Origin of the sequence: Streptomyces sp. NPDC032161, assembly GCF_040636995.1 — a bacterium.
GTDB lineage: Bacteria > Actinomycetota > Actinomycetes > Streptomycetales > Streptomycetaceae > Streptomyces.
Map to the genome: position 1 here is coordinate 115,344 of NZ_JBEZVN010000010.1, position 51,766 is coordinate 167,109.

At 70.4% G+C, this 51,766-nt stretch carries 53 protein-coding genes, 1 tRNA gene and 1 riboswitch (1 of these 55 running past the window's edge); of the genes, 30 read left to right on the top strand and 24 right to left on the bottom strand.

What is annotated here, in order from left to right; translation table 11 throughout:
- The 3 genes from AB0E67_RS20475 to AB0E67_RS20485 all read right to left on the bottom strand — a co-directional run.
- Positions 1-75, bottom strand: the start of a protein-coding gene (locus tag AB0E67_RS20475) for a betaine/proline/choline family ABC transporter ATP-binding protein (protein WP_362028705.1). Its footprint begins 1,125 nt before the window's first position; the window shows 75 of its 1,200 coding nt (coding positions 1-75); its start codon is at positions 73-75; its stop codon lies beyond the left edge, outside the window.
- Between the two features lie 208 nt (positions 76-283).
- The gene (locus AB0E67_RS20480) at positions 284-931 is read right to left on the bottom strand and encodes an ABC transporter permease (protein WP_362028567.1); all 648 of its coding nucleotides are present in this window, start codon (positions 929-931) and stop codon (positions 284-286) included.
- A 28-nt stretch (positions 932-959) separates the two neighbouring features.
- Positions 960-1,433, bottom strand: coding sequence for an Lrp/AsnC family transcriptional regulator (locus AB0E67_RS20485; RefSeq protein WP_362028570.1), 474 nt, complete (start codon positions 1,431-1,433; stop codon positions 960-962).
- Positions 1,434-1,566: 133 nt separating this feature from the next.
- On the opposite strand from AB0E67_RS20485, the gene hppD reads away from it, so the two are divergent.
- Positions 1,567-2,712, top strand: coding sequence for a 4-hydroxyphenylpyruvate dioxygenase (gene hppD, locus AB0E67_RS20490; protein ID WP_362028573.1), 1,146 nt, complete (start codon positions 1,567-1,569; stop codon positions 2,710-2,712).
- 172 nt (positions 2,713-2,884) lie between these two features.
- Here hppD and AB0E67_RS20495 read toward each other — a convergent pair whose 3' ends face one another.
- Positions 2,885-4,381, bottom strand: a complete 1,497-nt coding sequence (locus tag AB0E67_RS20495) for a tetratricopeptide repeat protein (RefSeq protein WP_362028576.1) — start codon at positions 4,379-4,381, stop codon at positions 2,885-2,887.
- 295 nt (positions 4,382-4,676) lie between these two features.
- Between AB0E67_RS20495 and AB0E67_RS20500 the strand changes: the two genes are divergently transcribed.
- Positions 4,677-6,044 carry an FAD-linked oxidase C-terminal domain-containing protein gene (locus AB0E67_RS20500; RefSeq protein WP_362028578.1) on the top strand — a complete coding sequence of 456 codons (1,368 nt, stop codon included), beginning with the start codon at positions 4,677-4,679 and terminating at the stop codon, positions 6,042-6,044.
- A gap of 112 nt (positions 6,045-6,156) precedes the next feature.
- On the opposite strand, the gene AB0E67_RS20505 is transcribed toward AB0E67_RS20500, so the two are convergent.
- Positions 6,157-6,633, bottom strand: coding sequence for an SsgA family sporulation/cell division regulator (locus AB0E67_RS20505; protein WP_362028580.1), 477 nt, complete (start codon positions 6,631-6,633; stop codon positions 6,157-6,159).
- 212 nt (positions 6,634-6,845) lie between these two features.
- On the opposite strand from AB0E67_RS20505, the gene AB0E67_RS20510 reads away from it, so the two are divergent.
- Positions 6,846-8,723: an RDD family protein gene (locus AB0E67_RS20510; protein WP_362028583.1), complete on the top strand. Its 1,878-nt coding sequence runs from the start codon at positions 6,846-6,848 to the stop codon at positions 8,721-8,723.
- 167 nt (positions 8,724-8,890) lie between these two features.
- Positions 8,891-9,679 (top strand): RDD family protein, encoded by a 789-nt coding sequence (locus tag AB0E67_RS20515; protein WP_362028586.1) that lies wholly within the window; start codon positions 8,891-8,893, stop codon positions 9,677-9,679.
- 355 nt (positions 9,680-10,034) lie between these two features.
- On the opposite strand, the gene AB0E67_RS20520 is transcribed toward AB0E67_RS20515, so the two are convergent.
- The gene (locus tag AB0E67_RS20520) at positions 10,035-10,409 is read right to left on the bottom strand and encodes a hypothetical protein (protein ID WP_362028589.1); all 375 of its coding nucleotides are present in this window, start codon (positions 10,407-10,409) and stop codon (positions 10,035-10,037) included.
- 371 nt (positions 10,410-10,780) lie between these two features.
- Here AB0E67_RS20520 and AB0E67_RS20525 point away from each other — a divergent pair, with 371 nt between their 5' ends.
- Both AB0E67_RS20525 and AB0E67_RS20530 read left to right on the top strand, forming a co-directional pair.
- Positions 10,781-13,180, top strand: coding sequence for an immune inhibitor A domain-containing protein (locus AB0E67_RS20525; RefSeq protein WP_362028591.1), 2,400 nt, complete (start codon positions 10,781-10,783; stop codon positions 13,178-13,180).
- A 124-nt stretch (positions 13,181-13,304) separates the two neighbouring features.
- Complete coding sequence (locus tag AB0E67_RS20530) at positions 13,305-13,727, top strand: hypothetical protein (RefSeq protein ID WP_362028594.1); 423 nt, start codon at positions 13,305-13,307, stop codon at positions 13,725-13,727.
- Between the two features lie 148 nt (positions 13,728-13,875).
- Here AB0E67_RS20530 and AB0E67_RS20535 read toward each other — a convergent pair whose 3' ends face one another.
- Entirely contained in the window at positions 13,876-14,475 is a 600-nt protein-coding gene (locus AB0E67_RS20535; RefSeq protein WP_362028597.1) for an isochorismatase family protein, read from the bottom strand.
- A gap of 167 nt (positions 14,476-14,642) precedes the next feature.
- The gene (locus tag AB0E67_RS20540) at positions 14,643-15,971 is read right to left on the bottom strand and encodes a nicotinate phosphoribosyltransferase (RefSeq protein ID WP_362028600.1); all 1,329 of its coding nucleotides are present in this window, start codon (positions 15,969-15,971) and stop codon (positions 14,643-14,645) included.
- A 79-nt stretch (positions 15,972-16,050) separates the two neighbouring features.
- Between AB0E67_RS20540 and clpS the strand changes: the two genes are divergently transcribed.
- The 7 genes from clpS (at position 16,051) to AB0E67_RS20575 (ending at position 21,171) form a co-directional block, all read left to right on the top strand.
- Positions 16,051-16,365 (top strand): ATP-dependent Clp protease adapter ClpS, encoded by a 315-nt coding sequence (clpS, locus tag AB0E67_RS20545; RefSeq protein WP_073783381.1) that lies wholly within the window; start codon positions 16,051-16,053, stop codon positions 16,363-16,365.
- Positions 16,366-16,560: 195 nt separating this feature from the next.
- On the top strand, positions 16,561-17,145 hold the full coding sequence (locus AB0E67_RS20550) for a DUF2017 domain-containing protein (RefSeq protein ID WP_362028603.1): 585 nt from the start codon (positions 16,561-16,563) through the stop codon (positions 17,143-17,145).
- Between the two features lie 395 nt (positions 17,146-17,540).
- Complete coding sequence (locus tag AB0E67_RS20555; RefSeq protein ID WP_362028606.1) at positions 17,541-18,980, top strand: amino acid permease; 1,440 nt, start codon at positions 17,541-17,543, stop codon at positions 18,978-18,980.
- Positions 18,981-19,048: 68 nt separating this feature from the next.
- Positions 19,049-19,480 (top strand): M67 family metallopeptidase, encoded by a 432-nt coding sequence (locus AB0E67_RS20560; protein ID WP_362028609.1) that lies wholly within the window; start codon positions 19,049-19,051, stop codon positions 19,478-19,480.
- A gap of 124 nt (positions 19,481-19,604) precedes the next feature.
- Complete coding sequence (locus AB0E67_RS20565; RefSeq protein WP_362028612.1) at positions 19,605-19,730, top strand: putative leader peptide; 126 nt, start codon at positions 19,605-19,607, stop codon at positions 19,728-19,730.
- A gap of 158 nt (positions 19,731-19,888) precedes the next feature.
- Positions 19,889-20,221, top strand: a complete 333-nt coding sequence (locus tag AB0E67_RS20570; protein ID WP_362028615.1) for a MoaD/ThiS family protein — start codon at positions 19,889-19,891, stop codon at positions 20,219-20,221.
- Entirely contained in the window at positions 20,221-21,171 is a 951-nt protein-coding gene (locus tag AB0E67_RS20575; RefSeq protein ID WP_073783373.1) for a cysteine synthase, read from the top strand. The genes AB0E67_RS20570 and AB0E67_RS20575 overlap by 1 nt, the downstream gene beginning before the upstream one ends.
- Before the next feature lie 260 nt (positions 21,172-21,431).
- On the opposite strand, the gene AB0E67_RS20580 is transcribed toward AB0E67_RS20575, so the two are convergent.
- On the bottom strand, positions 21,432-21,935 hold the full coding sequence (locus tag AB0E67_RS20580; RefSeq protein ID WP_362028618.1) for a type II toxin-antitoxin system PemK/MazF family toxin: 504 nt from the start codon (positions 21,933-21,935) through the stop codon (positions 21,432-21,434).
- 177 nt (positions 21,936-22,112) lie between these two features.
- Between AB0E67_RS20580 and AB0E67_RS20585 the strand changes: the two genes are divergently transcribed.
- Positions 22,113-22,862, top strand: coding sequence for an MBL fold metallo-hydrolase (locus AB0E67_RS20585; protein ID WP_362028620.1), 750 nt, complete (start codon positions 22,113-22,115; stop codon positions 22,860-22,862).
- Between the two features lie 180 nt (positions 22,863-23,042).
- On the opposite strand, the gene AB0E67_RS20590 is transcribed toward AB0E67_RS20585, so the two are convergent.
- On the bottom strand, positions 23,043-24,326 hold the full coding sequence (locus AB0E67_RS20590; protein WP_362028623.1) for a PTS transporter subunit EIIC: 1,284 nt from the start codon (positions 24,324-24,326) through the stop codon (positions 23,043-23,045).
- A gap of 302 nt (positions 24,327-24,628) precedes the next feature.
- The gene (locus tag AB0E67_RS20595) at positions 24,629-25,939 is read right to left on the bottom strand and encodes a PTS transporter subunit EIIC (RefSeq protein WP_362028626.1); all 1,311 of its coding nucleotides are present in this window, start codon (positions 25,937-25,939) and stop codon (positions 24,629-24,631) included.
- A 222-nt stretch (positions 25,940-26,161) separates the two neighbouring features.
- Here AB0E67_RS20595 and AB0E67_RS20600 point away from each other — a divergent pair, with 222 nt between their 5' ends.
- The 4 genes from AB0E67_RS20600 (at position 26,162) to rdgB (ending at position 28,632) form a co-directional block, all read left to right on the top strand.
- Positions 26,162-26,395, top strand: a complete 234-nt coding sequence (locus AB0E67_RS20600) for a PTS glucose/sucrose transporter subunit IIB (RefSeq protein WP_014046255.1) — start codon at positions 26,162-26,164, stop codon at positions 26,393-26,395.
- A gap of 343 nt (positions 26,396-26,738) precedes the next feature.
- Entirely contained in the window at positions 26,739-27,476 is a 738-nt protein-coding gene (gene rph, locus AB0E67_RS20605; RefSeq protein WP_362028629.1) for a ribonuclease PH, read from the top strand.
- Between the two features lie 102 nt (positions 27,477-27,578).
- A complete protein-coding gene (locus AB0E67_RS20610) occupies positions 27,579-27,977 on the top strand; it encodes a hypothetical protein (RefSeq protein ID WP_362028632.1) in 399 nt (132 codons plus the stop codon).
- Between the two features lie 52 nt (positions 27,978-28,029).
- The gene (gene rdgB, locus AB0E67_RS20615; protein ID WP_360112939.1) at positions 28,030-28,632 is read left to right on the top strand and encodes an RdgB/HAM1 family non-canonical purine NTP pyrophosphatase; all 603 of its coding nucleotides are present in this window, start codon (positions 28,030-28,032) and stop codon (positions 28,630-28,632) included.
- 50 nt (positions 28,633-28,682) lie between these two features.
- Here rdgB and AB0E67_RS20620 read toward each other — a convergent pair.
- From AB0E67_RS20620 to bcp, 4 genes are all read right to left on the bottom strand, one after another.
- Positions 28,683-28,758 (bottom strand) — tRNA-Leu (locus AB0E67_RS20620).
- A gap of 12 nt (positions 28,759-28,770) precedes the next feature.
- Positions 28,771-29,610, bottom strand: coding sequence for an HNH endonuclease signature motif containing protein (locus AB0E67_RS20625; RefSeq protein WP_362028636.1), 840 nt, complete (start codon positions 29,608-29,610; stop codon positions 28,771-28,773).
- Complete coding sequence (locus AB0E67_RS20630; protein ID WP_362028639.1) at positions 29,607-30,233, bottom strand: HNH endonuclease; 627 nt, start codon at positions 30,231-30,233, stop codon at positions 29,607-29,609. The genes AB0E67_RS20625 and AB0E67_RS20630 overlap by 4 nt, the downstream gene beginning before the upstream one ends.
- A gap of 434 nt (positions 30,234-30,667) precedes the next feature.
- Positions 30,668-31,135 (bottom strand): thioredoxin-dependent thiol peroxidase, encoded by a 468-nt coding sequence (gene bcp, locus AB0E67_RS20635; RefSeq protein WP_362028642.1) that lies wholly within the window; start codon positions 31,133-31,135, stop codon positions 30,668-30,670.
- 127 nt (positions 31,136-31,262) lie between these two features.
- Between bcp and AB0E67_RS20640 the strand changes: the two genes are divergently transcribed.
- The 3 genes from AB0E67_RS20640 to AB0E67_RS20650 all read left to right on the top strand — a co-directional run bounded on the left by AB0E67_RS20640 (position 31,263) and on the right by AB0E67_RS20650 (position 32,533).
- Complete coding sequence (locus tag AB0E67_RS20640) at positions 31,263-31,583, top strand: DUF3618 domain-containing protein (RefSeq protein WP_362028644.1); 321 nt, start codon at positions 31,263-31,265, stop codon at positions 31,581-31,583.
- A gap of 100 nt (positions 31,584-31,683) precedes the next feature.
- On the top strand, positions 31,684-31,986 hold the full coding sequence (locus AB0E67_RS20645) for a co-chaperone GroES (protein WP_107430514.1): 303 nt from the start codon (positions 31,684-31,686) through the stop codon (positions 31,984-31,986).
- A 124-nt stretch (positions 31,987-32,110) separates the two neighbouring features.
- Positions 32,111-32,174, top strand: a riboswitch (guanidine-III (ykkC-III) riboswitch).
- 38 nt (positions 32,175-32,212) lie between these two features.
- A complete protein-coding gene (locus tag AB0E67_RS20650; RefSeq protein WP_362028646.1) occupies positions 32,213-32,533 on the top strand; it encodes a multidrug efflux SMR transporter in 321 nt (106 codons plus the stop codon).
- On the opposite strand, the gene AB0E67_RS20655 is transcribed toward AB0E67_RS20650, so the two are convergent.
- The gene (locus tag AB0E67_RS20655; RefSeq protein WP_362028649.1) at positions 32,527-35,130 is read right to left on the bottom strand and encodes a transglycosylase domain-containing protein; all 2,604 of its coding nucleotides are present in this window, start codon (positions 35,128-35,130) and stop codon (positions 32,527-32,529) included. The genes AB0E67_RS20650 and AB0E67_RS20655 overlap by 7 nt on opposite strands.
- 170 nt (positions 35,131-35,300) lie before the next feature.
- Here AB0E67_RS20655 and AB0E67_RS20660 point away from each other — a divergent pair, with 170 nt between their 5' ends.
- From AB0E67_RS20660 to AB0E67_RS20675, 4 genes are all read left to right on the top strand, one after another.
- Entirely contained in the window at positions 35,301-36,101 is an 801-nt protein-coding gene (locus AB0E67_RS20660; RefSeq protein ID WP_362028652.1) for an ABC-2 family transporter protein, read from the top strand.
- Positions 36,094-36,963, top strand: coding sequence for an ABC transporter permease (locus AB0E67_RS20665; protein WP_362028655.1), 870 nt, complete (start codon positions 36,094-36,096; stop codon positions 36,961-36,963). The genes AB0E67_RS20660 and AB0E67_RS20665 overlap by 8 nt, the downstream gene beginning before the upstream one ends.
- 186 nt (positions 36,964-37,149) lie before the next feature.
- Entirely contained in the window at positions 37,150-38,340 is a 1,191-nt protein-coding gene (locus AB0E67_RS20670; protein ID WP_362028657.1) for an ATP-binding cassette domain-containing protein, read from the top strand.
- 54 nt (positions 38,341-38,394) lie between these two features.
- Positions 38,395-39,081, top strand: coding sequence for a DUF1707 domain-containing protein (locus AB0E67_RS20675; protein ID WP_362028708.1), 687 nt, complete (start codon positions 38,395-38,397; stop codon positions 39,079-39,081).
- Between the two features lie 210 nt (positions 39,082-39,291).
- Here the strand turns inward: AB0E67_RS20675 and AB0E67_RS20680 are convergent, their stop codons facing one another.
- Together AB0E67_RS20680 and AB0E67_RS20685 are read right to left on the bottom strand one after the other, a co-directional pair.
- Entirely contained in the window at positions 39,292-39,732 is a 441-nt protein-coding gene (locus AB0E67_RS20680) for a hypothetical protein (RefSeq protein ID WP_362028659.1), read from the bottom strand.
- A gap of 106 nt (positions 39,733-39,838) precedes the next feature.
- Positions 39,839-40,081, bottom strand: coding sequence for a hypothetical protein (locus AB0E67_RS20685; protein WP_362028662.1), 243 nt, complete (start codon positions 40,079-40,081; stop codon positions 39,839-39,841).
- Positions 40,082-40,225: 144 nt separating this feature from the next.
- Between AB0E67_RS20685 and AB0E67_RS20690 the strand changes: the two genes are divergently transcribed.
- Complete coding sequence (locus AB0E67_RS20690; RefSeq protein WP_362028665.1) at positions 40,226-41,638, top strand: DUF445 domain-containing protein; 1,413 nt, start codon at positions 40,226-40,228, stop codon at positions 41,636-41,638.
- Between the two features lie 280 nt (positions 41,639-41,918).
- Here the strand turns inward: AB0E67_RS20690 and AB0E67_RS20695 are convergent, their stop codons facing one another.
- Positions 41,919-42,227, bottom strand: coding sequence for a hypothetical protein (locus tag AB0E67_RS20695; protein ID WP_362028668.1), 309 nt, complete (start codon positions 42,225-42,227; stop codon positions 41,919-41,921).
- Positions 42,228-42,425: 198 nt separating this feature from the next.
- On the opposite strand from AB0E67_RS20695, the gene AB0E67_RS20700 reads away from it, so the two are divergent.
- The 3 genes from AB0E67_RS20700 to AB0E67_RS20710 all read left to right on the top strand — a co-directional run bounded on the left by AB0E67_RS20700 (position 42,426) and on the right by AB0E67_RS20710 (position 45,415).
- Positions 42,426-43,973, top strand: coding sequence for an MFS transporter (locus AB0E67_RS20700; RefSeq protein WP_362028671.1), 1,548 nt, complete (start codon positions 42,426-42,428; stop codon positions 43,971-43,973).
- A gap of 104 nt (positions 43,974-44,077) precedes the next feature.
- On the top strand, positions 44,078-44,821 hold the full coding sequence (locus AB0E67_RS20705; protein WP_362028674.1) for a TetR family transcriptional regulator: 744 nt from the start codon (positions 44,078-44,080) through the stop codon (positions 44,819-44,821).
- A gap of 30 nt (positions 44,822-44,851) precedes the next feature.
- Positions 44,852-45,415, top strand: coding sequence for a hypothetical protein (locus AB0E67_RS20710; RefSeq protein ID WP_362028677.1), 564 nt, complete (start codon positions 44,852-44,854; stop codon positions 45,413-45,415).
- Positions 45,416-45,488: 73 nt separating this feature from the next.
- Here the strand turns inward: AB0E67_RS20710 and AB0E67_RS20715 are convergent, their stop codons facing one another.
- From AB0E67_RS20715 to AB0E67_RS20735, 5 genes are all read right to left on the bottom strand, one after another.
- On the bottom strand, positions 45,489-45,632 hold the full coding sequence (locus AB0E67_RS20715; RefSeq protein WP_362028680.1) for a hypothetical protein: 144 nt from the start codon (positions 45,630-45,632) through the stop codon (positions 45,489-45,491).
- A 235-nt stretch (positions 45,633-45,867) separates the two neighbouring features.
- Positions 45,868-46,884 (bottom strand): hypothetical protein, encoded by a 1,017-nt coding sequence (locus AB0E67_RS20720; protein WP_362028683.1) that lies wholly within the window; start codon positions 46,882-46,884, stop codon positions 45,868-45,870.
- Between the two features lie 384 nt (positions 46,885-47,268).
- Positions 47,269-47,880, bottom strand: a complete 612-nt coding sequence (locus AB0E67_RS20725; protein ID WP_362028685.1) for a DinB family protein — start codon at positions 47,878-47,880, stop codon at positions 47,269-47,271.
- 37 nt (positions 47,881-47,917) lie between these two features.
- Entirely contained in the window at positions 47,918-49,147 is a 1,230-nt protein-coding gene (locus AB0E67_RS20730; protein WP_362028688.1) for an MFS transporter, read from the bottom strand.
- 94 nt (positions 49,148-49,241) lie between these two features.
- On the bottom strand, positions 49,242-49,553 hold the full coding sequence (locus tag AB0E67_RS20735; protein ID WP_362028691.1) for a metalloregulator ArsR/SmtB family transcription factor: 312 nt from the start codon (positions 49,551-49,553) through the stop codon (positions 49,242-49,244).
- A gap of 233 nt (positions 49,554-49,786) precedes the next feature.
- On the opposite strand from AB0E67_RS20735, the gene AB0E67_RS20740 reads away from it, so the two are divergent.
- Entirely contained in the window at positions 49,787-50,539 is a 753-nt protein-coding gene (locus AB0E67_RS20740) for an LPXTG cell wall anchor domain-containing protein (protein ID WP_362028693.1), read from the top strand.
- The last annotated feature ends 1,227 nt before the right edge of the window (positions 50,540-51,766 follow it).

Genomic DNA, 51,766 nt, shown 5'->3' on the forward strand with positions numbered 1-51,766 from the left:
GATGTCCAGCGTGACGTTGTCCACGGCCGGGTTCGGATGGCCCGGGTACCGCTTGGTCAGGTTGTCCAGGTGGATGGTGGCACCCGAAGCGGACTCCGCCGTCCCCGCCCCTGCCCGCTCCGGGGATCCGACGCTGTCGGCGGCCGTACTGCCGGAGGCCGTGGTCGTGGAGGCGTCACCACCAGGACCGGTGGAACCGTCGGAACCGGCGTTGCCACCGGAGCGGGCGTTGCCACCGGAGCGGGCATTGCCGCCGGAACCGGCGGAGTGGGCGTCGGCGGTCTCAGGCACGGATCCCCCCGGGAATGGTGAGCCGCCCGAGCAGGACGTACGCGGCGTCGAAGAGCAGGGCGAGGACGACGATGCCGATCGTTCCGGCGAGCACCTGGTTGATCGCGTTGGCGCTGCCCAGCGAGGCGATGCCGCGGAAGATCTCGTTGCCCAGGCCGGGGCCGGACGCGTACGCGGCGATGGCGGCGATGCCCATCAGCATCTGTGTGGACACCCGGATGCCGGTGAGGATCGGCGGCCAGGCCAGCGGCAGTTCCACCCGCAGCAGCCGGGCCGGCCGCGACATCCCGATGCCCTTCGCCGCGTCGACGAGCGCCGGATCGACGCCGCGCAGCCCCACGACGGAGTTGCGGACGATGGGCAGCAGCCCGTACAGCGTCAGCGTGATCACCGTGGGCGCCACCCCGAGCCCGACCAGCGGGATGAGCAGACCGATCGCGGCGAGGGAGGGAATGGTGAGCACCGTCGCCGTCGACGCGATGGCCAGCGACCCCGCCCAGCCGCTGCGATACGTGACGACGCCGATCAGGACCCCGAGCACGGTGGCGATGACCATGCACTGGAACACGGCGCTGACGTGCTGGAACGCGTCCGTGAGCAGCTGTTGGTGGCGGTTGCCCAGATATTCCCAGAAGGTCACACGCCACTCCTCGGCCTCGGCTCGGTCGTCAGTCGGCGTCCCCCGCGGCCTGCTCGACGAGCGGGATGACACGCAACGGCACCGGGTTCTCCATGACGATGGCCGTGGAGGCCCGGACGATGCCATCAAAACCGACGACCCGGTCGATCACCCGTTGGAGATCGGCGTTGGAACGCGCGACGAGCCGGCAGAGCATGTCCCCGCGCCCGGTGGTGGTGTGCAGCTCCAGCACCTCCGGGACGCCGGCCAAGTGGGCCCGTACGTCGGCCCCTTGCCCCTGTTTGATCTCCAGCGTCGCGAACGCGGTGACGGGGTAGCCGAGCGCCGCCGGATCGACGGTCGGGCCGAAGCCGCGGATGACTCCATTCGACTGAAGCCGGTCCAGACGCGCCTGCACCGTTCCGCGTGCCACGCCCAGTCGCCGCGACGCCTCCAGTACACCGATGCGGGGCTCACGGGCCAGAAGTACGATGAGCCGGCCGTCCAGATGATCGATCGCCATGGTCCGCCTCCGGGGGTCACTGTGATGGTCATCATGTACAGATAGCCCGGCCATCATCCCCATGCGCTGTACAGATTGCCCAGCGATTCCGCGAACTGTTGCGCACCTTGCGAAGCGGCGAGAGCCTTCGCACATGACTGAGACTCTGCACACCACCCCCGACACTGCCCGGCAGGCCGACCCCTTCCCGGTCAAGGGAATGGACGCGGTCGTCTTCGCCGTCGGCAACGCCAAGCAGGCCGCGCACTACTACTCGACGGCCTTCGGCATGAAGCTGGTCGCCTACTCCGGGCCGGAGAACGGCAGCCGGGAGACCGCGAGTTACGTGCTGACCAACGGCTCCGCCCGCTTCGTGTTCACCTCCGTCATCAAGGCGTCCACCGACCGCGGTCGCTTCCTCGCCGACCATGTGACGGAGCACGGCGACGGCGTCGTCGACCTGGCCATCGAGGTCCCGGACGCCCGCGCGGCCTACGCGTACGCCGTCGAGCACGGCGCCCGCGGCATCGACGAGCCCTACGAGATCAAGGACGAGCACGGCACGGTCGTGCTCGCCGCGATCGCCACGTACGGCAAGACCCGTCACACCCTCGTCGAGCGGTCCGGCTACGACGGTCCGTACCTGCCCGGTTACGTCGCCGCCTCCCCGATCGTCGAGCCGCCCGCCAAGCGCACCTTCCAGGCCATCGACCACTGCGTCGGCAACGTGGAACTCGGCCGGATGAACGAGTGGGTCGGGTTCTACAACAAGGTCATGGGCTTCACCAACATGAAGGAGTTCGTGGGCGACGACATCGCCACCGAGTACTCCGCGCTCATGTCCAAGGTCGTCGCCGACGGCACGCTCAAGGTCAAGTTCCCGATCAACGAGCCGGCCATCGCCAAGAAGAAGTCCCAGATCGACGAGTACCTGGAGTTCTACGGCGGCGCGGGCGTCCAGCACATCGCGCTGGCCACCAACGACATCGTCGCCTCGGTGCGCGCGATGCGGGCCGCGGGAGTCGAGTTCCTGGACACCCCCGACACCTACTACGACACCCTCGGCGAGTGGGCGGGCGAGACCCGGGTGCCGGTCGAGATCCTGCGCGAGCTGAAGATCCTCGTGGACCGCGACGAGGACGGCTACCTGCTCCAGATCTTCACCAAGCCGGTCCAGGACCGGCCGACCGTCTTCTTCGAGATGATCGAGCGCCACGGCTCGATGGGCTTCGGCAAGGGCAACTTCAAGGCCCTGTTCGAGGCGATCGAGCGCGAACAGGAGAGGCGCGGCAACCTCTGACCCGGAGGGCATGACCGCTGCGCCGGAAGCCGTACGGGCCGCGGTCGCGAAGCCGACGGTACGGACGAGGGGCGGGGCCACCGGGGCGATCCGGGGCCCCGCCCCTCGCGTACGGCGACCACCCCCTCGGGCCGGCCGTCGGCCTCGGGTCGCCGGGCGTCGGCGCCGGGCGTCAGCCGCCGTTCGCGGCGCGCGGTACCGGGGGCCCGGCGGGGGCCTGCCGCTGCGGCCCGGGGGCCGTGGGTGCGGGCGCGGGGGCGGGCGTGGTCGGTCGCGGCATCGGCCGCGCGGGCGTGGGCGGGACCGACTCGTCCGCCGGCGCCGGGGCGGGGAGCACACCGCGCGGCAGGACCGTCGGCAGGCCGTCCAGGGCGTCCAGCGCCCTGCGGGCGGCCGGGGCCTCCAGCGGCGAGAAGTGCGGATTGGTGCGCAGGGCCTCCGTCAGATGGCGCCGTGCCGGTCCGTAGTCCTTCAACGCCCACTGGATCGCCCCGAGGTGGGACACGTACGAGGCGTTCCGGGCACCGGCGGCGACCGCGCGTTCCGCGTACGGCAGTGCCGCCACCGAGTCGCCCGACAGATGCAGCGCCCAGCCCAGCGCGTCCGCCACCGCGGCACTGCGGTGCGACCGCGCCCACTCGGCGGTCAGCAGCGCCACCGCCGCCGTCGGCTCCCCGTGCGCCGCCTCGAAACGGCCACGCAGCAGCGTGTTGTCCACGCCCTGCTCCTGGTCCCGCGAGAGGGACGAGCGCAGCCGCTCGTACTGCTCCCGCGCCTTCGCGTTCCGGCCCAGCGACTCGTACAACTCGCCCAGCTCCAGCAGGAACGTGGGGCTCGGCTGATCGGCCAGCGCGGCCTCGTAGCCGCGCCGCGCCTCGTCCGCCCGGCCGAGCGCCGCCAGCGCCCTGGCCCGGCCCGCGAGCGACGGACGGTGATCGCGCTCGACCGCCAGCGCCGCGCCGTACTGAGCCACCGCCTCCTGTGGCTCGCCCCGCTCCCACGCCAGTTCGCCCAGCAGATACAGGCACTCCACCTTTCGCGCGGGAGTGTCCGCCCGGTCCGCCGCGTCCCGCGCGCTCGCCACCGCGTCCTCGTCCCGGCCCATGCCCTGCTGCGTCCGCGCCGTCAGCAGCAGCGCCTCGACCCCGGGCCGCAGCTCCGCGAACCGCCGTACCGCCGCGCGCGAGGAGGCGAGGTCCCCGAGACCTTCGTACGCCTCGGCCAGCGCCGGGTACACCGCCCACTCCTCCGGATGCCGCGCCCGCACCTCCTCGCCCCACTTCTTCGCCGCGGCGAAGTCGTGCCGGGCGTCGGCGAGCCGCGCCATCCCCACCCGGGCGGCGGCGTTCCCCTTCTCGTCCGGCTCGGCGCGCAGCGAGCGCTTCAGCGCCTGCTCGGCCCGGACGTAGTACGACGCGTCGGCGGAGCGCCCGGCCCGTTCCACGTACGCGGTGCCGAGGACGGCCCACGACCGCGCGTCGGAGGGATGCCGTTCCACCCGCTGCCGGTGGTTCTCGATCAGCGCCTCCAGATCCGGAAGCGAGACCGGATAACCCAGGTCCGCGGCCCTCAGAGCGCGCGCGACCGGCCCCGGGGCGGGCGGCGCGGACTCCTCCCCGTCGTCCGGCGCGACCACCACCACGCCCGCCATCAGCGACGCACCCGCCACCAGGCCCGTGGCGGCCCACCGCAGCGACGCGGCCGAATCATGAGGCTTTTGAGCCTTCTGCGACTTCGACTTCTCGGGTCGCCGGGGCGGCTGGAGTTTCAGCGGCCATCGGGGTTTCAGGAGCCATGGGAGTTTCGGGGGCGGCTGAGGTTTCGGAGGTGGCTGCGGCTTCGGAGGCTGCTGCGGCGTGGCATCCATGCCGATCACTCTGCGTCGGTAAGATGATCACGCTGCGCTGTCCGGAGGTCGCCGTCGACGGGTTCACACCAATGGGGCCGGGTGCCAGTCTTGGATCATGACTGGACTTCTCGAACAACTGCGTACGGGACTTCCCGCCGAGGCCCTGATCACCGATCCGGACGTCACCGCCTCGTACGCCCGGGACATGGCGAGCTTCTGCGACGCGGGCACACCCGCCGTCGTCGTGCTTCCGCGTACGGTCGAACAGGTCCAGCACGTGATGCGCACCGCGACGGCGCTGCGCGTCCCGGTCGTCCCGCAGGGAGCCCGCACCGGCCTGTCGGGCGCGGCCAACGCCTCCGACGGCTGCATCGTGCTGTCCCTGGTGAAGATGGACCGGATTCTGGAGATCGATCCGGTCGACCGGATCGCCGTCGTCGAACCGGGCGTCGTCAACGCGGTACTGTCCCGGGCGGTCGACGAGGTCGGCCTCTTCTACCCGCCGGACCCCTCCAGTTGGGAGATGTGCACCATCGGCGGCAACATCGGCACCGCGTCCGGCGGCCTGTGCTGCGTGAAGTACGGGGTCACGGCGGAGTACGTACTCGGCCTGGACGTCGTCCTCGCCGACGGGCGCCTGCTCACCACCGGTCGCCGCACCGCGAAGGGCGTCGCCGGCTACGACCTCACCCGCCTGTTCGTCGGTTCGGAGGGCAGCCTCGGCATCGTCGTCAGGGCCGTGCTGGCGCTCAAGCCGCGACCGCCGCGGCAGCTGGTGCTGGCCGCCGAGTTCCCGAGCGCGGCGACCGCCTGTGACGCGATCTGCCGGATCATGGAGCGTGGTCACACCCCATCACTCCTCGAACTGATGGACCGTACGACGATCCGGGCCGTCAACCGGATGGCCGCCATGGGCCTGCCCGACAGCACGGAGGCGCTCCTGCTCGCCGCCTTCGACACCCCGGATCCGTCGGCCGACCTGGCCGCCGTCGGCGGACTGTGCGCCGCCGCGGGTGCCACGGAGGTGGTCCCCGCCGAGGACGCCGCCGAGTCCGAACTGCTGCTGCGGGCACGGAGGATGTCGCTCACCGCGCTGGAGACCGTCGCGTCGGCCACGATGATCGACGACGTGTGCGTACCCCGTTCGAAGCTCGGCGCGATGCTCGAAGGAACGGCCGCCATCGCCGAGAAGTACGCCCTCACCATCGGTGTCTGCGCGCACGCGGGGGACGGCAACACCCATCCCGTCGTCTGCTTCGACCACACCGACGCCGACGAGAGCCGACGGGCACGCGAGTCCTTCGACGAGATCATGGCGCTCGGCCTGGAGCTCGGCGGCACGATCACCGGTGAACACGGCGTCGGCGTCCTGAAGAAGGAGTGGCTGGCGCGGGAAATCGGCGGGGTGGGCGTCGAGCTGCACCGGGGGATCAAGCAGACGTTCGACCCGCTGGGGCTGCTCAACCCGGGCAAGGTGTTCTGACACCGGCCGCCCGCTCCGGGCGCGTTCGGTCGCAGTTCAGGCCGCGCGGGCTCGGGCGCCGTGGGCCCGGACCCGTCGTGCTCCGGGTTCCGCGTGCCCCGGTTCCGCGCGCTCATGCGTCACCGTCCTGCGACTCGTCCGAGAGCCAGGGATCGCTCAGCCACACGTCGTCGGCGGGCAGCGGGGCGAGCAGCTCGGCGAGCGCCTCGTCGATACCCAGCCGCTCGGTCTCCGTGCCCGGCGGAACCATGCGCAGGGTCCGCTCCATCCAGGCGGCCACGGCGGCCGACGGCATCTCCAGAAGGGCGTTGCCGTCGGGGGAGGACAGCGCCACGAAGACGACGTTGCGCCGTTCGATCTTGGTCGGCCAGATACGCACGTCCCCGTGCCCGCACGGCCGGAAGACGCCCTCGACCAACAGGTCGCGGGCGAAGGTCCAGTGGACGGGGAACTCGGAGCCGATGTGGAAGTCGATGTGCACGGCGTACGGGTCCTTCGCGCGGTACGTCAACCGGGCGGGGACGGGGATGCTGCGCTCGGGCGACAGAACCAGCTTGAGCTCCAGATCGTGTTCCACGACGGTGTTCATGAGGGCGTCCTCTCGGTGTCCGTGAACCGGTCCCATGACCGGCCCGCACTGGAGAGAGCGCACTCCACGCCAACTATTACGCGACTTCGGGAAAAAAATTTCAGGAAGGCCGGAAAGTGGCCCAAACCCCTGGACCGGCCCGGGGGCGGGCGGGTGTCTGATAGATGTGGACCCGTTGATTTGAGGCCTCGAAGAGATACGGGACCACGGTGATGAGCGCCCCAACCCCGGCACCCGGTGGCGAAAGCCCCCGTGAGGGCTACTACCCCGATCCCTCCATCCCTGGATACGTCCGGTACTGGAACGGCGCTTCGTGGGTGCCCGGTACGAGCCGCCCGGCCCCGCAGCAGGGCGAGCCGATGCCCGCGTCGCCCGCCGGCCGACAGCACCGGCCGCAGCAGCAGGACTCACCGGTCCCGTCCGCCTCGTCCGCTTCGTCCGTCCCGTCGGACCCGTCCGTTCCGGCCGCCGCTTCGGCGGAGACGCCGATGGAGGAGACCGGTCCGGTCTTCCTCGACGAGGAGCCGCAGGCGGGCAACCGACCGGAACCGGCCACCGCCTGGCAGGCCGACGCCTCCCGCCAGGCCGGCTTCGGCGGCGAACACGACCGACGGGTCTCCTGGGGCGCCCAGCCGCAGCCCGGCGCCGCCCCGCTGCCGACCGGCCGGGGCGAGCCGGGTGGGCGTACAGATTCGGGGCTGCCGTCGGGGCCCATGCCCCTGCCCGGCTCCGGGACTTCCGCGGTTTCCGGGGCTTCCGGAGCGGGCCCGGGGCCGGTGGCCGGTCAGGAGCCGCGTACGCCCGCGGCTCCGGTACCGGCCGACCGCACGCCCGCTGACGGTCCGTCGGCCGAGCGGCCGCCGGACGACCGGGTGCCCGCCTCGCGCGCGCCCGTCGACCCCGTTCCCGTCGATCCCGTACCCGCCGACCCGCGGCAGCCCGCCTCGCGGGCCCCGGCCGACGGCGCGCTGCCCGGCATGCGCGGCGGGGACGATCACGCGCCCGAGAACACCGTCACCCTCCGCGCGGTGGACCGGGGCAACCGGCCGTCCGCCTCCCGGACTCCCGGGCAGCCGGTCGAGAACGGGACGATGGCGATCCGCCCGCTCTCTCCCGGTCCCGGCGCGCCGGGACCGGCGCCCCGGACCCCGAGCACGGGCCCCGGACCCGTCCCGGCCCAGGGCCCGGTGTCCGTCCCCGCCGCGCCCGCGAACCCGAATCCGAACCCGGTCCGGAGCCCGGCGGTTCCGGGCCCGGCGTCGGCCACTGCCCCGGCCCCGAGCCCCGCCGCGCCCGCGAACCCGGGTCCCGGCGGGGCGGGCACCCCCTGGGCCCAGGCCCACGGAAACGCCCAGCCGGCCCCGGCGGCACCCCAGCATCCCCAGCCTCAGCAACTCCAAGCGCAGCAGCCCCAGCATCCTCAACAGTCCCAGTCGCCGCTCCAGCCTCCGTCGCACCTCCAGCAGCCCCACCTCCCGCACCAGGCCCAGCAGTCCCATCCGCATCAGCAACCCGGCGCGGGGGGCGGGCAACAGCCGGACCAGCCCGTCACGCCCTGGAAGCCGCCGGTCGACGACCCCTTCCAGCAACTGGCGCGGGCCCAGGCATCGGCCCGGCCCGCCGGACTCGGGAAGCGGTTCGTCGCCCGGCTCGTCGACACGGTGGTGCTGGGCGCTCTCGTCGGCGCGATCGGGTTCCCGCTCGTCTCACGGGCGCTGGACCACATCGACGCGAAGATCGACACGGCGAGGATGTCCGGCCGGACGGTCACCGTCTGGCTGGTGGACCCCACCACGGCCGGTCTGTTCGGCGCGGTGCTCGGAGCGTTCCTCGTCCTCGGTGTCCTGCTGGAGGCGCTGCCGACCGCGAAGTGGGGCCGTACGCTCGGCAAGAAGCTCTGCGGACTCGAAGTACGGGACATCGAGTCGCACGGGTCCCCGTCCTTCGGCGCCGCGTTGCGCCGCTGGCTGGTGTACGGGGTACTGGGACTCCTGGTGATCGGCGTGGCCAACGTGCTGTGGTGCCTGTTCGACCGTCCGTGGCGCCAGTGCTGGCACGACAAGGCGGCACACACCTTCGTCGCGGGCTGAGACGGCCCCCACGGGGCGGGACGGAGGGCGGGGTCCCGCGCGCCGTCGCCCTGCGGAGGCCACTCCTCCGGGCGGCGGCCCATCGGGTGAGCCGCCGGAGGCCCAGGCGTTCCCCCGAACGCACCTGAGCCGTTGCGGGCGGTCCCGGGCCGGGATGCACTGCCCCCATGAGCAACGATCAGCCGACGTCCGGAGAGCCGCCCGAGGACGACCCGTTCCGCAAGAAGCCGCAGGAGCCGCGGCCGTCGGAGTCCTGGCCGTCCGAACCGCGGCAGTCCCAGGGCCCGCAGGAGCCGCACGGACCGCAGGAGCCCCAGGGGCCGCCGCCCGGTCCGCCCCCCGGCCCCGGCCCCGGCCCGTCGTCGGGTTCGCCCTACGGGAGCATGCCGCCTCCCCCTCCGCCGCCGTACGGCCCCGGCCCCTACGGCGGCGGAGGGCCGTACGGGGGCGTGGACCCGCTGGCGGGCATGCCGCCGCTCGCCGAACCGGGCAAACGGATCCTGGCCCGACTGGTCGACTTCCTCATCATCTCGATCCCGCTCTATCTGATCTCCCTGCCGTGGGGCGGAGCCGTCGAGGTGAGGAACAACGGCAACACCACCAACGGCAACGCCGACGTCGGCGACCTCTTCAGCCAGACGTACAGCGGTCACCAGATGATCTGGTCGCTGATCGGACTGGTGGCCTATGTCGCCTACGACACGTACTTCACGCACAAGGACGGCCGCACCATCGGCAAGCGGCTGATGAAGCTGCGCGTGGCGATGCTCAACGACGGCCGGGTGCCGGACACCGGGACGTCGTTCCTGCGCGCGGTGGTGCTGTGGTTGCCGGCGCTGCTGTGCTGCCCGTGCCTGTGGTGGCTGATTCTCATCGTGTTCATGTTCACGGACAAGCCGTACCGGCAGAGCCTCCACGACAAGGCGGCGAAGACGGTGGTCGTCCAGACGACCTGAGGACCTCGGGCCGGGGGCGAGGCCCGGTCCGTGCGCGAAGACAGTCCCTGACGCCCCGGCCGGCCGGCTCCTTCCCGCCCGCGCCGTCACCCGGGGCCGCGAGTGGTCGCGGCGGGCGGTCGTTGCCGCGTCAGGCGGCATAGAGACGTCGATGTGATCGCGACCGGCCGTCAGGTGGACGAGGAGTACGTCGAATCGCGGCGGACCGGCCGGCCTGCTCGCGACCCGGAGCCGGGAGAAGGACCGCGGTCATGTCCTCCCGAATCCCGCCCTGTTCCGTCCTGTTGGCTCTCGCCTCGGTCGACTTTGGCCGGGCCGAGCAGGACCCCGCCGGGCCGGTGTGCCGCGAGGTGAGTCAGCGCCGCAGGGAGCGCTCGTCCCGGTGGTCGTCCGCGGGCTCCGTGCGCGCCGTGACGGGCCGTCCGTTCCCGTGGGGAGAAGGGGCCGGGGTCCGGAGCTCGTCGAGGGCGAGCCCCTCGGTCTCGACGGCGGCGGAGACCGCGTCCCGGTGCGTACGAGCCGCGGCCCCGGTCCGCGCGGACCTCCCTGTCGTCGCCGGGACGGGACGGGGTACCGTCACGGCCACCAGCAGACCGAGCGCGAGCGCCGCGGTGCCGATGACGGCGACGCCGATCCCCGATTCCGTACGGGAGAGCAGCAGCATGGCGAGGGTCGAGAAGACGACGGTGACCGAACCGTAGGAGAACTGTGCGGCAGTGATACGCGGCATGGCGGTATCCGTCCTCGGGGCATCGGATGGGCCGTCCTCGACACGGTCGGACAACCCCTGGCGACTCTACGACGACGGATGCCCGAGAGTGGCTGGTACTAAGCACGGCCCGAAGCGCGACGCCGGTGCACAGGGGGCGCACGGAGTCATTCCGTGCCCCGAAGGGCATATCTGACGCTTCGTTTCCGGACAGGGTGAACGTCCGGATATCGGAAAGCGGCTCCTGCATAGTGCACTTGGTCTGTCCAAGTCAAGGTCTGTCTTTTTCTTTGCACCTCCGGTCGAATGTCGTCACTTGTGACGCGTATCCGCGCGCGGCCCTCATCCAACTCCCAGGCCGCAGCCGCGGACGCCGGGGAGGACTGCATCACGTGAGTACGAAGAGACGGGCGCTGCGCTGCGCAGCGATTGTCGTGGCCATGGCTGCCACGGCCGCCACCGCGTCGGCCTTCGCCACCGCCCAGGCCGACGACCAGAGCTCAGGGGCCCGGAGCACCGTGGTCGACCGCCGCGACCCGGGAACGGGGAAGGGCAACGCGCACGACCTCCAGGGGCCGTTCAGCGAGCAGCAGGACGCTCAGCGTCAGGCCGCCCTGGAGCAGGTCCTGTCGGGCGAGAAGAAGATATCGAAGCGGGACGGCTCCAAGGTCGTCAAGCTCGACAAGAAGAAGTACGTCGAGCTCGGCCGCGAGAAGACCGACAAGATCTTCACGGTCCTCGTCGAGTTCGGCGACCAGGTCGACAACACGACCATGTACGACCCGGACGGCGAGGGCCCCAAGCCCCCCGTCAAGAAGTACGGCGGCGATCCCGGCCCGCTCCACAACTCCATCGCGCAGCCGGACCGCAAGAAGGACAACAGCACGGCCTGGCAGGCCGATTACAACCAGCAGCACTTCCAGGACCTGTACTTCGGCACCGGCACCGGCAAGAACTCGCTGAAGACGTACTACGAGAAGACCTCATCGGGGCGCTACTCCGTCGACGGCCAGGTCTCCGACTGGGTCAAGGTCCCGTACAACGAGGCCCGTTACGGTTCCAACTACTGCGGCGCGTCCAACTGCGCCAACGTCTGGGACATGGTCCGCGACGGCGTGAACGCCTGGGTCGCCGACCAGAAGGCCAAGGGCCGTACCGCGGACCAGATCAAGGCCGACCTGGCGCAGTACGACCAGTGGGACCGCTACGACTACGACGGCGACGGCGACTTCAACGAGCCGGACGGCTACATCGACCACTTCCAGATCGTCCACGCCGGCGAGGACGAGTCCGCGGGCGGCGGCGTGCAGGGCAAGGACGCCGTCTGGGCGCACCGCTGGTACGCGTACGGCACCGACGTCGGTGCGACCGGCCCGTCCTTCAACAAGGCCGGCGGCACCGAGATCGGCGACACCGGCATCTGGGTCGGTGACTACACCGCGCAGCCCGAGAACGGCGGTCTGGGCGTCTTCGCCCACGAGTACGGCCACGACCTGGGCCTGCCCGACCTGTACGACACCACCAACACCGCCGAGAACTCGGTCGGTTTCTGGTCCCTGATGTCGGCGGGCTCCTGGCTCGGCACCGGCAAGAACGAGATCGGTGACCTGCCCGGCGACATGACCGCCTGGGACAAGCTCCAGCTCGGCTGGCTCAACTACGCCGAGGCGAAGGCCGCGACGAACTCCGTCCACAAGCTGGGCGTGTCCGAGTACAACACCAAGGACAAGCAGGCCCTCCTGGTCAAGCTGCCGGACAAGGCCGTCAGCACCGCTGTCACGAAGCCCGCCGAGGGCTCCAAGCAGTGGTGGAGCGACATGGGTGACAACCTGAACAACACCCTGTCCCGCTCCGTCGATCTGACCGGCAGGACCACCGCGTCCCTGGACCTCGCGGGCTGGTGGGACATCGAGCAGGACTACGACTTCCTCTACGCCGAGGTGTCCGAGAACGGCGGTGCCAACTGGACCGCGCTCGACGGCACGGCCGACGGCAAGGCCCTCCCGCGCGACGCCAGCGACAAGCCGGCCCTGACCGGCGTCTCCGACGCGTACAAGAAGCTCTCCTACCCGCTGGACGCCTACGCGGGCAAGAAGATCGACATCCGCTTCCGCTACACCACCGACGGCGGCGCGGGCGGCATCGGCTTCGCGGCCGACACCATCTCCGTCAACGCCGACGGCACCGCGCTGTTCACGGACAACGCCGAGGGCGACGACAACGGCTGGACCGCCAAGGGCTTCTCCCGCGTCGGCGAGTCCTTCACCAAGGACTACGCGCAGTTCTACATCGCGGAGAACCGCCAGTACGTCAGCTACGACCGGACCCTCAAGGTCGGCCCGTACAACTTCGGCTTCTCCCAGACCCGCCCGGACTGGGTCGAGCACTACCCGTACCAGACCGGTCTGCTCGTCTGGCAGTGGGACACCTCCCAGAAGGACAACAACGTCTCCACCCACCCGGGCAAGGGCCTGATCCTTCCGGTCGACGCGCACGCCAAGCCGCTGAAGTGGGCGGACGGTACGGTCATCCGCAACAAGATCCAGCCCTTCGACGCGCCCTTCAGCCGCTACCGGACGGACGCCTTCACGCTGCACAACGCCGACGTGCCGGTGCGGATCCCGTCGCGGCCCGGCATCCCGGCCTTCGACGACCACAAGGGAACCTACTGGTACGCCGAGAACAAGACCGGAAGTGTCCAGGTCACTGACACCAACACCCGGATCTCGATCGTGAGCCAGCCGCGCGACGGCTCGACGATCACCGTCAAGGTTGGGCCTTCGGGGAAGTAGTTTTACAACGCCGCAGGTCAGAGCTTGATCGACCGTCGCCCTCTAGCGGGCGGCGGTCGATCGTGTTTAGGTGCGTCTTGACCACATCCTTATTGACACGACGTCTCACGGGGGAGCGCGGAACATGGCATGCGGAGGGTTCAGCAAGTTGCCGAACGGCAGTGTGGTGGTGGCCATCACCCTGCCCCGGCCCACGGACGGAGCGGGACCGGGCAGCCTGGTCCGGGTCCTGGTGCACGCGGGCAACCGGGCCCGCGCGCTGACCCGGCTGCGCAATCTGGGGCTCCGGGCCGTCTATCTGCGGGGCAACGCCGAGCCGCCCACTCCGGACGAGATCACGGCCGTGCTGCACCACCCGGACGGGATGCTCTGGAGAGCGAGACCGGAGCGCGCCCAGGAGCTCTGGCACCCCATCCGGGCCCTGCTCCGGCCCGCGACGTCCGCCGCGTCGGGCGCACCGGCCCACCGTGCGGCCACGACGGCCCCGGCGTCCGCGACGGGGCGCCTCCCGTGCCTGCCCGCCGCGCCGGTCCGCCGCCCGGCCTGAACGCGGGCGGGGGAGCCCGCGGCTCGTGACGCGCGGGCGGGGCCCGTGACGCGCGGCCGACGGTCTGCGACGCGCGGACGGCGCGAGAGGGGCGTGAGGGGCGGGGCCGTGCCGGTCGGCAGCCGACGGCACACACCACCCCGCCCCGCTACACCGCCGGCTTGCGCACGACCGGCTCGCCGGTCAGCTTCACGCCCGCCCTGCGGAGCTCCTCCAACGCCCGGTCCGTGGTCTCCTCGGCCACTCCGGCGGTGAGGTCGAGCAGCACATGGGTCGTGAAGCCCTCCCGGACCGCGTCCAGCGCCGTCGCCCGTACGCAGTGGTCGGTCGCGATGCCCACCACGTCCACGTCGGTGACGTGGTGGGCGCGCAGCCAGTCGGCCAGCCCGGTGCCGTTCTCGTCGACGCCCTCGAAACCGCTGTACGCCGCCGAGTGGGCGCCCTTGTCGAAGACCGCCTCGATCGCTCCGGAGGCGACCACGGGCGCGAAGTTCGGGTGGAAGCCCACCCCCTCCGTACCGGCGACACAGTGCGCGGGCCAGGAGTGTTCGAAGTCCGGCCGCTCGGCGAAGTGGTCGCCCGGGTCGATGTGGTTGTCGCGGGTGGCCACCACATGGCGGTAGCACGGCTGGGCGTCGCCTATGAGGTCGGTGATGGCGGCGGCCACGTCGGCGCCTCCCGTCACGGCGAGGCTGCCGCCCTCGCAGAAGTCGTTCTGGACGTCCACGACGATCAAGGCGCGGTGCATGGCGGGTGTCCTTCGGTGGGGGTGGGGTGGGAGTGCGGTCGGCGGTCGGGTGGGTGTGCGTTCGAGCCTAGGGACTCGGGAGCGGCCGGGGGAGGGGTGCGGGGCAACCCGTGCGGCGCCCGTGGCCGGGGCGGTGCGCCCCTCCGCCACGGGCACCGCCCCGCTCGTCACACGAATTCGGTCGGGATCACCGGCTCGCCCCGGGAGAGCTGCGTCGCCGACATCGGCAGCCCCGCCCGTGCCGTGATGTGCCGCTCACGCGCCGCGTCCAGCGGTTCGCGGGCGACCACCTCGCCGCCCCTGACCAGCTCGACCAGCAGCTGCCGGTCGGCGAGGTCCGCCGGTACGGGACCGGTGCCGACCACCTCCGCCTCGGCCACCCCGTGCTCGTCCAGCCGACGCGCGGCCCACTTGCGACCACCCGTCGACGACTTCGCACCGAGCGACTTCTTGGCGACCGGGCGCAGTGGCTCCGCGGGGTCGGCCGAGTCGGTCCGGGCGACCAGCTTGTACACCATCGAGCACGTGGGGTGCCCGCTGCCGGTCACCAGCTGCGTGCCCACCCCGTACGCGTCGACCGGTGCCGCGGCCAGCGAGGCGATCGCGTACTCGTCGAGGTCCGACGTCACCACGATCTTCGTCCTTGTGGCGCCCAGCTCGTCCAGCTGCTGCCGCACCCGGTGCGCGACCAGCAGCAGGTCCCCGGAGTCGATCCGTACCGCGCCCAGTCCCGTCCCCGCGACCTCCACCGCCGCGCGGACCGCCTCGGCCACGTCGTACGTGTCGACCAGCAGGGTCGTGTCGCGGCCCAGCGAGTCCACCTGGGCCTGGAAGGCGTCGCGCTCGGTGTCGTGCAGCAGTGTGAAGGCGTGGGCGCTCGTCCCGACGGTCGGGATGTTGTAGCGGAAGCCCGCCGCCAGGTCGGAGGTGGTGTCGAAGCCGCCGACGTAGGCGGCGCGCGCGGAGGCCACCGCGGACAGTTCATGGGTGCGCCGTGCACCCATCTCGATCAGCGCGCGCCCGCCCGACGCCACGGACATCCGGGACGCCGCCGCGGCGATCGCCGAGTCGTGGTTGAGGATCGACAGGATCACCGTCTCCAGCAGCACGCACTCGGCGAACGAACCCTCGACCCGCAGGACCGGCGAGCCGGGGAAGTACACCTCGCCCTCCGGGTAGCCCCAGATGTCACCGCTGAAGCGGTAGTCGGCGAGCCAGGCGAGCGTGGGCCCGTCCACCACGTTCCGCTCGCGCAGGAAGGTGAGTATCTCGTCGTCGAAGTGGAAGTTCTCCACCGCGTCCAGCACCCGCCCGACGCCCGCGACGACGCCGTAGCGCCGCCCCTCGGGCAACCGGCGGGTGAACGCCTCGAAGACCGAGTGCCGGTCCGCCGTGCCGGCCTTCAGCGCGGCCTGCACCATGGTGAGCTCGTACTGGTCGGTGAAGAGCGCGGTCGACGGCACACCGACCCGTCGGCCAAGGTCCGCAGAGTTCATGCTCCGGATGCTACCCCTATTTCGTCAGAGTGACGAGATGTCGGGGTCGTTTGTGCGATGCCCCCTCCCGGGTGGCAGCATGGGAGAGGTGAGCGTCGCCCCCACAGAGATCGAGCGTCCCGAATCGGCCGAGGAGAGCGTTGTCGTCCCCGAGCCCGATGTCCCCTGGGTGACGCTGGTCCACAACGACCCGGTCAATCTCATGAGCTACGTGACCTATGTCTTCCAGGCGTACTTCGGTTACCCCAAGGACAAGGCCCACAAGCTGATGCTGGACGTCCACCACAAAGGCCGTGCCGTCGTCTCCAGCGGCAGCCGCGAGGAGATGGAACGCGATGTCCAGGCCATGCACGGCTACGGGCTGTGGGCCACCCTCACCCAGGACCGCGGATAGTGCCCTCCCCGCGTACAGCACCTTCCGTGCGGGGGCCGTCTCCCGCGCGGACGGCGCATCACGTGCGGGCGGTACCTTCCGTGCGGGGAGTGCCCCTCCAGCGGCCGGTGCCGCCCGCGCGGGCCGTGCCCTTCCGTAGCGCCCGTCCGGCAAGCCCGAGCCCCGCCCCGCCCGAACCACCATCGGAGTAAACACATGGCCGGCCACTTCGAGGCCACCCCCGACGGCGGCGCGGCCGTCGCACTCGACGAGGTGGAGATCGCGATCCTGCGCTCCCTCGCCGTCCAGCTGCTGGAACTCGTCGGTCCCGGCGACGAACCGGCCGAGGGCGCGGACCCGCTCGCCGCCCTCTTCGCCGAGGGCCCCAGCGAACGGCCCGCCGACCCCGCCCTGGCCCGCCTCTTCCCCGACGCGTACGGCGACGACGACAGCGAACTGCGCGCCGCCTCCGCCGAGTTCCGCCGCTTCACCGAGAACGACCTGCGCGCCCGCAAGCGGGACGACGCGCTCGCCGTCGTACGCACCCTCGACGCCCTGACCGTCGGCGGCGACGGCGGCGCCGTGCTCACGCTCTCCGGCGACGAGTGCCGCCACTGGCTCGGCGCCCTCAACGACCTCCGGCTCACCATCGGCACCCGACTGGACGTCTCCGACGAGGACGAGGGCGGGGCCGATTCGCTCTACCGGCTCCCCGACAGCGATCCGCGCAAGCCGATGGTCATGGCCTACCTCTGGCTCGGCGCCCTCCAGGAGACCCTCGTGGAGACGATGACGCCGTAGCGGGCACGCCCTCCCTCTTGTGCCCGTCGGCCGGTCGCCGGGAGCACCGGCGACGCGGCCCCGCGCGTCCCCGTCAACCCCTCGCCGCGCCCCTCGTCACCTGAACGGCCGTCTCCGCGACACCGGGCGTGACCGCCCGTTTCTCCCCGTGGCGCAAGCCGGACAGCCGTCCGGACCACCGCCCGCCCGCCCGTGACGGGCGTTCACGACCGTCCGTACGGCGCCACGCTGTTCCAGAAGGCGTTGTGCGTCCGGCACGCCGCCGCCGGTACTCCGGCAGCACCGGTCTCGGAACCGGAGTCGGACCCGGTACCGGAACCGGAGTCGGTCCATCGGAACCGGGACCCGGTGCGCGATCGCGGCGGCACGGACCGGCGGGGAGAAAGGCGCGGTACATGGCATCGGCGCGGGTGGACGAAGGGCAGGGCGGCCGACCGGTCGCGGTGGTCACGGACGCGGGCCCGACGGGCGAGGGATACCGGCGGACGCTCGGAGCGCGCCAGATCCAGATGATCGCCATCGGCGGAGCCATCGGCACCGGGCTCTTCCTCGGCGCGGGAAAGGCGATCTCCAAGGCGGGACCGAGCCTCGTCCTGGCCTACGTCCTCGCGGGCGGGGTGATCTTCATCATCATGCGTGCCCTCGGTGAACTCCTCATGTACCGCCCGGTCTCCGGCTCCTTCTCGGAGTACGCCCGCGAGTTCGTCGGGCCCTTCGCCGGCTTCGTCACCGGCTGGACCTACTGGCTGTTCTGGGTCGTCACGGGCATCACCGAAGTCACCGCGGCGGCCCAGTACATGACGTACTGGTTCAGCATCCCGCAGTGGGTGTCGGCGCTGGTGTTCACGGTCGTCCTCTACGGCGTGAACCTGATCTCCGTGAAGGTCTTCGGCGAGCTCGAATTCTGGTTCTCCATGGTCAAGGTGACCGCCATCGTCGGCATGATCCTCATCTGCGCGGGCGTCCTCACCCTCGGCTTCTCCGACGCGGGCGACACCGCCTCCGTCACCCATCTCTGGGCGGACGGCGGGTTCTTCCCGAACGGCGTCAAGGGCACCCTGATGACCCTGCAGATCGTGATGTTCGCCTTCCTCGCCGTGGAACTCGTCGGCGTCACCGCGGGCGAGTCCAAGGATCCGAAGACCGTGCTGCCCCGGGCCATCAACACCGTGCCGTGGCGCATCGCCGTCTTCTACGTCGGCGCGCTGGTCATGATCCTCTCCGTGGTGCCCTGGACCGAGTTCCGGCCCGGCGTCCCCCCGTTCGTGGCCGCCTTCGAGCGGATGGGCCTCGGCCTCGGCGCAGGCATCGTCAACTTCGTCGTACTGACCGCGGCCCTCTCCTCCTGCAACTCCGGCATGTACTCCACCGGCCGCATGCTCCGCGACCTCGCGCTCAACGGACAGGGTCCCGCGCGCCTCACCCGGCTCACCCGTAACGGCACCCCGCTCGTCGGCACCACGTTCTCCGCCGCCCTCATGCTCGTCGGCGTCTGGATCAACTACCGGTGGCCCGGCGACGCCTTCACCTACGTCGTCTCCTTCGCCACCATCTCCGGGATGTGGGCCTGGATCATGATCCTCGTCAGCCAGCTCCGCTACCGGCGCCTCGCCGACCGCGGCGCCCTCCCCGAATCCTCCTTCCGGACCCCCGGAGCCCCGTACACCAGCGTCTTCGCGCTGGCCTTCATCGGCCTCGTGGTCGTGATGATGGGCATCGACGAGGACACCAGGATCTCGCTGTACTGCGCCCCGCTCTGGGCGGTCGTCCTCGGCCTCTCGTACCGGACGCTCAGGGGCCGCGCCTCCGTCGGTGCGGCCCGCGGACGCCCGTGATGTCCACGATGCGGGCTCCGTCGTACCGTCCCTCGATACGGCATGGACCGCATGCCTATCCTGGCGCCATGCTGACCATCACCCAGGCGCTCTACGACCAGATCGTCGCGCACGCCCGCGCCGACCATCCCGACGAGGCGTGCGGCGTGGTCGCGGGACCCGTCGGAACCGGCCGTGCCGAGCGGTTCATCCCCATGCTCAACGCCGCCCGCTCGCCCACCTTCTACGAGTTCGACTCGGGCGACCTCCTCAAGCTCTACCGGGAGATGGACGACCGGGACGAGGAGCCGGTGATCATCTACCACTCCCACACCGCGACCGAGGCGTACCCCTCGCGCACCGACGTCACGTACGCCAACGAGCCCGGCGCCCACTACGTCCTCGTCTCCACCGCCGACACCGACGACGCGGGCCCCTTCCAGTTCCGCTCCTACCGCATCGTGAACGGTGAGATCACGGAGGAGGACGTCCAGGTCGTCGAGGCGTACGAACCCGCCTGACCCGGCACTCCGCAGGCTGGACGGGGCCGGTCCCGCCACGGTCCTGTCCACCTGTCGAGCGTCATCCAACCACCAGGTGAGATCACACTCTTATTCGACGACCGGGAATCGATACGATGACCGCATGGTTCCCCATGACGTGAGCGACAAGACGCCGGGCATGCTGCTCGTCGCGCGGCTGCACGTCGACCTGTGCAGGCTCTCCAGCGCGATCTGTACGAACCGCCGGTCCTGCGGCCGCAGGGCCTGAACCGGGGGCTTGCAGTCCGAGGACCCGGTCACGACGCGACGCCCCCGCGCGGGGCTGGAGCCGCGCGCCCCGTGTCACCGCCACACCCCCGCTCCTCCCCGTTCACCGTTCACCATTCTCCGTTCTCCGCTTCCGAGCTTCCGACAGGAGCCCACGCCATGGCCATCGAGGTCCGCATCCCGACCATCCTCCGCACCTACACCGACGGCGCCAAGGCCGTCGAGGGCGACGGAGCGACCCTCGCCGACCTCCTCACGGACCTCGACAGCCGCCACAACGGCATCCGTGAGCGCATCGTCGACGGCGACGAGCTCCGCCGCTTCGTGAACGTGTACCTCAACGACGAGGACGTCCGCTTCCTCGACGGCATCTCCACCAAGCTCAGCGACGGCGACAGCATCACCATCCTCCCGGCCGTCGCCGGAGGGGCCGCCGAGGCGAAGCCCCGTCCGGTCGGGGCGGTGGTCGGGCGACGGGCGGGAATGCGCTGATGCGGTACGACAGCCCGCTCGCCGCGGTAGGCAACACCCCGCTCGTCCGCCTGCCGCGGCTGTCGCCGTCCGAGGACGTCCGGATCTGGGCCAAGCTGGAGGACCGCAACCCCACCGGCTCGATCAAGGACCGCCCGGCCCTCCACATGGTCGAACAGGCCGAGAAGGACGGCAGGTTGACTCCGGGCTGCACCATCCTGGAGCCCACCAGCGGCAACACCGGCATCTCGCTCGCCATGGCGGCCAAGCTCAAGGGCTACCGCATCGTGTGCGTCATGCCGGAGAACACCTCCCAGGAACGGCGCGACCTGCTCGCCATGTGGGGCGCCGAGATCATCTCCTCCCCGGCGGCGGGCGGCTCCAACACCGCCGTGCGCGTCGCCAAGGAACTGGCCGCCGAGCACCCCGACTGGGTCATGCTCTACCAGTACGGCAACCCCGACAACGCGGGCGCCCACTACGCCACCACCGGCCCGGAGATCCTCGCCGACCTCCCGTCCGTCACCCATTTCGTCGCGGGTCTCGGCACCACCGGCACCCTCATGGGCGTCGGCCGCTACCTGCGCGAGCACAAGCCCGACGTCAGCATCGTCGCCGCCGAGCCGCGCTACGACGATCTGGTCTACGGGCTCCGCAACCTCGACGAGGGCTTCGTTCCCGAGCTCTACGACGCCTCGGTCCTCACCACCCGCTTCTCCGTCGGCTCGGCGGACGCGGTCACCCGCACCCGCGAACTCCTCCAGCAGGAGGGCATCTTCGCGGGCGTCTCCACCGGCGCCGCACTCCACGCGGCCATCGGAGTCGGAAAGAAGGCGGTCAAGGCGGGGGAGAGCGCCGACATCGTCTTCGTCGTCGCCGACGGCGGCTGGAAGTATCTGTCGACCGGTGTCTACACGGCCCCGACGACCGAGGCCGCCATCGAAACACTGCACGGCCAGCTCTGGGCATAGGGACCGGACCCGTCCGGGACCGGCACGTCCCGGTCCCGGACGAGCCGGTCGCCGCCTACGAGAAGCTCGCCCGTCCCGGTACCAGCCGGTCGGCCCGATACAAGCCGGTCGTCGGCGCGGTGCCCCCGCACAGCCCGCGGTCGGTCCGGGCCCGCACGGGCCGGCCGTCGGTCCACGGCCCGTCGGTCCGGACCGGTCATCGGTCCCGTCCGGTACGAGCACCAACGCTTCACCCGTCACACGCGCGGCGGGGCGACGCCTCACACCAGCTTCCGCACCCGCTGCCACACCTCCGGGTCGACGACCCCCACCCGGCGTCGGAACACCCGGACGGTGACCTCCCGCAACTCGTCGGTCTCCAGGAAACTCGCCCGCCCCCGCGCGTCCCCCACCGCCCCGGCGGGCAGCGCGATCACGCCCGGCCGGCCCTCGTGGTTCTTGCTGGTGATCTTCGCGACGAGCGCCGAGCCACCCCGGACCCGCAGCACCAGACAGGGCCGGTCCTTCGCCCCCGGCCCGTCCTCGTACGGCACCTCGGCCCACCAGATCTCACCCGGCCGCGGCCCACGCCCCGGCTCCGGCCCACGCCCCGGTCCCGCCGGAGGACGCGTGCGCCCACCCGGACGACCGCCGCTGCGCGCCCCCGCCGGACCACCCGAACGACCGGGCCGCCGCCCGCCGCGACCCCGCCCGTCGGCCACGGCCACCACGAGCGCGAGCAGCACGACGACGCCGAACGCGATCCACCACCAGGACATGCTCATGCCCCGACAGTACCGGCGCCCCGGGCCCTTCCGTCGAACCGGTGACAGCACAGGTGAGTTCCCCCACAACGGACGGCCACGGAGGAGCGACCGGTGGTTTCGCACCTTACGCTCGTCGGACCGCTCAACAGACCGTACGAACCCTCCCCGTTCCCACGTCCCGGAGGTTCACGCTCCATGAAGCTCACCGTCGTCGGCTGCTCCGGCTCGTTCCCCTCCGCGGTCTCACCGTGTTCGAGCTACCTCGTCGAGGCCGACGGCTTCAGGCTGCTCCTCGACATGGGCAACGGCGCCCTCGGAGAGCTGCAGCGCCACATCGGTCTCTACGACCTCGACGCCATCTTCCTGAGCCATCTCCATGCCGATCACTGCATCGACATGTGCGCGTACTTCGTCGTCCGCTACTACCGGTTCGGCGGCCGCCCCGCACCCCTCCCGGTCTACGGTCCCGACGGCACCGAACAACGGCTGACCACGGCCCACGGCGACACCCCGTCCGAGCGGGCGATGGGCGAGGTCTTCGACTTCCACACGCTGAAGCCGGGCTCGTTCGCGATCGGCCCCTTCTCCGTACGCGTCGAGAAGGTCTGCCACCCGGTCGACTCCTACGCCATCCGGATCGAGCACGGCGGCCGTTCGCTCACCTACTCCGGCGACACCGGGACCTGCGAGGCGCTGGACGAGCTCGCCGAAGGAGCCGACCTCTTCCTCTGCGAAGCATCGTTCATCCATGGCAAGGAGAACATTCCGGACCTCCACCTCAACGGCCGCGAGGCGGGCGAGATCGCCGCCCGCGCCGGAGTCGGACGGCTCGTCCTCACCCACATCCCGCCGTGGACCGACGCCGACCGCAACCTGGCCGACGCCCGCGCGGCCTTCGACGGCCCGGCGTCAGTGGCGGCGGCGGGCGCGGTCTACGAGGTCTGACCGCGCCCCGAGACCGCGCCCCGAGACCGCGCCCCGACGGCTGCCGCGCCCAGATGGCCACCGTGCCGCGCCCGCAGCCCGCCTCCGCCGCCTCGCCTCCGCATTTTCCGCTTCGGCGGCTTCGGCAACTTCGCCGCGCCCGCTTCGCTCGGCAACTTCGTCTCGGCTGCTTCGGTCCGGCTACTTCGCCTCGGCCTTGAGGATCTCGGCGAGTTCCTCGTCGGACTCGCGGCCCGGCGTCGGCAGGTTGAACTTGGTGATCGCGAAGCGGAAGACCGCGTAGTAGACCACCGCGGAACAGAGCCCGACCAGCACCAGCAGCCACGGCTTGGTCGCGATTCCCAGGTTCAGCAGGAAGTCGACCGCACCCGCCGAGAAGCCGAAACCGTCCTTCATCCCGAGGCCCCAGGTGAGGGCCATCGAGACACCGGTCAGCACCGCGTGCACCGCGTACAGCACCGGGGCGATGAACATGAACGTGAACTCGATCGGCTCGGTCACACCGGTCACGAACGCGGTGAGCGCGAGGGAGAACATCATGCCGCCGACGACCTTGCGACGCTCCGGACGGGCGCAGTGGACGATCGCGAGGCAGGCCGCGGGAAGGGCGAACATCATGATCGGGAAGAACCCGGTCATGAACTGCCCGGCCGTCGGGTCACCGGCCAGGAAGCGGTTGATGTCGCCGCTCTTGCCGTTGAACTCACCGGCCTGGAACCACGGGAACGAGTTCAGCAGGTGGTGCATGCCGACCGGGATCAGCGCACGGTTGGCGACGCCGAAGATGCCCGCGCCGACCGCGCCGGAACCGACCAGCCACTCACCGAGGTTGTGCAGCCCGGTCCCGAGCACCGGCCAGATGTAGCCGAAGGCGATGCCGATGACCAGGCCCGCGAACGCGGAGAGGATCGGGACCAGGCGGCGACCGCCGAAGAAGCCCGCCCAGGCCGGCAGCTTCGTCCGGTAGAACCGCTGGTAGAGCAGCGCGACCACGAGGCCCATCACCACACCGCCGAGGACCTTCGCGTCCACCGGGGCGTCCGTCATCACGATCTTGCCGTCGACCACCTTCGCAACCTGCGGAAGATTGCTGTCGGTGAAGGTGGCGAGCACCTTCTGGAAGACCAGGTAACCGGTGACGGCCGCGAGCGCGGTCGAGCCGTCCGACTTCTTGGCGAAGCCGATCGCGATGCCGACGGCGAACAGCAGCGCCATGTTGTCGAGGATGGCGTTGCCACCCGCGGCCATGAAACTCGCGATCTTGGTGATGAAGCCGGGGAACGACTCCCTGCCGAGCATGTCGTCGTTGCCGAGGCGGACCAGCAGCGCGGCCGCGGGCAGCACCGCGACCGGAAGCATGAGGCTGCGGCCGATGCGCTGCATGACAGCCATGGCACCGGCGCCCTTCTTTTTGCCTGCCGAGGGCTTCCCGGTGGCCGCGGGGACGGTGTCTGCCGTGGACATCAACTTCCTCCATGGGGGCAAGGCGCGGCCCGCGGCGTCGATGAAGGAGCCATCGACGAGGGGGGAAGGGCGGCGACTCGGAGAACGCGGCAGAGCGCCACGTGGTCTGCACCATTCAGTGGTTTAGACCAGTTGTAACACGGTGTGGGCCAGATAAGGAACCTATGATTCCGGATTTATTCGCAATCGTGATTCCGTGCATGGGGCGGCAGTGTGGAGCCCCCCGGGCGGCAGTGTGGAGCCCCCCGGGCGGCAGAGTCCGAGGGCCTTCTCCGGGCGGGCCGAAAGGCCCGTTCGCCGTACTACTTCGTGAGGTCCCCCTCGATCTCCTCCGCCACCTCCTCGGGCTCCCGCCCCGGCGTCTGGAGGTTGAATCTGGTGATCGCGAACCGGAAGATCACGTAGTAGACGGCGGCGAACACCAGGCCGATCGGAATGATCAGCCACGGTTTGGTCGCCAGGCTCCAGTTGATGACGTAGTCGATCAGGCCCGCCGAGAAGCTGAAGCCGTCCTTGACCCCGAGCGCCCAGGTCACCGCCATCGAGACGCCGGTGAGCACGGCGTGGATCCCGTACAGCAGCGGCGCGACGAAGAGGAACGAGTACTCGATCGGCTCGGTGATACCCGTCACGAACGACGTCAGCCCGACCGAGAGCATCATGCCGCCGACCGCCTTGCGGCGATGCGGCTTGGCGCAGTGATGGATCGCCAGTGCCGCCGCCGGAAGGGCGAACATCATGATCGGGAAGAAGCCCGAGGTGAACTGCCCGGCCGTCGGGTCGCCCGCCAGGAACCGGTTGATGTCACCGTGCACCACCGTCCCGTCCGGCTTGGTGAAGTCGCCGAACTGGAACCAGGTGAAGGTGTTCAGGAACTGGTGGAGGCCGATGACCAGCAGCGCGCGGTTGGCGATGCCGAAGACGCCGGAACCCGCCCAGTCCAGGTCCACCAGCCACTTGGAGAAGCTCGTCAGACCGTCCCCGATCGGCTGCCACAGCCAGGCGCACAGCGCCGCGAAGAGCAGGCCGACGAAGGCCATGATGATCGGTACGAGCCTGCGGCCGTTGAAGAAGCCCAGCCAGTCCACCAGCTTGACCCGGTGGTAGCGCTGCCAGAACCAGGCGGACAGCAGCCCCATCACGATGCCGCCGAACACCCCGGGGTTCTGGTACTCGGCCGCCGTGACCTTGGCGTCCTTCGTGACGCAGGTCCCCGACCAGGTGCCGCCCGAGGTGAACGTCGAACCCGGCGCGCAGTCCACCGGGAAGGCGTGCAGCACCGCGTAGTAGACGAGGAAGCCCGCCACCGCGGCGAGTGCCGTCGACCCGTCCGCCTTCTTCGCCATGCCGATCGCCACGCCGATGCAGAACAACAACGGCAGACCGAGTCCCGAATCGAGCAGCGCACCGCCCGCCGCCGCGAACACCTTGGCCACGCTGTCCCAGCCCAGGCCCTCGTCGCCGAACACGTCCGGCTGGCCCAGCCGGTTGAGGATGCCCGCCGCGGGCAGGACGGCGATCGGGAGCTGGAGGCTGCGCCCCATCTTCTGAAGGCCCTGGAAGAAGCTGTTCCACCATGTCTTCCGCGGTGCTGCGGTACTGCTGGAGCTCATCGGTGTCCTCCCCGGAACCGGCGCGTTCACCGGCTGGCGCAAACTGGTGTAGACCACTTGAGGTACGGTGCGTAACCCGTCCGGCGGACAGGGCGTCGGTGGTCGTCATCATTGAGGATGGACCGGTCGCTCGCCCGCGAAGCTGGGCCAAACGTGCGTTACGGTGACGAAACGGACCCAGGGTGGGCCGTCGCACGCACGTGAACAAGCAGGGAGAACGCCATGGCCAGCAAGGCCGAGAAGATCGTCGCCGGGCTCGGCGGCATCGACAACATCGACGAGATCGAAGGCTGCATCACGCGCCTCCGCACCGAGGTCCACGACCCCAGCAAGGTCGACGAGGCCGCGCTCAAGGCCGCGGGGGCCCACGGCGTCGTCAAGATGGGCACCGCGATCCAGGTCGTCATCGGCACCGACGCCGACCCCATCGCCGCCGACATCGAAGACATGATGTGACCGGCCGGACCGCACGCAGGACCTCCCGCGCGACCGCACGCCGGACCGTACGCGACACCTCCCGTACGACCGCGACCGCACACGGGACCACCCGCCGAGCCCGCCGCCTCCGGCCCCTCGGCTGAGCCGGACCGCCAGGCGTCATCACAGGCCCCGCCCCGCCGGACGGGGCCTGTGCCGCACCCGGCCGACCGCTTCCCCGGACCACGGCTTCGGACCTCCGTGCGGACCACCCGCGAGGACGGGGCCGGGCCGCTCCGCCCCCGGAGGCCCGTACCGCACCCGACCGGCCCCGCACCGCACCCGAACGGGCGCCATTCCCGCACCCGATAGGGTCGACACCATGTCTCGTATCGACGGCCGCACCCCCGAACAGCTCCGCCCCGTCACCATCGAACGCGGATGGAGCAAGCACGCCGAAGGCTCCGTCCTCATCTCCTTCGGCGACACCAAGGTCTTCTGCACCGCCTCCGTCACCGAGGGCGTCCCCCGCTGGCGCAAGGGCAGCGGCGAAGGCTGGGTCACCGCCGAGTACTCGATGCTGCCCCGCTCCACCAACACCCGCGGCGACCGCGAGTCCGTACGCGGCAAGATCGGCGGCCGCACCCACGAGATCAGCCGGCTCATCGGCCGCTCCCTGCGCGCCGTCGTCGACTTCAAGGCCCTCGGCGAGAACACCATCGTCCTCGACTGCGACGTCCTCCAGGCCGACGGCGGCACCCGCACCGCCGCCATCACCGGCGCCTACGTCGCCCTCGCCGACGCCGTGACCTGGGCCCAGGGCAAGAAGCTCGTCAAGCACGGCCGCAAGCCCCTGACCGGCACCGTCTCCGGCGTCAGCGTCGGCATCGTCGACGGCACCCCCCTCCTCGACCTCTGCTACGAGGAGGACGTCCGAGCCGAGACCGACATGAACGTCGTCTGCACCGGCGACGGCCGCTTCGTCGAGGTCCAGGGCACCGCCGAGGCCACCCCCTTCGACCGCAAGGAACTGGGCACCCTCCTCGACCTCGCCACCGCGGGCTGCACCGAGCTCACCGCCCTCCAGACCGAGGCCCTCGCCCGCACGACCGGCGAGTGAGGAAGCAACCACATACGCACCACAAGGCGTCGTTACGAGCACGGGCGCACGGATCGAACCGTGCGCCCGTCCGCGTATCCGCACCCGGGGAGGAACCGCACCATGGCCGAGGCAACCCGCCACCGCCGCACCACCGTCGCGCTGACCCTGACCGCCGTCGCCCTCACCCTCGGCGCGGCGGCCGGCTGCGGCGCCGTCGACAAGGCACTCGACTGCGTACGCACCGCCGATGCCATCGCCACCAGTGTCGACAACCTCCAACAGGCCGCCTCCAACGCCTCGAACGACCCCACCCAGGCATCCGAAGCCCTCGACGAGATCGAGAAGGAACTGGGCGAACTCGGCGACACCGCCGGTGACGCCGACCTCGGCAAGGCCGTCGACCACCTCGACACCGCCGTCGGCAACATCCGCGACGCCATCGAGAAGGGCGAAACGGCCCCCGACATCACCCCGGTCGTCGACGCCGCCACGGAGATCGGCAAGATCTGCACGCCCTGACCGGGCCTGACGCGCCGAACGGGCTCCACGCGCCACCCCCGATACTGGGGGCATGACCCGTCTCATCCTCGCCACCCGCAACACCGGGAAGATCACCGAACTCCACGCGATCCTCGCCGACGCCGGCCTCGACCACGAACTCGTCGGCGCGGACGCGTACCCCCATGTCCCGGACGTCAAGGAGACCGGCGTCACGTTCGCGGAGAACGCCCTCCTGAAGGCCCACGCCCTCGCGAAGGCCACCGGCCATCCGGCCATCGCCGACGACTCCGGCCTCTGCGTCGACGTCCTGGGCGGCGCCCCCGGCATCTTCTCCGCCCGCTGGGCAGGCACCCACGGAGACGACCGGGCCAACCTGGACCTGCTCCTGGCCCAGCTCTCCGACATCGACACCCCCCACCGCGGCGCCCACTTCGCCTGCGCGGCGGCCCTGGCCCTCCCCGACGGCACGGAACGCGTGGTCGAGGGCCGACTCACCGGCACCCTGCGCCACACCCCGTCCGGCACCAACGGCTTCGGCTACGACCCGATCCTCCAGCCGGACGGCGAGACCCGCACCTGCGCGGAACTGACCCCGGCCGAGAAGAACGCGATCAGCCACCGCGGCAAGGCGTTCCGGGCCCTGGTGCCGGTGGTGCGGGAGCTGGTGGGGTGACGAGAGGGGGCCGTCACCTTCAAAGGAAGGTGACGGCCCCTTTTCATCTGTGGGCCCGGTGGGACTCGAACCCACGACACACCGGACCTAAACCGGCGCCCTCTTGGCCAGCTGGGGTACGGACCCGCGCGCCCCACTCTACTGTGCGCGCCCGTGCCGCTTCGAGAAGGATTCGGTCTGACTGTGGCATGACGGGCACAGATACCGCAGATTCTTGCGACGGTTGTCGGTTCTGTTGCCGTTGATGTGGTCGATCTCCAGAACGAGACGCCTGCCTCGCCAGATGTCTCCGGTGCCGCATTTCGTGCAGACGTGAGGTACTTCGCAGTCGTCGAGCGCCCTTCGCAGGAGGGCGGTTGGTGTACGTGACGAGCCGGGGTCCAGGCATCGAAGGATCTCGGCCGCTGATTTGCGGTACGGGGAACGTGTGCCCCGGCAGTGCGCCTGTCCTGCGAAGTGGCTGGTCGAGATCCCGTACACGTCGATGCTCCGCTTCACGCGTGTGCGGTTGGCTCCCGTGTCGGGCAGGTCGAGAAGCTTCAATACGCTGGCCAGGCTTTGGGAAGTATTGACGGCGGAGGTCAGTTCTTCCCGGGGCAGAGTGCGCACTCCGTGTCTGCGGCCGCTGGTGAAATGGGAGGTGTCGATCCCGAGCCGGTCGAGCTTCTTCCTGATGTAGTCGTATGGGCTGTCGCTGGGAGGGAAGCCCATGAACTCGATCACTTCGCGAATGCTGTGCGAATTGGCCGCTGCTCTGGCGAGGAGCTCCCTTGTGTAGGCGCGTGGCTCACGCCTTGGGAGCGGCTCTTCAACGAAGTGAGAGGTGTCGATCCCGTAGTGCTTCAGACGATCCCGGAGGTAGCGGGCCGGGCGGCTGCCCAACGGGGCGCCCAGTTGACGAAGGAGGTCAACGAGGCTGGTGGCGCTCGCTGCTGTTCGCGCCAGCAACTCGCGAGGGTACTTGCCCTGGTTGCTCACGTGGTTGTCCCCCGCTTACGCCCGCGATAAGTGTCTGTGGTTGCATGGCAGTTGGGACAGAGAAGGCGCAGGTTTTCCGGTCGGTTGTCCCACCAATCACCATTGAGGTGGTCGACCTCAAGCCGGAGCGGCATGCCTTGCCACTCCGGGCCGATGCCGCACTCGGCACATTCCTCCCGGATTCCGATGCCAAGCAACTCGCGACGCAGGCGTGAGCCGGTAACCCTGCCGTTCTCGGGCGAGCCCATGACCAGTCGGCTTTCGCGAGAACCCCTTGGGTGGGGATGAGCGGTGCGAAGGAAATGGGATGTGTCGATGCCCAGTGCGGCGATTCTGCGGCCGATGTGGGCTTGGTTGCCTCCCACTGGATTGATGCCAAGTCGGCGCACCACCTCATTGACGCTCTTGGAGCAGGCGACGAGTTCCCGCAGCCGTTCATCGGTGTGACGTAGTTGCGTATTGGCGAAATGTGAGGTGTCGATGTCCGCCTCTGCCATCTTCTGCCGAAGGTAACGCCTGCTGCCTGTCGTCGGCGTGCCTCCGCACCAACGGACCGCTTCGTCGTAGCTGTTTGTCTCGCGTGCCGCCTCTTCGAGCAGGTCTCGTGTGTATCGACGGGTCATCGATCCCCTCCGTATCCGACCGCGCGTTCGTGGTCTCGTACGGAGTAACGGTCCGTTTGTCGGAGAGTCACGTCCTATATCCGACAAGATATGGAATGGTTCATGCCGCTTCAGCTGCGGTTGAAGTGGTGCGGACCATTCCGTTCCGCTCTCCGGCGGAGACCTCACGCGCGGTCCTCCCCGGTCGGAACTTCGGGTCGGGCCGCCATGACCGGGTCCTTTCCTCGGGGGTGCTCCAGGAAGGGCTTCTGCGCGGTCATGGCGGCCTCAAACCGGTGCGGCGGCCGAATGCGACGTCCCTCACATGCGGACGGTTCCCGTGGCATGCGGGTGTTCCTCATCCGCGTTGGGCCGTTCGGGGGGCCTGGGTGACAGCCGGGGCGCCGGGCCCGATGCCGGGGCCGGGACCGGCCGCCGGGGATCGGGTGACGGGGTCAGATGCCGAGGTCCTTGATGATCTTGGCTACGTGGCCGGTGGCCTTGACGTTGTAGAGGGCCCGTTCGACCTTGCCGTCCTCGTCCACGACGATCGTGGAACGGATGACTCCCGTCACCGTTTTGCCGTAGAGCTTCTTCTCCCCGAAGGCGCCGTACGCCGTGAGGATCTCCTTGGAGGGGTCGCCGACCAGGGTGACCTTGAGGTTCTCCTTCTCGCGGAACTTGGCGAGCTTCTCGGGCTTGTCGGGGGAGACGCCGATGACGTCGTATCCGGCGTCGGCGAGCAGCGCCAGGTTGTCGGTGAAGTCGCAGGCCTGCTTGGTGCAGCCAGGGGTCAGGGCAGCCGGGTAGAAGTAGACGATGACCTTGCGGCCCTTGTGGTCGGCGAGCGAGATCTCGTTGCCGTCGGCGTCTGGAAGGGTGAAGGCGGGGGCGGTGTCGCCGGGCTGGAGTCGCTCGCTCATGGTTCTCCTCAGGTGGCGCGTGCGGTGTACGGGACCGAGCGTAATAGGGGTGCCGCCGGGTGCGTGGGCGGTCGAGCTGACAGACTGTCGATGAAGATTGACGGACGAGTATCACGGAGGCGGCGCGGTGTCGGATGCCAGGACCCCTGCGCAGATCGAGGCGGACATCATCAGCAGGCGTGAGCAGCTCGCGGTGGTGCTCGACGAGATCGGGGTGCGGGTGCACCCGAAGACGATCATGGACGATGCGAAGGCCAGGGCCGCCGAGGCGGTCGACCGGACGGCCGGTCGGGCTTTCGTCGCGGTGAACCGGGCGGTGTCGGACGTCAAGGCGCAGTTCGTGGCCGAGGACGGGGCGCCGCGTCTGGAGCGTGTCGTGCCGGTGGCGCTGCTCGCGGTCGGTCTCGTGGGGCTGATCGCGACGTCGAGGAAGCGCCGGAAGAACTGATGCGGCGATCTGTGCACCCCGGAGGCGTGCGGAGCGGTGCCGGGCAGGTAGGTTGCGGGTCGTGAGCGAGAACAACACCGACGACAAGCTGCCCATCCGCATGTTGCACGACCGTGTGCTGGTCCGGTCCGATGCGCCGGAGGGCGAGCGGCGTTCGGGCGGCGGGATCCTGATTCCGGCGACGGCCGCGGTCGGCCGCCGGCTGGCCTGGGCGGTGGTGGTCGCCGTGGGCCAGAACGTGCGGACGGTGGAGCCGGGGGACCGGGTGCTGTTTGATCCCGAGGACCGTGCGGAGGTCGAGGTGCGCGGTGTGGCGTATGTGCTGATGCGTGAGCGGGATCTGCACGCGGTGGCGGCGGACCGGTTCGAGGGGTCGGAGGATTCGACCGGGCTGTATCTGTAGCCCGACATCTGTAGTCCGATCCGCGGCTCGCGTCGTTCACTCCGCGCTGTCCTGGCGCGCGGGGTGTGAGTGCCGTGTGTGGTGCAGGGGTCCGGTGACCGAGGTCACCGGGCCTCTTGCGTGTGCTTTGCTACGGTGGAGCCACCCGACGAGACGCGCCGTACCGGGATTCGCAAAGACGACGCACCTGGTAGTTCGCGTGTTCTGTCTCGTCGGAGGTGTCGTCATGGCGTGGGTTCTGCTGGTGCTCGCCGGTCTCCTGGAAGTGGCCTGGTCGATCGGTATGAAGTACACGGAGGGGTTCACGCGGCTGTGGCCGAGCGTGTTCACCGGGTTCGGGATCGTGGCGAGCATGCTGTTGCTGTCCCATGCGGCGCGGACGCTGCCGATCGGTACGGCCTACGGGGTGTGGGTCGGCATAGGTGCGGCCGGTGCGGCGGTGCTCGGCATGGTGGTCCTGGGGGAGCCGGCGACCGCCGCCCGGATCTTCTTCGTCTGTCTGCTGCTGGTGGCCGTCGTGGGGCTGAAGGCGACGTCCGGTCACTGACGCGGTGCCGTGGTGGTGTGCGGCGGGGGCGTGGACCGGGGGGTGTGCGTGTCCGGGGGTGCGGGAGTGACCCCGGTGCCCGGGCGGGGCGCGTGTTCTGTGGCGCCTCCGGTTCCGGCGCCGCCCCCGCCCCCGCCCCCGTTGCCGTTCCCGGTCGCGTGCCCCGTCCCGGGGACCTGCGTCCCGCCGCCGGTGGGTGCGCCGCTTCCGGGCTTCCGCGGTTTGGCGGCGGGCGGGGCGGGTCCGCGGTGGGCCGGGGGGCCGTAGAGGTTCTCGTACGGTCTTCTGGTGCCGTACCTTCCGTGGTCGTAGGGATCCTCGATCTCCCACTCGGCATAGTCGAGGTCTTCTTCGTCGAAGCCGTTCTGGAGGTGGAGGTCGAAGTTCTTGGCCGCGCCGTTGAGCAGTGCCGCGCCGGTGTACTGCCCCCAGATCCGGGCGGGTGGTCCGCCGCCGCTCATGCGGGAGAGCCCGAGTGCTCCGTAGAGCGATTTCTGCGCACCGGTCTTGGGGTCCTGGCCCATGACGGCGATGACGGTGGCGAGGTCGGGGGTGTAGCCGGCGAACCAGGCGGCCCGGTCCTCCTCGGCGGTGCCGGTCTTGCCCGCGGCGGGGCGGCCGGCGGACTGGGCGGCGGTTCCGGTGCCGTCCTCGACGACGCTCCGTAGCATCCAGGTGGTGGTGTCGGCGGCTTCGCGGGGCACGGCCTGTCCGGTGCTCCGGCCGGGCAGTGCCAGGTCTTCGCCGTCCTTGCTGACCTTGTCGACGAGGATGTGCGCGTGGTGCACGCCGTGGTTGGCGAGGGTGGCGTACGCCTCGGTCATGTCGAGGACGCTGGCGGTGGCGACACCGAGGGCGATGGACGGTGAAGCGGTGAGGTCGGGGGTGTTCTCGGGGATGCCGAGGGCGACCGCGGTCCGGCCGACCTTGGCGGGGTCGACGTCCTGGGCCATCTGGGCGTAGACGGCGTTGACGGACCGGTCGGTGGCGGTGCTCACGGTGATGCGGCCGTAGCTGCGGTCGTCCTCGTTGGCGGGGGCGTAGCCGGTGGAGCCGTTGCGTCCCTGGACCATACGTTTGGTGGTGCCGTCGTAGATGGTGGCGGGGGTGATGCGGCGGCCGCCCTGGGTGGTGGAGTCGTTGGCGACGGCGGAGGCGAAGACGAACGGCTTGAAGGTGGAGCCGACCTGGTAGTCGCGGCGGGTCGCGTTGTTCACGTACTGCTTGGTGTAGTCGAAGCCGCCGTACATGGCGACGACCCGGCCGGTGGCGGGGTCGATGGAGGCGCCGCCGACGCGGACGTGGCGGTCGATGTCGCGTTGGGTGCTGGTCTGCGAGGTGACGTTGTCGTCGACGGCCTTGACGAGGGCGTTCTGCTTCTCCTTCTCCAGGGTGGTGGTGATCCGGTAGCCCCCGGTGGCCAGGGTGTTCTCGTCGATGACGCCGTGGGCGGTGAGGTAGTCGTCGATGGCCTGGACGATGTAGCCGCGCTGTCCGGAGAGTCCGGTGGGCGGCCTGACCTTGCCCGGTACGGGGAATTTCATGGCGGCCCGTTCGGCGGGGCTGATCCACTTCTCCTTGACCATGCCGTCGAGGACGTAGCGCCAGCGGGCGAGGACCGCGGTCCTGTTCTCGGGGTGGACGACGACGTCGTACGCACTGGGGGCGTTGAGGAGGGATGCGAGGTAGGCGCCCTCGGCGGTGGTGATCTGCTCGACGTCCTTGCCGTAGTAGGCCAGGGCGGCGGCCTGGATGCCGTAGGCGTTGCGGCCGAAGTAGCTGGTGTTGAGGTAGCCCTCGAGGATCTGGCTCTTGGGCTGTTCGCGGTTGAGCTTGACCGCGATGAAGAGTTCCTTGACCTTGCGCGGGACGGTCCGTTCCTGGCCCAGGTAGTAGTTCTTGACGTACTGCTGGGTGATGGTCGATCCGCCCTGGGTGCCCTTGCCGGTGAGGGTGTTCCAGGCCGCGCGGGTCATGGCCTTGAGGTCGATGGCCCGTTCGGAGTAGAAGTCGCGGTCCTCCGCGGCGAGGACGGCGCGCTGGACGGTGAGCGGGACCTGGGAGAGTCTGACGTTCTCCCGGTTGACCTTGCCGGAGCGGGCGATGACGCTGCCGTCCCGGTAGAGGTAGACGTTGGACTGCGCGGTGGCGTTGGCGTTGGCGGCCGGGATGTCGACGAGTTCGTATCCGGCGATGAGGCCGCCGAGCAGGAGCAGGGCCACCAGGAGCAGGGCGCCGACGGCGGTGCGCAGGGCGCCGGCGATCCGGCGTCGGCCGGTCCGCCCGGGGTGTTCGTCCTCCTGCGCCTCGTCGCTCTCCCTCGGCTCGTCGGTGCCGCTGCCGTCGTCGTGCTGTCCGGGGTCGGCGCTGCCGGTGGTGTCGGTGTTGTTGTTCCTGCCGGCAGTGCCTGTGCCACCAGCGGCACCTTTGGTCCCTGCGGTGCCGACGGCATCGGTGATGCGAGCGGTGTCAGCGGTGCCAGTGGTGTCGGTGACTCCGGCGGTGCCGGTGCTGCTGTCGGCGCGGGCGGACGGGGCCCCGGAGGGCTGGTTGCCGGGTTCGTGTCTTCCGCCCGGCTGCTGTGGCTCGTCGCTCATGTCGGTGCAGACTCCTCGGCCGCGGTCACTTCCCCCATAGTGCACATTTCTGGCCAATACGCACCGGATCGACCACCGAAAAGCGCTCGCGGTGACCGCCCACTCGGGGCTAATGTCATGCGCTTTGGTGCCTGACGGGGGCTCGGCACCCGGGTGACGGGAGCGATGAGGTGCGGTTGTACGCGGTGGTGGCGGCGGGTGGCTTCCGGCGCTACGCCACATATCGGACCGCCACGGCAGCGGGAGTGTTCACCAACACCGTCTTCGGTTTCATCATGACGTACACCTACGTGGCCCTGTGGGACGAGCGCCCGCGGCTCGGCGGCTACGACATGCCCCAGGCGCTCACCTACGTATGGCTGGGGCAGGCACTGCTCATGACCTGCGCCATGATGGGCGGCGGCTTCGAGGAGGAACTGATCGAGCGCATCCGGACGGGTGATGTGGCGGTCGATCTCTACCGTCCGGCGGACCTCCAACTGTGGTGGCTCGCGGGTGACTTGGGGCGCGCGGCCTTCCATCTGCTGGGCCGCGGTGTGGCGCCGATGCTGTTGGGTTCGCTCGCCTTCGAACTCGCTCTGCCGACCTCGCCGGTGGTCTGGTCGGCCTTTCTCGTCTCGGTGGCGCTCGGCGTCGTCGTCAGTTTCGCGATCCGCTATCTGGTGGCGCTCTCCGCGTTCTGGCTGCTGGACGGGGCGGGGGTGTCGCAGATGACGTCCCTGGCCGGGCTGTTCTTCTCCGGGATGCTGCTGCCGCTGACGCTGTTTCCCGGGGCGCTGGGCGAGGTGGCTCGGGTGTTGCCGTGGTCGTCGCTGCTCCAGGTGCCGGCCGATGTGCTCCTCGGCAAGCGCACGGGGTGGGGGCTGGTGGAGGCGTACGCGTTCCAGGGCGGCTGGGCGCTGGCGCTGCTGCTGGCGGGACGGCTGCTGCAGTCGGTGGCGACGCGGAGGGTGGTGGTCCAGGGTGGCTGAGGCGGCAGGGAGGGCCGGGGCGGACCGGCCCGCGGTGGTGTTCGTCGAGCGGTCGCTGTTCGTCGAGGGGGTCCGGGCGTACGGGCTGATCGCGACGATGTGGCTGCGCTCGACCATGGCGTACCGGGCCTCGTTCGCGATGACGGCGTTCGGGAACTTCGCTGTGACGGCCTTCGACTTCGTCGCGATCATGCTGATGTTCTCGCACGTCGACGCGCTGGGCGGTTACTCGCTGCCGGAGATCGCCCTGCTGTACGGGGCCTCGGGCACCGCCTTCGGTCTCGCCGACCTGGTCATGGGCTCGATGGACCGGTTGGGGCGGCGGGTGCGCGACGGCACGCTGGATACGTTGCTGGTGCGGCCGGTGCCGGTGCTGGCCCAGGTCGCGGCGGACCGGTTCGCGCTGCGCAGGCTGGGGCGCATCACGCAGGGCGTGCTGGTCCTCGGGTACGCGCTGGTGGTGCTGGACATCGGGTGGACACCGCTGAAGGTGGCGGTGGTCCCGCTGATGCTGCTGAGCGGTGCGGCGATCTTCGCGGCGGTGTTCGTGGCCGGGGCGGCGTTCCAGTTCGTCGCGCAGGACGCCTCCGAGGTGCAGAACTCCTTCACGTACGGCGGGAACACACTGCTCCAGTACCCGCCGTCGATCTTCGCGAAGGATCTGGTGCGCGGGGTGACGTTCGTGGTGCCGCTGGCGTTCGTGAACTGGCTGCCCGCGCTGTACGTGCTGGGCCGGGAGTACCCGCTGGGGCTGCCGGAGTGGGTGGCGTTCCTGCCTCCGGCGGTGGCCGCCCTGTGCTGGGTGGGCGCGGGCCTGGCCTGGCGCAAGGGCCTGCGCGCGTACCGCAGCACGGGCAGTTGACCGGGATGCGCGGCGGGGACGGCACGAGGGGCGAGGCGCGAGGGGACGAGGGGCGGAGGGGGCAGGAGACGTAGGCCGAGAGGTGTGAGGCAGGAGCAGTACGGGGCGGGCACGGACGCGGACACGGGTACGGACGCGGGCGCAGCCGCAAGGGCCGGGACACGGACAGGAACAGGGGCATCGGAGATGGACGCAGAGGCGGAGGCGGAGGCGGAGGCCCGGGCCGGGATGGCGGCGGGGGAGGGCGCCCGTGCGGGGGAAAGGGGCCGTCCCGGTGGCTCTGTCGGCGCCGGGGCCGGTGGAGGAGCCGGCGCGAAGGCCGGTGGAGGAGTGGGTGCGAAGGCCACCGCCGAGGTCGCTGGAAAATCCGGCGCCGAGAGCGGTGGAGAGGCCGACTTCATCGTGCTCGACAACGTCGAGAAGGTCTTCGACGTGCGCCGCAGGACCGGTTTCCTGCGGCGTGAGCGCCGTCAGGTGCGGGCGGTCGATTCGATCAGCTTCCGTGTCCCGCGCGGCGAGATGGTCGGGTACATCGGCCCGAACGGCGCCGGCAAGTCGACCACGATCAAGATGCTGACCGGCATCCTCACCCCGAGCGGCGGCCGGCTGCGGGTGGCGGGCATCGACCCGTCCAGGGAGCGCACGAGGCTGGCGCACCGGATCGGTGTGGTGTTCGGCCAGCGCACCACGCTGTGGTGGGACCTGCCGCTGCGCGATTCGTACCGGCTGATGCACCGGATGTACCGGATCCCGGACGCCCGCTACCGCGAGAACCTGGACCGGTGCGTCGAACTCCTCGATCTGGGCGAGCTGTTGGACGTTCCTGTACGGCAGCTGTCATTGGGGCAGCGGATGCGTGGCGACATCGCGGCGGCTCTGCTGCACGATCCCGAGGTGCTGTACCTGGACGAGCCGACGATCGGCCTCGACGTCGTCTCCAAGTCCAAGGTGCGTGGCTTTCTGCGGGACCTGAACGCGGAGCGCGGTACGACGGTGCTGCTGACCACGCACGATCTGACCGACATCGAGCAGCTCTGCAAGCGTGTGATGGTGATCGACCACGGTCGGCTGATGTATGACGGCGCACTGGCCGGGCTGCACGCGGTGGGGCAGAGCGAGCGGATGCTGGTGGTCGACCTGGAGCGTGAACTCCCGCCCATCCGGCTGGAGTCGGCGCCCTTCGTGCGTACGGTGAAGGTGGAGGGGCCGCGTCAGTGGCTGTCCTTCCCGGCCTCGGAGTCGGCCGCGCCACTGGTCGCCCGGATCGCCGCGGATCATCCGCTGGTCGATCTCTCGGTGCGGGAGCCCGACATCGAGGCGGTGATCGCGAAGATGTACGCGTCGGCCGACGGCGTGCGGACGCATGTGGATCGGTGACGGAACCACGTGGGGTTCAATAGGCTGCGCGGTATGACGAGTGAGCTTCCTGAAATGCGTGCCTCCGACGCCGAGCGTGAGCGCATCGCCGAGACCCTGCGCGAGGCGGTGGCCGAGGGTCGGCTGGAGATGGAGGAGTTCGAGCAGCGGCTCGACGCGACCTACAAGGCGCGTACGCATGGGGAGTTGGAGCCGCTCGTCCGGGATCTGCCGGCCCCCGGCACCCATGTGCGCCCGGTGGGTCAGGCCCCTGCGGCGACCGGTTCGGAGCTGCGTTGGGTGGACCGGATCGGCAAGCCGGCCACGTCGAGCGGCGGGTTCGCCCTCTGGGGCGGGTTCGGCCGCCGGGGCAACTGGACGGTGGGCCGGAAGTTCACCGGCTTCGCGATGTGGGGCGGCGGTGACATCGATCTGCGTGAGGCGAACTTCGAGGACCGCGAGGTGGTCATCCGCTGTTTCACGATCATGGGCGGCATCCATGTGACGGTTCCGCCGGAGCTGAACGTCGAGGTCAGAGGCATCGGCATCATGGGCGGCTTCGGGGAGAGCTCGAAGGACGAAGGCGTCCCGTCGCCGGACGCGCCTCGCGTGCGGATCACCGGGTTCGCGCTGATGGGCGGTGTCGGAGTGGAACGCAAGAGGAGCAAGGCGGAGAGACAGCGGCTCAAGGAGGCGGAGCGGGAGCGGGAGCTGGGGCGCGGGCGCGGACGGCTGGAGAAGGGCGAGGGGCGGGACGGCTGAGGGACGTCCCGTGATCCCCAGGCGCGCGGCGTCGGATGGGGCGCCTCGCCGCGTTGTCGGAACCCCCACGTGCATCCCGTGCGCGGACGCCCGTCCGCCTTGCGATGCGTCCCATCCCACGCCGCGCGCCGATCCGCCACGGATTACGGGACGACCCTCGGGAGTTGTCCGGCCGGGCATGTGACTACTCCCTGCCCGAGTCACCCGCCGCTACCAGGCGGGGCGCGGATCCTGTGGCTCCGTGAACAGGTCTTCGCGTTCGGCTTCGGGGCCGTTCGCCAGCCAGAGATACCCCGGGCTCGGCGGGTACTCGTCGGTCGGCGGGGCCGCGCCGTGGTAGCGCCGGGTGCCCGGCAGGGGCACCTCGGCCAGTGCGCCGTCCCGCATCATCCACAGTCCGAAGACATCGTCCTCCTCGTCGTGGATCAGCACTTGCACCATGCGGGGATCGGGCCAGGGAAGCGACTCCAGATGCCTCAGCAGGCCTGTACGCGGCCTCATGCGGTCGAACTCGATGACCCACCCACCTGCGAACAGGTCCAGCGATCGGAACGTGCCTCGCCAACTGCGTGAGTCATCGGGCCGGGTCAGCGGTTCCATGACCTCGTCGGCGTACAGCGCCAGCACGATGACCTGTGCGATTCTGCTCATGCCGGAGTATGACGGCGCTCGGGTCGGGAACGGCAATCGATGTGCGGGCCCGTACTTGTCCCGTCCCGGCCGTTCCGTTGCGGCTGTTCCGCGCCGACCAATCCGTTCAGTCCCACTGCCAGAGCCGGTCCGGGACCGATTCGTGGTGTTCCAGGTCAGCGATCGGCTGCGGGTGCGTACCACTGGTATCCGGGCCGGAACCCGGCAGGGAGCCGAAACTCGGCGGGCGACCGGTGAGCGACGGGGCACCGGGGAACAGCAGCGGACCGGCGGACGCCGCCCCGGCGGCGAGTGCGGCGGTGGCCGCCACGAGGGCGATGAGCGGGGCGCGTCCCCGGAGCCTGGGCATGGACGGTGTTTTCTCCTCGTACGTGTCGGGCTGGTCCCATGATGAAGCAGGCGTCGGGAACTCCACGTGCGGCGTGGGAGTAGGACAGACAGGCACAATGCGTACGGACACCGGGGGGTGATGCGTATGCGGACGGGTGGAGCGATGGAACGGACCGACGGAACCGGCGGGGCGGACGGGACGGGAGGGGCCGGCGGCCCCGGGGAACGGGGCGCGGGGCGTCCGGGGCGTGCCCCGGAGCGGGTGACGGGCGCCGCCCGTCCCGGACCGGGCGGCCGACCGGCCCCGCTCGCCTCGTTCGCGTACACCGCGGCCGACGAGGAGAAGCGGCGCGGTGTGCGCCGGATGAAGGCCACGGCCACGGGCCTCCTGCTGCTGGTCGCGCTGGTGTACGTGCTCGCCACCTGGGCGGAGCGCGCGGGGGTGAGCGGCTGGCCGGGCTATGTCGCCGCGGCCGCCGAGGCGGGGATGGTGGGCGCGCTGGCCGACTGGTTCGCCGTGACGGCGTTGTTCAAGCGTCCGATGGGCCTGCCGATCCCGCACACCGCGATCATTCCCACCAAGAAGGACCAGCTCGGGCAGTCCCTGGGGTCCTTCGTCGGCGAGAACTTCCTCTCCGGCGACGTGGTGCGCAGCCGTATACACGCTCTCGGTATCGGCGGCCGGCTCGGCTCCTGGCTGGCCGAGCCCGCCCACGCCGACCGGGTCACCGCCGAGCTGGCGACCGCGCTTCGCGGTGCGCTGACGGTGCTGCGCGACTCCGATGTGCAGGCCGTGGTGGGCGAGGCGATCACCCGGCGGGCGAACGCGGCGGAGATCGCGCCCGGGCTCGGCAAGATGCTGGAGAAGGTCGTCGCCGACGGCGGTCATCGCCGAGTGGTGGACCTGATCTGTGTACGGGCCCACGACTGGCTGGTGCTGCACGGCGACTCGGTGATGGAGGCGGTGCAGGGCGGGGCGCCGGGCTGGACCCCGCGTTTCGTCGACAAGCGGGTGGGGGAGCGCGTCTACAAGGAGCTGCTGCGTTTCGTCACGGAGATGCGGGACATGCCGGGGCATCCGGCGCGCGCCTCGATCGACACCTTCCTCACCGACTTCGCGGCCGACCTCCGGACGGACTCGGAAACCCGGGCGCGGGTGGAGCGGCTGAAGTCGGAGATCCTGGGGCGCAGCGAGGTGCAGGAGGTCATCGCGTCGGCCTGGGCGTCGGTCCGCGCGATGATCATCACTGCGGCGGACGACGAGCAGAGCGAACTGCGGCTGCGGGCGCGGGCCTCGCTGCTGACGTTCGGCGCGCGGCTGGCGACGGACGGGCGGATGCAGGCCAAGCTGGAGGGCTGGCTGGAGGACGCGGCGGTCTATGTGGTGACGACGTACCGCGCGGAGATCACCTCACTGATCAGTGACACGGTCGCGAGCTGGGACGCGGAGCAGACGTCGAAGAAGATCGAGGCGCACATCGGCCGTGACCTGCAGTTCATCCGCATCAACGGCACGGTGGTGGGTGCGCTGGCGGGGCTGCTGATCCATACGGTGACGCGGGTGCTGGGGGCATAGCCCGGCGGCGTCCCGGGCTGCGGTCGGTGGTCGGCGACGGCGGATCACGACGGGGCGCGGGATGCGGTCCCGGGGGTGTACGACGGGCGGGCCGGGTGCGCCGGTCGGCCCCAGGCGGGCCGGGGCGGGGCTGCTGAAGCGGCCCGGCGATGCCTGCCCCCTGGGGTGTACCGCTTCGGCGGCCCGGGGCGTACCGATCGGGCGGCCGGGCCGTACCGCTTGATTCCGGCGGACCCGTACCGCCCGCGGACCGCCCGGGCCGCGTCGCTTCCGGGCGGTTTCAGCCGGAGCAGCGGCAGCGAGTGACCGCCCACGACGCCGCGGCCATGCCGCCCGCCACCGCGAAGACGGACGGCCAGGCGCCGATCTTCTTGGCCAGCGGGTGCGAGCCGGCGAACGCGGCGACGTAGGCGGCGGTCAGTCCGGCGGCCGCGCGCGGCCCGGCCTGCCGGTTCCACTCGTACGCGGCGACGCTGCCCGCGGCGGCGAGCGCGGCCCCGCCCAGCGGACGCTTCTTGGTCCACCGTGCGACCGCGTACCCGCCGATCAGCCCGCTCGCCGCCACCGCCGCTGCCGGAACCTTCGCCATCGCAGCCACCTTCGCCTTCTCATCCGTGTCGTCCGGGCCGTCGGCCCGGGACTTCGAGGCTAACGCGGTCCGAGGAGATCCGGTCGCCGAGGGGGTGCACAGGCGTTTACCCTGAGGGTGAACAAGTGTGCACCTCGTCATCCTCGCGCTGGGCTCCGCCCGAAGCCATGCCGCCGCCGACGCACCGTACGGAGAACCATGCCCGCGGACATACCCGCCCCGACCCCGCCCGCCGTCGCCGCCCCGCATCCCCGGTTCGCCGTCGGCGTGCTGGCCTTCTGCGGTGTCGTGGTCGCGGTCATGCAGACGATCGTCGTACCGCTGCTGCCGCACATCCCCGAGCTCACCGGCGCCACGCCGGCCGCCGCGAGCTGGCTGGTCACCGTCACGCTGCTGACCGGTGCCGTCTTCACCCCCGTCCTGGGCCGGGTCGGCGACATGTACGGCAAGCGGCGGGTGCTCGTCGCCTCTCTCATGGTCCTGGTGCTGGGTTCGGTGCTGTGCGCGGTCAGTTCCCACATCGGCGTACTGATCGCCGGCCGCGCGCTGCAGGGTGCGGCGCTCGCCGTCGCCCCGCTGGGCATCAGCATCCTGCGCGACGAACTCCCGCCCGAGCGGGTGCTGTCCGCGGTGGCGCTGATGAGTTCGACGCTCGGCATCGGCGCGGCGGTCGGGCTGCCGGTCGCCGCGCTGGTCGTCGAGAACTTCGACTGGCACACGATGTTCTGGGTCTCGGGGGCCATCGGCGTCATCGACATCCTGCTGGTGCTCCGTTACGTGCCGGAGTCCCCGCTCCGCACCCGCGGCCGGTTCGACGCCATCGGCGGCCTGGGCCTGTCCGCCGCCCTGGTCTGTCTGCTGCTCGCCGTCACCCAGGGCGCCGACTGGGGCTGGACCTCGGCCCGGACCGTCGGTCTGCTGACGGCCGCCGTCGTGGTGGCCCTGGCGTGGGGCCGGTACGAGCTGCGCGTCCCGACACCGATGGTCGACCTGCGGGTGTCCGCCCGTCCGGCCGTTCTGTTCACCAACGTCGCGGCCCTGTTGATCGGCTTCGCCTTCTACGCGAACTCCCTGGTCACCGCCCAGATGGTGCAGGAGCCGAAGGAGACGGGCTACGGGCTCGGCGCCTCGCTCGTCGTCAGCGGGCTCTGCCTGCTGCCGGGCGGCGTGATGATGGTGGCGCTCTCGCCGGTCTCGGCCCGGATCTCCAGGAAGTACGGACCGAAGGTCAGCCTGGCCCTGGCGGGCGGGGTGATCGCGGCCGGTTACGTGGTGCGGTACTTCACCAGCCACAGCCTCTGGCTGATCATCGCCGGGGCGACGGTCGTCGCCTCGGGCACGGCCCTCGCGTACTCGGCACTGCCCGCGCTGGTCATGCGTGGTGTCCCGGTGAGCGAGACGGGCGCGGCCAATGGACTCAACACCCTGATGCGGTCGATCGGGCAGGCATGCTGCAGCGCGACGGTGGCCGCGGTCCTCTCCGGTCTCACGTTCCGGGTGGGCGGCCGGGCGGCCCCGACGCTCCACGCGTACCAGCTCGTCTTCCTCATCGCGGCGGGGGCGGCGCTCGCGGCACTGCTGGTCACCCTGTGCCTGCCGGGCGGCCGTGCACCCGCGGCGGGTACGGTCGAGGAGAGCGGCGACACCCCGGCGGCCCGTACGGAGGGCATGCGGTCGGCGCCGGTCCACGAGGCCCGTGAGGTCCGTGAGGTCCGTGAGGCCGAGGAGATCCAGGAGAACGCATGACCAGCGGCCAGGCCACCGCACCGTCCCAGGCCCCCGGCCCGGGACCGGGGCAGGGGCCTTGCACGGAGCCGGAATCGGCTCCGGCTCCGGGGCCGGAGTCGGGGTTGGAATCGGAGCCGGTCGTGGGCGCGGCCGATCCGGGCACGACGCCCGCCGATCCGGGTGCGGCTCCCACGGGCCCTGGTACGTCCTCCGCCGACCCGGACACGGCTCTCAGGGCCTCCGGTTCGTCCTCCACCGATCCGGGCACGGCTCTTAATGCCTCCGGCACGTCCTCCGTCGATCCGGGCACCGGACGGGACGCGATCCTGCGTGCCGCCCGCCGGGCGTTCACCCAACGCCCGTACGCCGATGTCACCATCAGGGGGATCGCCGCCGACGCCGGGGTGAGTCCGTCCCTGGTCGTGAAGCACTTCGGCCGCAAGGAAGAACTCTTCAACACCGTCGCCGACTTCGGCCCCGCGGCGGCGGAACTCCTCGCCGCGCCGCTCGGCACGCTGGGCCGCCACATGGTGCTGACGCTGGTGAGTTGCCGCCGGGAGAGGCAGTCCGACCCCCTGCTGCGCGTCGTCTTCTCGCTCGGCAACCGCGACGAACGCTCCTTGCTCCGCGACCGTTTCCACGAACAGGTCACCGACGCACTGACCGCCCGTCTCCACGGCCCCGAGGCCGCGCTGCGCGCCGAACTGATCGCCGGCCACCTCCTCGGCCTCGGCGCCACCCTCAGCCTCCACCGCGAGGGCGCGGGCGCCCGTGCCACGTCCGAGCACATCGCGGACCTGTACGCGCCCGCGCTCCAGGCGCTCATCACGGGACGAGCGGCCGACGGCACGGGCCCGGGACGGTAGGGTCCCCGGACAACCGGATGAGGGGGCCTCATGTTCATCCGTACGCGTGCTCGTGGCCGTGCCGCCACGGTGGCCGTCACCGCCGTGCTGCTCGGGGCATTCCTGACCGGCTGCGCCGGGACGCGGACTTCGCGGGAGCCGAGGGACGACGTCGCCGCCGCGTCACCGTCCGCGAGCGCCGCGGTGGCGGGAGGCACGGCCGACGACGCCGAACCGTCGAACGACGCCGTGGGCGGGGCGGGTCCGGGGTCCGCCGACGCGGCCGGGGCCGCAGGGAACAGGCCGGAGGCGGTACGCGACGCCTTCGCGGGCCTCCAGGCCACGCTGAACGACACCTGCACGCCCGGATCGTCGGGCTGTGCCCACTTCCTGGGCCGCGCCAACGACGAACTCGCGCGCTTGGACAGGGCGATGAAGGCGGACTCGAAGGGCCCAGGCCACTTCAAGGAACCACTGGCGTGGATCGATGCCCTGCGCGGCACGCTGAAGGGCGACGCCTCCACGGAGAACCTGGAGAAGCACCGCTCCGAACTGCTCGGCACCCGCGGCCGCATCAACACCTGGATGCAGGGCCACCCGGAGGACTACCGCTGACACCACCCCGGCATCCGTCGGCGGCGCCCGGCCCGGCCCCGGCCCTTACCCGGCCCCGAGGAGTCGGCTCCAACTACCCGCGCGCGAGGCTCACTGCGCAGCCCACGGCGATGTCGCACACCGGTAGCAGCAACATCTTGACCAGGGTGTCCGTGGTGTGCAGGAAGCGGCCGAGCAGTGCGAACAACCAGCCACGACCACGACGACCACGGACCATGGACTCACGGCTGCTGCGGGGCGTCCAGGGCTTTCCACCGTGCCACGTACTGCCACAACGTCACACACCGCGCTCGCCCTCGGCACGGATCCGGAGAACGGCGTGACGAGGGCGAGCGCGGTGCAGGGTTCTCCCGGGGCTTCCGGGCTTCCGGGCTTCCGGGCTTCCGGGCTTTTGAGGTTCCCGGATTTCCGAAGGCGCGGGAGAAGAACCGGTTGGTGGACCAGCCGACTGCTCAGTTGGCGGGAGCCTGGTAGAGACCCCGGCCGGCGCGGTGGGCGCGAGAGGTGGCGACGAGCCGGTCGAGGGTGCTGCGCACGGTGTTGATGCTGCCGGGGGTGAGTTCACGCCCCAGGGCCTTCGTGACCTCGCGAGCGCGGACGGGGGTGTCGCCGAACGCGGCCAGCACCTTGATGGCCATCTCGGTGAGGCTGCCGTTGTCGTCGGCGGCCGGCGCGGGAGCCGCGGTCTTCTTCGACACCTTGGCCCTCGTCGGCTTGGCGTCCTTGGTGTCCTTCGCCGCCTTGGCGGCAACGGAGCCCTTGGCGGAGGCAGAACCCTTGGCGGAGGCGGAAACCTTGGCGGAAGCCGTCGCCTTGCTCGCTCCGACCGTCTTGGCCGCGGAGGCCGACTTGGCGGCCTTGGAACCCGCGGCCCTGGAACCGGTGGCCTTCTCGGCCGTCTGCGCGCGCTCGTTCTTCGGCTTGGCCGCCGCCTGCTTGCGACCCTTGGCCGCGGCCGCCTTACGGGCGGTGCGTCGCGCGGGTGCGGCAGCCGGAGCCGCCTCCTGCTCCGGCTCGGCTTCCGTACGCTCCTCCTCCGGAACCTCCGCCTGCGCCTGCGACTCCTGCGACTCCTGCGAGTCCTGAGGATCCTGCGGGGCCTGTGCAGGGGCGACGGCGTCGACGGACTCCTGCGCCTGCTGCGGAATCAGCGGAGCGGCAGCACTCGCCGGTGCCTCGTCGGCCCCGTCGGTCGCACCGACCTCGGCGACGTTCGCGGCTTCGGCATCCTTCTGCTCCGAGGCGGTCGTGGCCTCGATCGCCCGCGGCGCCGCGTCCGAAGACGGGAGGGCGGTGGAGGACAGCGCGCGCAGCGCCGTCAGTGCGGTGCGCACCGACTCCAGCCGCTCGGTGACGGCGGCGAGTTCGTTCTGCAGGTTCTGCTGGTGCTGCTCCAGACGGGGAAGTTCCGCCTGCAACAGGGAAGTTGTGGCATCGATGGTGCCAAGTGTGCTGGTCTCGGGGGTCATGTTGTCGCCCTTCTCTCCCGGCCGACTGTTGGTGACTGATGTGGTGCAGCGTAAGGGGCGTTGTGTTGTGGCCGGAAATCGACGTTCGGTACAAACTGTCGGGCGCCCACCGCCGCGTTGACGGCCAGTCTCCTGAATTCCACCGCCGTGCGCCCAGGAGCCGGCCAGGAGCCACTCGTTCGGCCGCATGGCGACCCCCGAGGCAGCGACATACGGGGGCCCTGGCACACGTGTCGTCACGCGAAGAGGTACGGGCCCGGAGCGAGGGCTTGGTGCCTCGCTCCGGGCCCGTACCGGGCGGGCACTCCCCGCCCCGGTGCCTGCTGCCAACCCGTACCACGTGCGTGTACCGCTCGTGCGTACCGCTGTCGGGTACGCCCGCGGTCAGTCGCCTCCCGTTCCGCCGCCGTCCGCACCGTCTCCGTCTCCGTCTCCGTCTCCGTCCGCACGGTTGCCGCGCGCGGCGGCCTCGACCATGTGCGTCGTGGTGCTGGCACCGTCCAACGCCTCGCGGATGATGTCGGCGTGCCCGCAGTGGTGCGCGATCTCCCGGAAGACGTGCAGCAGCACATGCCGAACGGTCCAGGTGATCGGCTCCGGCGCCCACGGATACGACGGGAGCGTCAGGACCCGGTCGAGATCGGGCTCCTGCCGCAGGGTGCGATCGAACTCCGCTGCCGTCGCGTGGAAGGCGTCGAGCAGCCCGGCCAGGGTCTCGTTCCCGGTCATGCGATTGCGGTCGGGATCCAGCGCGTCCTGGCCGACCTCCGCGGGCGCCGTGCCGTCGATCACCGCGAGCCAGGTGCGCTGCATGTCGACGAGGTGCTTGACCAGACCGCCGAGCGTCAACTCGCTGACGGTGGTGGCGAGAGCGGCCTGTTCCTCCGTGATGCCCGTGAGCGTGTAGAGGAAGTTGCCGCGTTGATCCGCCACGATGGCCAGAAGGTCCTCCCGCTCCCCGTCGCGTACGTCCTCGCCACCCGTTGTCGTTCCCATGAGACATCGCCTTTCGGTCGGCTCCTGGCCGCCCACCCTAGGAGGTCTCGCGGGAGGCCGTGCGCACCTCTCCGAGCACCGGCCCGGCAGGGTCGGGCAGCGCGGGGGCACGCCGCGTACCGATCCGGTCCATGCTCAGCCGCAGCCCCATGACCAGCACGGCGGCGACCGCGAACGCGGCCCCGGCCCAGGTGAGCCGACGGGTTCCGTAGCCGCTCATGACCCATCCGCCGACGGCGGTGCCGACGGTGATGCCCAGGTTCGAGAACGAGATGAAGAGGCTGTTGCCGAACTCCGGGGCGTCGGTGGCGTCGCGCCCCAGCCAGCTCTGGCTCACCACGAGCCCGCCCGAATGCACCGCGCCCCAGACGAGCACGGCCACCACCATCGGCGCGAACGATGGACCGACCGCGTACAGAAGCACGTACACGACCAGACACAACACCGGATAGGCGACCGCGGTGCCTATGAGACTGCGCCGCAACAAGGCACCGAACGCGAAGTTCCCGGCGATCATCACGATGCCGAACGTCATCAGCATGGCGCTGACCCACGTGCCGTCCATGTGCGTGACCTGTCCCAGGTACTCGGCGAAGTATCCGTAGACCGAGAACATCGCCGCGAAGACGAGAACGACCGACACGATCGTCAGCCACGTACGCGATCGCCTGAGGATGCCCAACTGGGCCCCGTACGACATCCGGCGGCCGACGGGCATGGCCGGGACGAACCGCAGGATGCCGAGGAAGGCGGCCAGATTGACGAGCGCAGCGAACCAGAACGCCGACGCCAGGGACACATGCTCGGCGAGATACGAACTCAGCGGCACCCCGAAGGCGAATCCGACGGTAACCCCGCCGAAGACGGTCGTCGTGGCCCGGGTCGCGTCCTCGGCGGGCACCATCCGCGCGGCGGTGGCCAGCGCGACGGCGAAGAACACCGGGTGGAAGAGGGCGGGGACGATACGGAAGGCCAGCATCACCTCGTACTGCGAGGTGACCGCGTAGACGGCGTTCGACACGGCGAACACCGCGATCGCCGCGGCCAGCACCTTCTTGCGGTCGACACCGGAGGCCAGCAGCGTCGTGAACGGCCCGGACACCGCGATGACCAGGGCGAACACCCCCACCAGCCATCCCGCCGCGGACGGCGCGACGCCGAGCTCGGCCGAGACCTGGGGGAGCACGCCGACCATGCCCATCTCGGTGGTGATGATCCCGAACACGCCCAGGGCGAGCACCAGGACGGTGAGGGAGGTCCTCTCCATCGCAACCCTTCATCAAATCTAGAAATGTGAATATGTTCGACCGTGCGGCGGCCGTGGCCAGGAGCGAGGGGGCGGGAGCGAGGGGCGTGGGGCCCTACAGGGTGTCCCGGACGTGTGCGGCGAACTCCGCGATCGCGGCCTCGTCGCGCCGGTAGTACGTCCACTTGCCGATGCGCTCCGAGGCGAGCAGCCCCGCGTCCTTGAGCGTCTGCAGATAGCCGGACACGACGGACTGCGCCAGTCCGGAGCGCTTCTGGATGTCACCCACGCACACTCCGATGTGGAAGCCGAGCCCCTGTTGCCGGTAGGAGCCCTCGTCGAAGTACTTCTCCGGCTCCTTCAGCCACCGCATGAACTGCAGTCGCGCGGGGTTGGCGAGCGCCTTGTGCACGGCCAGGGGGTCCATCGCGTTCGCCTCTCCATGTGGCAGATGGTACGCATCTAACTTTCCCGATATGTAGGGGCGAGTCAAGTCGTCGATATCGGCCAGAGGCTGGCCTGAATCGTTATGGGGAACTTATGGGGTGAGTTTCACTCTGCGTGACAGATGTGGTCGGAAGGTCTTTGACGGGTGTGTGTTGCCGAAGGAAGGTGACGCAGTCCCCCCACGGTAGCCATCTCTCAACCGTTGGATTTCTCATGCGCACAGTTGCTTCCGCATGCACGCTTACGGCCGCCGCCACGGCAGCCCTGCTGCTTGCCCCTACGGCGTACGCCACCGCTCCCGGCGACAACGGCACCGTGAAGATCCACGATGCTGCGACGGGTGAGGAGCTCCGCAAGAACGAGCCTCACGCGTGCGCCTTCTACCTCGACGCCTTCGGTTTCGACGCCGGCCAGGACATCGGCTGGCGCATCGAAGCCTGGCCCTCCACCGCCAAGGTCAAGGGTGAGATCGTGAAGTCCGGTTCTCTGGCGCTCGACGCCAAGGGCCACGGCCGTTCGCCGGACCAGTCCCTGCCCGACGGCCACTACAAGCTGTTCTGGAACTTCGACGGCGAGCACGGCAAGGCCAAGCACAAGGTCTTCTGGGTCGATTGCGAGGACGAGGGGAACCCCGGGGGCGGCGGGTCCGCCACCCCGCCCTCCCCGTCGGCGACCCCCGGCGAGCCGAGCCCCGAGGGCCCGTCCGAGCCGACGAGCCCGTCCGAGCCGGCCGGCCCGTCCACGCCCGCCCCGTCCGGCTCGACGCAGCCGACCGCGTCGCCCGCCACGTCCGCCCCTGAGGGCTCGGCCGAGAAGCCCTCGTCCTCCCCGTCCGCCGGGGCCGAAGGCGACCTCGCCGAGACCGGCACCGGCGCGCCGGTCGGCCTGCTCTCCGCAGCGGCTGCCGCGCTCGTCGCAGCCGGCGGTTTCCTGATGATCCGCCGCCGCAAGGCCCAGCAGCACTGACGCACCCGCGTGGCCCCGCGCCACGTGGCCGCTGAGCCTGTCTCTCACCCTCTGCCCGTGGTCAGCTCCATGTCTGACCACGGGCTTTGGGTCTTCCACGGGTACGGCATCGGTCTCTGCACCTTGGAGTGATGGGTGCCTTCAACTGCTCGAGAAGGTGGGCTGACCCGTGTCCTTGGGACCACGGGCCATACGGACCTGGTGACGCGGGAGCGTCCGGTCGGCCGGTGCGCGTGATCAGTAGCGGCTGGCGTGTAGCAGTGATGGATTTCACGGGCATGGCTGAGCCCCGACGCGAGGACGCGCCGGGGCTCCGTTGTGGAAGAACCAGACTTCTGATCGTGTACGAGCATGGTCCCGAGGGAGGCGGCCGGGAACTCTCCGAAAGGGGTTACAGAGATCGACGGAACGCCTGTGGCTCTGCCGAGTGAGGGCTGACCAAGCCCATCGCGGGCCTGCCACCAGCGGGGCTCACCGAACGACCACGGTTGACGATTTGCGGACGCGCCGCCAGCTCTTGTGCTCACTGCGTCCAGTGTGGCTCACGCACTCGACGTCGACACTCGCGCAGCCTGTCGAAGGTTCGGCGGACCAATCGCACCAGAGCCACTCGGCCTCGTACGCGGTGTCCGTGTCGGAGTGCTCGGTAATGCGGTGGAGCACGCAACAGTACGCAACTCGTGCACGGGGACGCCATGTTGTGCTCCCTGAGGTGTCGCCGCAGCTCAACATTGGAGTCGGTGACCGTCGACCAGTTACCCACCTGGCAGTTTCTTTCACCGCGATACTGCCAGCCGCATGAAGACGGGCAGCCGCATCGGCGCCCCGTCTCGAAGGTCAACGCAGCGACACAACACCCGTCGCGACGCGATCCAAGCGTGATCCACGCACCGCGAGTCACTGGCCACGGACGTGCACCAGGTCACCGCGACGCACCACCACGGAACACGCATGGAACCTACGAGCCACGACAATCGCCCCATTCAGCCATGGAGCTGAGTCGGAGTGAACCGCCCCGATTCGAATGGAGACTCGATTTCATGAAAGGATCGAGTCATGGCACGACCTTCCCGTTACCCGCTTGAGCTCCGTCGTCGTGCGGTGCGCATGGTTGCCGAGGTGCGCGGCGACCACCCGAACGAGACGGCCGCTCTGCAGGCGGTCACCGACAAGCTCGGCATCGGTTCCCGCGAGACGCTGCGGAACTGGCTGAAGCAGCACGAGATC

Bases quoted from the DNA above. Each gene is read 5' to 3' on its own strand.
- AB0E67_RS20500 (WP_362028578.1), top strand. From the start codon at position 4,677: ATGACTGGACTTCTCGAACAACTGCGTACGGGACTTCCCGCCGAGGCC.
- AB0E67_RS20675 (WP_362028708.1), top strand. From the start codon at position 38,395: ATGCGTGCCTCCGACGCCGAGCGTGAGCGCATCGCCGAGACCCTGCGC.
- AB0E67_RS20725 (WP_362028685.1), bottom strand. From the start codon at position 47,880: ATGGGAACGACAACGGGTGGCGAGGACGTACGCGACGGGGAGCGGGAG.
- AB0E67_RS20535 (WP_362028597.1), bottom strand. From the start codon at position 14,475: ATGCACCGCGCCTTGATCGTCGTGGACGTCCAGAACGACTTCTGCGAG.
- rdgB (WP_360112939.1), top strand. From the start codon at position 28,030: ATGACCCGTCTCATCCTCGCCACCCGCAACACCGGGAAGATCACCGAA.
- AB0E67_RS20695 (WP_362028668.1), bottom strand. From the start codon at position 42,227: ATGGCGAAGGTTCCGGCAGCGGCGGTGGCGGCGAGCGGGCTGATCGGC.
- AB0E67_RS20600 (WP_014046255.1), top strand. From the start codon at position 26,162: ATGGCCAGCAAGGCCGAGAAGATCGTCGCCGGGCTCGGCGGCATCGAC.
- AB0E67_RS20700 (WP_362028671.1), top strand. From the start codon at position 42,426: ATGCCCGCGGACATACCCGCCCCGACCCCGCCCGCCGTCGCCGCCCCG.
- AB0E67_RS20580 (WP_362028618.1), bottom strand. From the start codon at position 21,935: ATGAGCATGTCCTGGTGGTGGATCGCGTTCGGCGTCGTCGTGCTGCTC.
- bcp (WP_362028642.1), bottom strand. From the start codon at position 31,135: ATGAGCGAGCGACTCCAGCCCGGCGACACCGCCCCCGCCTTCACCCTT.
- AB0E67_RS20690 (WP_362028665.1), top strand. From the start codon at position 40,226: ATGGAACGGACCGACGGAACCGGCGGGGCGGACGGGACGGGAGGGGCC.
- AB0E67_RS20655 (WP_362028649.1), bottom strand. From the start codon at position 35,130: ATGAGCGACGAGCCACAGCAGCCGGGCGGAAGACACGAACCCGGCAAC.
- AB0E67_RS20595 (WP_362028626.1), bottom strand. From the start codon at position 25,939: ATGAGCTCCAGCAGTACCGCAGCACCGCGGAAGACATGGTGGAACAGC.
- AB0E67_RS20735 (WP_362028691.1), bottom strand. From the start codon at position 49,553: ATGGACCCCCTGGCCGTGCACAAGGCGCTCGCCAACCCCGCGCGACTG.
- AB0E67_RS20740 (WP_362028693.1), top strand. From the start codon at position 49,787: ATGCGCACAGTTGCTTCCGCATGCACGCTTACGGCCGCCGCCACGGCA.
- AB0E67_RS20515 (WP_362028586.1), top strand. From the start codon at position 8,891: ATGAGCAACGATCAGCCGACGTCCGGAGAGCCGCCCGAGGACGACCCG.
- AB0E67_RS20565 (WP_362028612.1), top strand. From the start codon at position 19,605: ATGGTTCCCCATGACGTGAGCGACAAGACGCCGGGCATGCTGCTCGTC.
- AB0E67_RS20630 (WP_362028639.1), bottom strand. From the start codon at position 30,233: ATGACCCGTCGATACACACGAGACCTGCTCGAAGAGGCGGCACGCGAG.
- AB0E67_RS20520 (WP_362028589.1), bottom strand. From the start codon at position 10,409: ATGCCGCGTATCACTGCCGCACAGTTCTCCTACGGTTCGGTCACCGTC.
- AB0E67_RS20710 (WP_362028677.1), top strand. From the start codon at position 44,852: ATGTTCATCCGTACGCGTGCTCGTGGCCGTGCCGCCACGGTGGCCGTC.
- rph (WP_362028629.1), top strand. From the start codon at position 26,739: ATGTCTCGTATCGACGGCCGCACCCCCGAACAGCTCCGCCCCGTCACC.
- clpS (WP_073783381.1), top strand. From the start codon at position 16,051: ATGGGAGAGGTGAGCGTCGCCCCCACAGAGATCGAGCGTCCCGAATCG.
- AB0E67_RS20610 (WP_362028632.1), top strand. From the start codon at position 27,579: ATGGCCGAGGCAACCCGCCACCGCCGCACCACCGTCGCGCTGACCCTG.
- AB0E67_RS20680 (WP_362028659.1), bottom strand. From the start codon at position 39,732: ATGAGCAGAATCGCACAGGTCATCGTGCTGGCGCTGTACGCCGACGAG.
- AB0E67_RS20670 (WP_362028657.1), top strand. From the start codon at position 37,150: ATGGACGCAGAGGCGGAGGCGGAGGCGGAGGCCCGGGCCGGGATGGCG.
- AB0E67_RS20505 (WP_362028580.1), bottom strand. From the start codon at position 6,633: ATGAACACCGTCGTGGAACACGATCTGGAGCTCAAGCTGGTTCTGTCG.
- AB0E67_RS20485 (WP_362028570.1), bottom strand. From the start codon at position 1,433: ATGGCGATCGATCATCTGGACGGCCGGCTCATCGTACTTCTGGCCCGT.
- AB0E67_RS20715 (WP_362028680.1), bottom strand. From the start codon at position 45,632: ATGGTCCGTGGTCGTCGTGGTCGTGGCTGGTTGTTCGCACTGCTCGGC.
- AB0E67_RS20540 (WP_362028600.1), bottom strand. From the start codon at position 15,971: ATGAACTCTGCGGACCTTGGCCGACGGGTCGGTGTGCCGTCGACCGCG.
- AB0E67_RS20720 (WP_362028683.1), bottom strand. From the start codon at position 46,884: ATGACCCCCGAGACCAGCACACTTGGCACCATCGATGCCACAACTTCC.
- AB0E67_RS20645 (WP_107430514.1), top strand. From the start codon at position 31,684: ATGTTGCACGACCGTGTGCTGGTCCGGTCCGATGCGCCGGAGGGCGAG.
- AB0E67_RS20550 (WP_362028603.1), top strand. From the start codon at position 16,561: ATGGCCGGCCACTTCGAGGCCACCCCCGACGGCGGCGCGGCCGTCGCA.
- AB0E67_RS20560 (WP_362028609.1), top strand. From the start codon at position 19,049: ATGCTGACCATCACCCAGGCGCTCTACGACCAGATCGTCGCGCACGCC.
- AB0E67_RS20575 (WP_073783373.1), top strand. From the start codon at position 20,221: ATGCGGTACGACAGCCCGCTCGCCGCGGTAGGCAACACCCCGCTCGTC.
- AB0E67_RS20590 (WP_362028623.1), bottom strand. From the start codon at position 24,326: ATGTCCACGGCAGACACCGTCCCCGCGGCCACCGGGAAGCCCTCGGCA.
- AB0E67_RS20585 (WP_362028620.1), top strand. From the start codon at position 22,113: ATGAAGCTCACCGTCGTCGGCTGCTCCGGCTCGTTCCCCTCCGCGGTC.
- AB0E67_RS20530 (WP_362028594.1), top strand. From the start codon at position 13,305: ATGGCATGCGGAGGGTTCAGCAAGTTGCCGAACGGCAGTGTGGTGGTG.
- AB0E67_RS20555 (WP_362028606.1), top strand. From the start codon at position 17,541: ATGGCATCGGCGCGGGTGGACGAAGGGCAGGGCGGCCGACCGGTCGCG.
- hppD (WP_362028573.1), top strand. From the start codon at position 1,567: ATGACTGAGACTCTGCACACCACCCCCGACACTGCCCGGCAGGCCGAC.
- AB0E67_RS20510 (WP_362028583.1), top strand. From the start codon at position 6,846: ATGAGCGCCCCAACCCCGGCACCCGGTGGCGAAAGCCCCCGTGAGGGC.
- AB0E67_RS20570 (WP_362028615.1), top strand. From the start codon at position 19,889: ATGGCCATCGAGGTCCGCATCCCGACCATCCTCCGCACCTACACCGAC.
- AB0E67_RS20730 (WP_362028688.1), bottom strand. From the start codon at position 49,147: ATGGAGAGGACCTCCCTCACCGTCCTGGTGCTCGCCCTGGGCGTGTTC.
- AB0E67_RS20685 (WP_362028662.1), bottom strand. From the start codon at position 40,081: ATGCCCAGGCTCCGGGGACGCGCCCCGCTCATCGCCCTCGTGGCGGCC.
- AB0E67_RS20650 (WP_362028646.1), top strand. From the start codon at position 32,213: ATGGCGTGGGTTCTGCTGGTGCTCGCCGGTCTCCTGGAAGTGGCCTGG.